This is a genomic window from Xanthomonas sacchari (genome assembly GCF_024266585.1).
GTDB lineage: Bacteria > Pseudomonadota > Gammaproteobacteria > Xanthomonadales > Xanthomonadaceae > Xanthomonas_A > Xanthomonas_A sacchari_C.
The window spans coordinates 3067958-3124424 of the sequence record NZ_CP100647.1 but is presented as its reverse complement, the minus strand read 5'-3'; the positions used below and the strand labels follow the sequence as shown (position 1 = coordinate 3124424).

General features: G+C 69.8%; 50 protein-coding genes, 4 tRNA genes and 2 pseudogenes (2 of these 56 cut by a window edge). 33 read left to right on the top strand and 23 right to left on the bottom strand.

The window, feature by feature from the left end; genetic code table 11:
- A protein-coding gene (locus NKJ47_RS13030; protein ID WP_254461422.1) for a discoidin domain-containing protein crosses the window boundary here: on the top strand, positions 1–2855 show its 3' portion. It extends 262 nt beyond the left edge of the window; only the last 2855 of its 3117 coding nucleotides appear in the window; the start codon falls outside the window, past its left edge; its stop codon occupies positions 2853–2855.
- Between the two features lie 147 nt (positions 2856–3002).
- Here NKJ47_RS13030 and NKJ47_RS13025 read toward each other — a convergent pair.
- Positions 3003–3370 (bottom strand): annotated as a pseudogene (locus NKJ47_RS13025) (integrase core domain-containing protein); the annotation flags it as partial.
- 83 nt (positions 3371–3453) lie between these two features.
- On the opposite strand from NKJ47_RS13025, the gene NKJ47_RS13020 reads away from it, so the two are divergent.
- Entirely contained in the window at positions 3454–3972 is a 519-nt protein-coding gene (locus NKJ47_RS13020; RefSeq protein ID WP_254458292.1) for a hypothetical protein, read from the top strand.
- Positions 3973–4198: 226 nt separating this feature from the next.
- On the opposite strand, the gene NKJ47_RS13015 is transcribed toward NKJ47_RS13020, so the two are convergent.
- Positions 4199–4621: a hypothetical protein gene (locus tag NKJ47_RS13015; RefSeq protein ID WP_254458291.1), complete on the bottom strand. Its 423-nt coding sequence runs from the start codon at positions 4619–4621 to the stop codon at positions 4199–4201.
- Between the two features lie 322 nt (positions 4622–4943).
- On the opposite strand from NKJ47_RS13015, the pseudogene NKJ47_RS13010 reads away from it, so the two are divergent.
- Positions 4944–5171, top strand: a pseudogene (locus tag NKJ47_RS13010) (integrase core domain-containing protein); the annotation flags it as partial.
- Between the two features lie 379 nt (positions 5172–5550).
- Here NKJ47_RS13010 and NKJ47_RS13005 read toward each other — a convergent pair.
- The 5 genes from NKJ47_RS13005 to zwf form a co-directional block, all read right to left on the bottom strand.
- Positions 5551–6204 (bottom strand): bifunctional 4-hydroxy-2-oxoglutarate aldolase/2-dehydro-3-deoxy-phosphogluconate aldolase, encoded by a 654-nt coding sequence (locus NKJ47_RS13005; protein WP_254458290.1) that lies wholly within the window; start codon positions 6202–6204, stop codon positions 5551–5553.
- A gap of 75 nt (positions 6205–6279) precedes the next feature.
- Positions 6280–8196 carry a phosphogluconate dehydratase gene (edd, locus tag NKJ47_RS13000; protein ID WP_254458289.1) on the bottom strand — a complete coding sequence of 639 codons (1917 nt, stop codon included), beginning with the start codon at positions 8194–8196 and terminating at the stop codon, positions 6280–6282.
- Between the two features lie 131 nt (positions 8197–8327).
- On the bottom strand, positions 8328–9047 hold the full coding sequence (gene pgl, locus NKJ47_RS12995) for a 6-phosphogluconolactonase (RefSeq protein WP_254458288.1): 720 nt from the start codon (positions 9045–9047) through the stop codon (positions 8328–8330).
- On the bottom strand, positions 9044–10051 hold the full coding sequence (glk, locus tag NKJ47_RS12990) for a glucokinase (protein ID WP_254458287.1): 1008 nt from the start codon (positions 10049–10051) through the stop codon (positions 9044–9046). Before glk ends, pgl begins: the two co-directional genes overlap by 4 nt.
- Positions 10048–11484: a glucose-6-phosphate dehydrogenase gene (zwf, locus tag NKJ47_RS12985; RefSeq protein WP_343237517.1), complete on the bottom strand. Its 1437-nt coding sequence runs from the start codon at positions 11482–11484 to the stop codon at positions 10048–10050. Before zwf ends, glk begins: the two co-directional genes overlap by 4 nt.
- Positions 11485–11909: 425 nt before the next feature.
- Here zwf and NKJ47_RS12980 point away from each other — a divergent pair, with 425 nt between their 5' ends.
- Entirely contained in the window at positions 11910–13022 is a 1113-nt protein-coding gene (locus tag NKJ47_RS12980; protein ID WP_254458285.1) for an ABC transporter ATP-binding protein, read from the top strand.
- A gap of 30 nt (positions 13023–13052) precedes the next feature.
- On the opposite strand, the gene NKJ47_RS12975 is transcribed toward NKJ47_RS12980, so the two are convergent.
- Entirely contained in the window at positions 13053–13919 is an 867-nt protein-coding gene (locus tag NKJ47_RS12975) for a YgfZ/GcvT domain-containing protein (protein WP_254458284.1), read from the bottom strand.
- Between NKJ47_RS12975 and NKJ47_RS20770 the strand changes: the two genes are divergently transcribed.
- From NKJ47_RS20770 to lolD, 9 genes are all read left to right on the top strand, one after another.
- The gene (locus tag NKJ47_RS20770; protein WP_307550945.1) at positions 13821–14129 is read left to right on the top strand and encodes a DUF1674 domain-containing protein; all 309 of its coding nucleotides are present in this window, start codon (positions 13821–13823) and stop codon (positions 14127–14129) included. The genes NKJ47_RS12975 and NKJ47_RS20770 overlap by 99 nt on opposite strands.
- Positions 14130–14189: 60 nt before the next feature.
- On the top strand, positions 14190–14582 hold the full coding sequence (gene sdhC, locus NKJ47_RS12965) for a succinate dehydrogenase, cytochrome b556 subunit (RefSeq protein WP_254458283.1): 393 nt from the start codon (positions 14190–14192) through the stop codon (positions 14580–14582).
- The gene (gene sdhD, locus NKJ47_RS12960) at positions 14579–14965 is read left to right on the top strand and encodes a succinate dehydrogenase, hydrophobic membrane anchor protein (RefSeq protein ID WP_254458282.1); all 387 of its coding nucleotides are present in this window, start codon (positions 14579–14581) and stop codon (positions 14963–14965) included. Before sdhC ends, sdhD begins: the two co-directional genes overlap by 4 nt.
- A 29-nt stretch (positions 14966–14994) precedes the next feature.
- Positions 14995–16785: a succinate dehydrogenase flavoprotein subunit gene (gene sdhA, locus NKJ47_RS12955; protein ID WP_254458281.1), complete on the top strand. Its 1791-nt coding sequence runs from the start codon at positions 14995–14997 to the stop codon at positions 16783–16785.
- A gap of 111 nt (positions 16786–16896) precedes the next feature.
- On the top strand, positions 16897–17679 hold the full coding sequence (locus tag NKJ47_RS12950) for a succinate dehydrogenase iron-sulfur subunit (RefSeq protein ID WP_017908442.1): 783 nt from the start codon (positions 16897–16899) through the stop codon (positions 17677–17679).
- Positions 17680–17806: 127 nt separating this feature from the next.
- Positions 17807–18055: a succinate dehydrogenase assembly factor 2 gene (locus NKJ47_RS12945; protein WP_254458280.1), complete on the top strand. Its 249-nt coding sequence runs from the start codon at positions 17807–17809 to the stop codon at positions 18053–18055.
- Positions 18006–18458 carry a hypothetical protein gene (locus tag NKJ47_RS12940; protein ID WP_254458279.1) on the top strand — a complete coding sequence of 151 codons (453 nt, stop codon included), beginning with the start codon at positions 18006–18008 and terminating at the stop codon, positions 18456–18458. Before NKJ47_RS12945 ends, NKJ47_RS12940 begins: the two co-directional genes overlap by 50 nt.
- A gap of 23 nt (positions 18459–18481) precedes the next feature.
- Positions 18482–19726 carry a lipoprotein-releasing ABC transporter permease subunit gene (locus NKJ47_RS12935; protein WP_254458278.1) on the top strand — a complete coding sequence of 415 codons (1245 nt, stop codon included), beginning with the start codon at positions 18482–18484 and terminating at the stop codon, positions 19724–19726.
- Positions 19727–19763: 37 nt separating this feature from the next.
- Positions 19764–20471 carry a lipoprotein-releasing ABC transporter ATP-binding protein LolD gene (lolD, locus tag NKJ47_RS12930; protein ID WP_429002419.1) on the top strand — a complete coding sequence of 236 codons (708 nt, stop codon included), beginning with the start codon at positions 19764–19766 and terminating at the stop codon, positions 20469–20471.
- 443 nt (positions 20472–20914) lie between these two features.
- Here lolD and NKJ47_RS12925 read toward each other — a convergent pair whose 3' ends face one another.
- The gene (locus NKJ47_RS12925) at positions 20915–21979 is read right to left on the bottom strand and encodes an SDR family oxidoreductase (protein ID WP_254458277.1); all 1065 of its coding nucleotides are present in this window, start codon (positions 21977–21979) and stop codon (positions 20915–20917) included.
- A 260-nt stretch (positions 21980–22239) separates the two neighbouring features.
- Between NKJ47_RS12925 and NKJ47_RS12920 the strand changes: the two genes are divergently transcribed.
- From NKJ47_RS12920 to lpxK, 5 genes are read left to right on the top strand one after another with little or no spacing between them, the layout of a single operon-like run.
- Positions 22240–24792 (top strand): DNA internalization-related competence protein ComEC/Rec2, encoded by a 2553-nt coding sequence (locus NKJ47_RS12920; RefSeq protein WP_254458276.1) that lies wholly within the window; start codon positions 22240–22242, stop codon positions 24790–24792.
- Positions 24686–25354, top strand: a complete 669-nt coding sequence (locus tag NKJ47_RS12915; RefSeq protein WP_254461420.1) for a MotA/TolQ/ExbB proton channel family protein — start codon at positions 24686–24688, stop codon at positions 25352–25354. The genes NKJ47_RS12920 and NKJ47_RS12915 overlap by 107 nt, the downstream gene beginning before the upstream one ends.
- A gap of 4 nt (positions 25355–25358) precedes the next feature.
- A complete protein-coding gene (locus NKJ47_RS12910) occupies positions 25359–25796 on the top strand; it encodes an ExbD/TolR family protein (protein ID WP_254458275.1) in 438 nt (145 codons plus the stop codon).
- Positions 25793–27565, top strand: a complete 1773-nt coding sequence (gene msbA, locus NKJ47_RS12905) for a lipid A export permease/ATP-binding protein MsbA (protein WP_254458274.1) — start codon at positions 25793–25795, stop codon at positions 27563–27565. The genes NKJ47_RS12910 and msbA overlap by 4 nt, the downstream gene beginning before the upstream one ends.
- Positions 27562–28596, top strand: coding sequence for a tetraacyldisaccharide 4'-kinase (gene lpxK, locus NKJ47_RS12900; RefSeq protein ID WP_254458273.1), 1035 nt, complete (start codon positions 27562–27564; stop codon positions 28594–28596). Before msbA ends, lpxK begins: the two co-directional genes overlap by 4 nt.
- 265 nt (positions 28597–28861) lie before the next feature.
- Here the strand turns inward: lpxK and NKJ47_RS12895 are convergent, their stop codons facing one another.
- Entirely contained in the window at positions 28862–31045 is a 2184-nt protein-coding gene (locus tag NKJ47_RS12895) for a TonB-dependent siderophore receptor (RefSeq protein WP_254458272.1), read from the bottom strand.
- 207 nt (positions 31046–31252) lie between these two features.
- Between NKJ47_RS12895 and kdsB the strand changes: the two genes are divergently transcribed.
- From kdsB to NKJ47_RS12865, 6 genes are all read left to right on the top strand, one after another.
- On the top strand, positions 31253–32032 hold the full coding sequence (gene kdsB / locus NKJ47_RS12890; RefSeq protein ID WP_254458271.1) for a 3-deoxy-manno-octulosonate cytidylyltransferase: 780 nt from the start codon (positions 31253–31255) through the stop codon (positions 32030–32032).
- On the top strand, positions 32029–32517 hold the full coding sequence (locus NKJ47_RS12885; RefSeq protein ID WP_254458270.1) for a low molecular weight protein-tyrosine-phosphatase: 489 nt from the start codon (positions 32029–32031) through the stop codon (positions 32515–32517). Before kdsB ends, NKJ47_RS12885 begins: the two co-directional genes overlap by 4 nt.
- The gene (locus NKJ47_RS12880) at positions 32514–33935 is read left to right on the top strand and encodes a hypothetical protein (RefSeq protein ID WP_254458269.1); all 1422 of its coding nucleotides are present in this window, start codon (positions 32514–32516) and stop codon (positions 33933–33935) included. The genes NKJ47_RS12885 and NKJ47_RS12880 overlap by 4 nt, the downstream gene beginning before the upstream one ends.
- The gene (gene uvrC, locus NKJ47_RS12875) at positions 33932–35791 is read left to right on the top strand and encodes an excinuclease ABC subunit UvrC (RefSeq protein ID WP_254458268.1); all 1860 of its coding nucleotides are present in this window, start codon (positions 33932–33934) and stop codon (positions 35789–35791) included. The genes NKJ47_RS12880 and uvrC overlap by 4 nt, the downstream gene beginning before the upstream one ends.
- A 9-nt stretch (positions 35792–35800) precedes the next feature.
- Positions 35801–36436: a CDP-diacylglycerol--glycerol-3-phosphate 3-phosphatidyltransferase gene (gene pgsA, locus NKJ47_RS12870; RefSeq protein ID WP_254458267.1), complete on the top strand. Its 636-nt coding sequence runs from the start codon at positions 35801–35803 to the stop codon at positions 36434–36436.
- 36 nt (positions 36437–36472) lie between these two features.
- Positions 36473–36548, top strand: a tRNA-Gly gene (locus NKJ47_RS12865).
- Between the two features lie 417 nt (positions 36549–36965).
- On the opposite strand, the gene NKJ47_RS12860 is transcribed toward NKJ47_RS12865, so the two are convergent.
- The 5 genes from NKJ47_RS12860 to NKJ47_RS12840 form a co-directional block, all read right to left on the bottom strand.
- Positions 36966–38147, bottom strand: a complete 1182-nt coding sequence (locus tag NKJ47_RS12860) for a hypothetical protein (RefSeq protein ID WP_254458266.1) — start codon at positions 38145–38147, stop codon at positions 36966–36968.
- A gap of 226 nt (positions 38148–38373) precedes the next feature.
- Positions 38374–38447 (bottom strand) — tRNA-Cys (locus tag NKJ47_RS12855).
- A gap of 957 nt (positions 38448–39404) precedes the next feature.
- A tRNA-Gly gene (locus NKJ47_RS12850) sits at positions 39405–39480 on the bottom strand.
- A 127-nt stretch (positions 39481–39607) separates the two neighbouring features.
- Positions 39608–40729 carry a 4Fe-4S dicluster domain-containing protein gene (locus NKJ47_RS12845; RefSeq protein WP_429002536.1) on the bottom strand — a complete coding sequence of 374 codons (1122 nt, stop codon included), beginning with the start codon at positions 40727–40729 and terminating at the stop codon, positions 39608–39610.
- 11 nt (positions 40730–40740) lie between these two features.
- Entirely contained in the window at positions 40741–41049 is a 309-nt protein-coding gene (locus NKJ47_RS12840; protein WP_254458264.1) for a hypothetical protein, read from the bottom strand.
- A 241-nt stretch (positions 41050–41290) separates the two neighbouring features.
- Here NKJ47_RS12840 and NKJ47_RS12835 point away from each other — a divergent pair, with 241 nt between their 5' ends.
- The 7 genes from NKJ47_RS12835 to NKJ47_RS12805 all read left to right on the top strand — a co-directional run bounded on the left by NKJ47_RS12835 (position 41291) and on the right by NKJ47_RS12805 (position 48208).
- Entirely contained in the window at positions 41291–41734 is a 444-nt protein-coding gene (locus NKJ47_RS12835) for a group III truncated hemoglobin (protein WP_254458263.1), read from the top strand.
- Between the two features lie 44 nt (positions 41735–41778).
- Complete coding sequence (gene hemN, locus NKJ47_RS12830; protein WP_254458262.1) at positions 41779–43185, top strand: oxygen-independent coproporphyrinogen III oxidase; 1407 nt, start codon at positions 41779–41781, stop codon at positions 43183–43185.
- A 181-nt stretch (positions 43186–43366) separates the two neighbouring features.
- Positions 43367–43453, top strand: a tRNA-Leu gene (locus tag NKJ47_RS12825).
- A 364-nt stretch (positions 43454–43817) separates the two neighbouring features.
- Positions 43818–44435 carry a TetR family transcriptional regulator C-terminal domain-containing protein gene (locus NKJ47_RS12820; RefSeq protein ID WP_429002418.1) on the top strand — a complete coding sequence of 206 codons (618 nt, stop codon included), beginning with the start codon at positions 43818–43820 and terminating at the stop codon, positions 44433–44435.
- A gap of 34 nt (positions 44436–44469) precedes the next feature.
- Positions 44470–45456 (top strand): MDR family oxidoreductase, encoded by a 987-nt coding sequence (locus tag NKJ47_RS12815; RefSeq protein ID WP_254458260.1) that lies wholly within the window; start codon positions 44470–44472, stop codon positions 45454–45456.
- Positions 45457–46037: 581 nt separating this feature from the next.
- Positions 46038–46730, top strand: a complete 693-nt coding sequence (locus NKJ47_RS12810) for an MtnX-like HAD-IB family phosphatase (RefSeq protein WP_254458259.1) — start codon at positions 46038–46040, stop codon at positions 46728–46730.
- A gap of 122 nt (positions 46731–46852) precedes the next feature.
- Entirely contained in the window at positions 46853–48208 is a 1356-nt protein-coding gene (locus tag NKJ47_RS12805) for an aminotransferase class III-fold pyridoxal phosphate-dependent enzyme (RefSeq protein ID WP_202407002.1), read from the top strand.
- Between the two features lie 65 nt (positions 48209–48273).
- Here the strand turns inward: NKJ47_RS12805 and NKJ47_RS12800 are convergent, their stop codons facing one another.
- Positions 48274–49509: a beta-ketoacyl-[acyl-carrier-protein] synthase family protein gene (locus tag NKJ47_RS12800; protein ID WP_254458258.1), complete on the bottom strand. Its 1236-nt coding sequence runs from the start codon at positions 49507–49509 to the stop codon at positions 48274–48276.
- Positions 49510–49515: 6 nt separating this feature from the next.
- Positions 49516–49791: an acyl carrier protein gene (locus NKJ47_RS12795; RefSeq protein ID WP_254458257.1), complete on the bottom strand. Its 276-nt coding sequence runs from the start codon at positions 49789–49791 to the stop codon at positions 49516–49518.
- A gap of 112 nt (positions 49792–49903) precedes the next feature.
- Here NKJ47_RS12795 and NKJ47_RS12790 point away from each other — a divergent pair, with 112 nt between their 5' ends.
- The gene (locus tag NKJ47_RS12790; protein ID WP_254458256.1) at positions 49904–50971 is read left to right on the top strand and encodes a GNAT family N-acetyltransferase; all 1068 of its coding nucleotides are present in this window, start codon (positions 49904–49906) and stop codon (positions 50969–50971) included.
- Between the two features lies 1 nt (position 50972).
- The gene (locus tag NKJ47_RS12785; RefSeq protein ID WP_254458255.1) at positions 50973–51851 is read left to right on the top strand and encodes an arginase family protein; all 879 of its coding nucleotides are present in this window, start codon (positions 50973–50975) and stop codon (positions 51849–51851) included.
- Positions 51852–52173: 322 nt separating this feature from the next.
- On the opposite strand, the gene NKJ47_RS12780 is transcribed toward NKJ47_RS12785, so the two are convergent.
- The 6 genes from NKJ47_RS12780 to NKJ47_RS12755 all read right to left on the bottom strand — a co-directional run.
- Complete coding sequence (locus NKJ47_RS12780; protein ID WP_254458254.1) at positions 52174–53427, bottom strand: DegT/DnrJ/EryC1/StrS family aminotransferase; 1254 nt, start codon at positions 53425–53427, stop codon at positions 52174–52176.
- Positions 53417–53815 (bottom strand): DMT family transporter, encoded by a 399-nt coding sequence (locus tag NKJ47_RS12775; protein ID WP_152181106.1) that lies wholly within the window; start codon positions 53813–53815, stop codon positions 53417–53419. Before NKJ47_RS12775 ends, NKJ47_RS12780 begins: the two co-directional genes overlap by 11 nt.
- On the bottom strand, positions 53812–54174 hold the full coding sequence (locus NKJ47_RS12770; RefSeq protein ID WP_254458253.1) for an EamA family transporter: 363 nt from the start codon (positions 54172–54174) through the stop codon (positions 53812–53814). The genes NKJ47_RS12775 and NKJ47_RS12770 overlap by 4 nt, the downstream gene beginning before the upstream one ends.
- Positions 54174–55001, bottom strand: a complete 828-nt coding sequence (locus NKJ47_RS12765; RefSeq protein WP_254458252.1) for an alpha/beta hydrolase — start codon at positions 54999–55001, stop codon at positions 54174–54176. The genes NKJ47_RS12770 and NKJ47_RS12765 overlap by 1 nt, the downstream gene beginning before the upstream one ends.
- A 93-nt stretch (positions 55002–55094) precedes the next feature.
- Complete coding sequence (locus NKJ47_RS12760; RefSeq protein ID WP_254458251.1) at positions 55095–55997, bottom strand: HlyD family secretion protein; 903 nt, start codon at positions 55995–55997, stop codon at positions 55095–55097.
- On the bottom strand, positions 55994–56467 hold the 3' portion of the coding sequence (locus tag NKJ47_RS12755) for an ABC transporter ATP-binding protein (protein ID WP_254458250.1). It continues 291 nt past the right edge of the window; the window shows 474 of its 765 coding nt (coding positions 292–765); its start codon lies beyond the right edge, outside the window; it ends in the stop codon at positions 55994–55996. The genes NKJ47_RS12760 and NKJ47_RS12755 overlap by 4 nt, the downstream gene beginning before the upstream one ends.

Here is a 56467-nt window from a genome sequence, read left to right as displayed (position 1 = left end):
TGCGCGGCGATTCGCCGAGCAACGACCTGCAGTTCAAGCTGGTCGACGCCAGCGGCGACAACGTGTGGTGGGTCAACCGGCCGCGCTACGCGTTCCCCACGCAATGGAGCACGGTCACCTTCAAGAAGCGGCAGATCGACAAGGCCTGGGGGCCGAGCCCGGAGAAGGAGCTGACCCGCAGCGCGCAGATCGAGTTCACCATCTACAACCAGGTCGGCGGCGCCGGCACGGTGTGCTTCGACCAGCTGACCCTGACCCCGTTGCCGCCGCAGGACACCTCGCCGCTGACGGTCAAGGTCAGCACCGATACCGCCCCGGCGCTGGAGCAACGCATCGCCGACGGCAAGCCGGACACGGTCTGGTACAGCGGCAACGCCAAGACCCAGACGGTGATGCTGGACCTGGGCAAGGTCCGCGAGTTCGGCGGCGCCAAGGTGCAGTGGGCGCCGGGCGTGTACGCCTCGCGCTACACCGTGCAGGGCTCGGCCGACGGGCGCAGCTGGCGCGAGTTGCGCACCGTGACCGCCGGCAATGGCGGCACCGACTGGCTGGCGCTGCCGGAGACCGAGGCGCGTTATGTGCGCTTCGACCTGCAGGACGGCCCCAGTTTCCGCTACGGCATCGCCGACATCGCGCTGCAGCCACTGGCCTTCGCCGCGACCCAGAACGATTTCATCAAGTCGGTGGCGGCGCAGTCCACCCGCGGCTGGTTCCCGCGCGGCTTCAGCGGCGAGCAGCCGTACTGGACCATCGTCGGCCTGGACGGCGGCCGCGAACAAGGGTTGGTCGGCGAGGACGGCGCGATCGAGGTGGGCAAGGGCGGCTTCAGCATCGAACCGTTCCTGCTGCTGGACGGCAAGCGCCTGAGCTGGGCCGACGTCAAGACCGCGCAGAGCCTGCAGGACGACTACCTGCCGATTCCCAGCGTGGACTGGAGCCACGACAACGCCGCGCTGCGCGTGACCGCCTTCGTGCAGGGCGAGCCGGAGCGGGCGCAACTGGTGGCGCGCTACCGGCTCAGCAACCCGAGCAAGCAGCCGCACGACTACACCCTGGCGCTGGCGGTGCGCCCGTTCCAGGTCAATCCGCCCAGCCAGTTCCTCAACACGGTCGGCGGGGTCAGCCCGATCCGCTCGCTGGCCTTCGCCGGCACGCAGGTGCAGGTCAACGGCCAGCCGCGGGTGTTCGCGGTGCAGAAGCCCGACGCCGCCTACGCCAGCGCGTTCGACGCCGGCATCGACATCGAACGGCTCGGCACCGACGCCAGCGGCCTGCCGCAGCAGGCGCAGGACCCGGACGGCCTGGCCTCCGGCGCCTTGCTGTACCGCGGGCGCCTGGCCCCGGGCGAGGTGCGCGAGGTAGCGCTGGTGATCCCGCAGACCGGCAACGCCGGCCTGCCGCCGGGCTTCGACGCGGCGCGCGCGCAGCAGCAGGTGGCGGCGCAGTGGCACGAGAAGCTGGACCGCGTGCAGCTGCACGTGCCGGCGCAGGGCAAGGCGGTCACCGACACGCTGCGCACCGCGCTGGCGCACATGCTGATCTCGCGGATCGGGCCGCGTCTGCAGCCGGGCACGCGCTCGTACTCGCGCAGCTGGATCCGCGACGGCGCGATGATTTCCGAAGGCCTGCTGCGGCTGGGCCGCGCCGACGTGGTCCGCGAGTACGTGGCGTGGTACGCGCCGTACCAGTTCGCCAACGGCATGGTGCCGTGCTGCGTGGACGACCGCGGCAGCGACCCGGTGCCGGAGAACGACAGCCATGGCGAACTGATCTACAGCGTCGCCGACTACTACCGCTACAGCGGCGACCGCGCGTTCCTGGAGCAGATGTGGCCGCACGTGCTCGGCGCCTACACCTACATGGAGCAACTGCGGCTCAGCGAACGCACCGACGAGAACCGCGCGCGCAATGCCGCCTTCTACGGCATGATGCCGGCGTCGATCAGCCACGAGGGCTACTCGGCCAAGCCGATGCACTCGTACTGGGACAATTTCTGGGCGCTGCGCGGCTACAAGGACGCGGTGAGCATCGCCGCCGAACTGGGCCGCATCGACGACGCCGCACGCTTCGCCGCCTCGCGCGACCAGTTCCGCCAGGACCTGTACGCCTCGCTGGAGAGTGCGACCCAGCAGCACCACATCGACTTCCTGCCGGGGTCGGCGGAGCTGGGCGATTTCGACCCGACCTCCAGCACCATCGCGCTGGCACCGGGCGGCGAGCAGGGCCGGCTGCCGCCGACGCTGCTCGACAACACCTTCGCGCGCTACTGGAGCGAGTTCGTCGGCCGCCGCGACGGTACCCGCGAATGGAAGGACTACACCCCCTACGAGTGGCGCAACGTGTCCGCGTTCGTGCGCCTGGGCTGGCGCGAGCGCGCCTGGGAGGCGACGCAGTTCTTCTTCAAGGACCGCACGCCGCAGCCCTGGAACCAGTGGGCCGAAGTGGTCTCGCGCACGCCGCGCAAGCCGTTCTTCCTCGGCGACCTGCCGCATGCCTGGGTCGCCTCGGACTTCGTGCGCTCGGTGCTGGACATGTTCGCCTACGCCCGCGACGTCGACGACAGCCTGGTGCTGGCCGCAGGCATTCCGGCCGACTGGTTCGACGGCAAGGGCGTGGCGATCGAACAGTTGCGCACCCCGCAGGGCCCGTTGAGCTACCAGCTGCGGCGGCAGAAGAACCGGCTGCTGCTGAACATCCCCGAGGGCCTGCGCGTGCCCAGCGGCGGCCTGGTGCTGCCGTGGCCGTACCCGGGCGAACCGGGCCGCACCCTGGTCAACGGCGAAGCGGCGCAGTGGGAACACGGCGAACTGCGCATCCATGCGTTGCCGGCGGATGTGCAGATTGAGGTGCGGTGAGGCCGGGATTGGGGATTCGGGATTGGGGATTCGTAACAGCAAAAGCAAAAAAGCGCCGGCATGCCGGCGCTTTTTATGCTGGCCGTAGCTTGGCACTTCGCTGTACGCACCTCAGCGATATCCCCCAGCCTTGAGTAGCGGGTCTCTTTAGAGTCCAGGTTTCATCGTAGCGGTTTTTGCCACGAGCTGTTGAGCATAGGACGCCGGCGTCAGGCCACCTAGGATCTTCTTCGGTTGTTCCTCGTTGTAGTCCCTCCGCCCGGTTTCAATTTCGTGCGAGCGTGCAGCAATGTCGGGAACCAATGCTCATTGAGACATTCCCCGCGAAAACGACCGTTGAAGCTTTCGATGTAGGCGTTCTGATTGGGCTTGCCTGGCTGGATCAGGCGCAGCTGCACGGCTCGCTCGTGGACCGATGCCACCACCACCTTTCCGCAAAATTCCTTGTCGTTGTCGGTCCGTATCACCTTTGGCAAGCTTCGACTCACTGCCAGTCGATCCAGCACCTGTGCCACCTGCACAGACCGCGATGATAGCCGGATAGAGCTGTGATATTCGCTCATGAAGCCGTTAGACTGCGGTCTTTCGGAGGGGCACTATGGCTGATTTCTTGGAGATTTTGGTTCTCGTGCTTGTGGTCGCGGTGTTGTTCAACGTTGTGACATTTAGGGGGCGAGTGATCCGTGAACTGCGCGAGCATTCCGGTCAGCAAAGCAGAGAAATTGCCGCGTTGAGACAGGTATTGGACGCAGTTGCGGATCGCGTGCTTCTCAGTCGCGAGCAACGGCGCGTCAAATGGTTTGATGAACTGCCGCCTTTCGACCTGGATGGCTTCAAGTCCCTGAACTGTGATTCCGAGCGTGAGTTGATCATGGCTTGCGGCGGAAGCGATGACGCCGAAGTGATTGGCTTGCACTACCGGCACGATCGACTTGAGTTTCGTACCGATGGCGAAAAGGACGCGGTCGCCTACGGTGTTGCTCGCCCATGGGCAACGGTTGAGAATCGTCCGGTTAAGATCTATCTCAATCAGTACGCGCTCACATCTAAAATTGTTGGATTGGAGAAAGACGGTTTCGTCAAGCTTGCACCGCATAGTGCTCGCCTGCCTGAGTGATAGTGTCGATGGGGGATGTTTATGGTTTGGTTGGTGGTTCAATTTTGAGGGGGTGGCGATATGCCGCATCCCGCCGATATGGAGACCCGAGTTTCACTATTTTTGATTCGTTTTCTTGCGCGAGCCGCTGACATCCTGAGATGGCTGCGCAGTTGTGCGCACAAACCCGGTTGTGACCGCAAAAAAAGCCCGCTGTACGCGGGCGTCTGCTATGTTGTATGAGTGATTAGGAGTCTTTAAATTCAACTTCCTTGTGTTTGGAATGCCTTGGAAGTTTGGTATCTACTTCCGAAGCGATTTCGTCGGTAATAAGGCGGACCGTTCTTTGAGCCGTTTTCGTAAAGGCCGGTTTTGTCTTGCTGGCCGAGTGGAAAATGCGTAATTTACGGAAGAAATCGCCATTGAGTTGACCATTTCCGCAATTCGCCGCAATCAGTTCCCCACTTGCACCGTTCTCCATCTCTTCAACGATGCGCGCAACGGACAGTGCGGTCCTGCTATCAATATCGTGAACTTTCTTGACCATCTTGTTCTCCTGCCCAGAGGGCGAGACAAGGTATAAGCGCAGCGCGCCGCAAAGACAAGCCGTAAGCTGAACCGCCAGGGGTTGCAGCGCTGTTGCGTCGTGTGCAATCAGAAGACCGAGCACCAAATATTCGTATGGGCCACCGCTCGCAACCCTAGCGGCTGTGGTCGTGGGCTTGCCGAACCAGTGTACAATTTTTCAGCAATGGCGTGCTTGAGACATTCCGTTGCTCAAGCAATCGAGCGTGACCGGCTGTCCAGTGCGCAAACCGACCAGTTCGTCCTTGCGGGATGGGGTTCAGCAAAGTCACGGGCCGGTCGTGTATCCCCGTGCCTTCACGGGCCAGGATAGGTGAGCGCCGGTACAGGGCGGGCTACTCAGTAACGGTCCCTGTGACCCTAAGCCTCAGTCCCTTAAATCGCTTGCCCACAAGCGAGGTGTTTAGATACGCCTGATCCAGCCAGGCAAGCTCAATCAGAACGCCTAAATCGAAAGCTTCAACGGCCGTTTTTACTACGAATGTCTCAATGAGCATTGGTTCTCGACATTGCTGCACGCCCGCACCGAGATTGAAACCTGACGGCGGGAATACATCGAGGAACGACCGAAGAATATCCTGGGTGGCGTGACGCCGGCCGCGTATGCTCAACAGTTCGCGGCAAAAAAGCGCTAGGATGAGCTGATGGTGCGGTGTCGGTGGTTAACCTGCTTTATGAAAAAAGGGTTCAAGCTCCACTATGACGTTGCGGCTTGATATTGCCATTTTTGTAGAAGGCGCTGGGAGCGCACTTTACTTTTTCGAATCCCGTTTCCAAATCTAGGTCGACGTTGTTGCGATTGCTTCCGCTTCCGCAGCGCTCTCATGCACCATCCGCTAGCCACGATGTAGACACGTCCGACAGTAAGGCAGGAAATTGGGAGGGCAGGAATCCCAACAGCAAACAAAAATCGCCGGCATGCCGGCGCTTTTTGTTTCTGGAGTTGAGTTGTGAGAGCCGAGGCTCTGGCTTTTAACGATTCCCCATTCCCCAATCCCCATTCCCGGCTAAGCGCTACCGCGCCGCCGCCACAATCGCCGCCGCCTTCGCCGAGCTCTCGCGCACCTTGTCCCAGGCGCCGTCGGCCAGCCAGTCCTTGGGCACCATCCACGAGCCGCCGATGCAGACCACGTTGGGTTGCGCCAGGTACTCGGCGGCGGTGCTTTCGCCGATGCCGCCGGTGGGGCAGAGCTTGAGCTCGGCCAGGGGGCCGGCCAGGCCCTTGAGCATCGCCAGGCCGCCGACGGCGGAGGCGGGGAACAGCTTGCACACGCGGAAACCGCGTTCCATCAGCGCCAGCAGTTCGCTCGGGGTGGCCGCGCCCGGCACCACCGGCAGCGGCGCCTGCGCCAGCGCGTCGGCCAGGGTCGGGGTGGTGCCCGGGGTGACGATGAAGTCGGCGCCGGCGTCGATCGACTGCTGCAGCTGGGTGGCGGTGAGCACGGTGCCGGCGCCGATCACGATGTCCGGCAGTTCGCGCTTGAGCATCGCCAGCGCTTCCATCGCCACCGGCGTGCGCAGGGTCAGTTCGATCGCCGGCAGTCCGCCTTCGAGCAGCGCGGCCGACACGCGGCGGGCCTCCTCCAGGCTGTGGACGGTGACGACGGGCAGGATGCCGGCCGCGCGCAGCAGTTGTTCGGCCTTGGTCTGGTGTTCGGCGATGGTCATGAGTGTCTCGGTTGCGAGGGGGCGAGGCCCCGGCCGCGCACGGCCGGGGCAGGGGAGGGCGAGCGGCGGCGCCGGTCAGGCGTCCTTGGCCTCGTGCGGCGCGGCGGCGGCTTCGGCATCGCGGCCCAGGTCGTACTCGGCGTCGTAGTTCCACAGGTCGCCGTCGGCGGCCGGCGGGCCGCAGGAGATCGACAGCGCGCCCTGGTCGGCGGGGCCGACCATGCGGCGGTTGAGCCCGAACAGGTTGCGGCCCAGGTCGTGCGCGGCCGGCGCGGTGTTCGGCGCCAGCGGGCGTGCCGCCCACTCGGCGGCGTCGACCAGCACTTCCAGGGTGCCGGCCTCGCCGTCCAGGCGCACGATGTCGCCTTCGCGCACCCGCGCCAGCGGGCCGCCGCGCGCCGCTTCCGGGGTCACGTGGATGGCCGCGGGGAACTTGCCGGAGGCGCCGGACAGGCGCCCGTCGGTGACCAGCGCCACGCGCCGGCCCTGGTTCTGCAGCAGGCCCAGCAGCGGCGCCAGCGAATGCAGTTCCGGCATGCCGTTGGCCCGCGGTCCCTGGTAGCGCAGCACCACCACGAAGTCGTGCGGCAGCGCGCCGGCGGCATGCAGCTTGTTCAGCGCCTGCGGCGCGTCGATCACCACGGCCGGGGCTTCGATGGTGCGGAACTGCGGCTTCACCGCCGACAGCTTGATCAGCGAGCGGCCGAGGTTGCCGCGCAGCAGGCGCAGGCCGCCCTGCGCCTCGAACGGGTTGGACGCCGGGCGCACCACCGCCTCGTCGGCGCTCTTGGCCGGGCTCGGCACGTAGGCCAGCTTGCCGTCCTGCAGGCACGGCTCGTCGCCGTAGGCGCGCATGCCGCCGGGCACGATGGTGGCCAGGTCGTCGTGCATCAGCCCGGCGTCCATCAGCTCGCGGAACACGAAGCCGATGCCGCCGGCGGCGGCGAAGTGGTTCACGTCGGCCTCGCCGTTCGGATACACCCGCGCCAGCAGCGGCACCAGCTGCGACAGCGCGTCCAGGTCGTCCCAGGTCAGCACGATGCCGGCCGCGCGCGCCACCGCCAGCCAGTGGATGGTGTGGTTGGTGGAACCGCCGGTGGCCATCAGCGCGACCACGGCGTTGACGATGGCGCGCTCGTCGATCAACCGGCCCAGCGGGCGGAAGTCGGTGCCCAGCGCGGTGATGCGCAGCGCGCGCTCGGTCGCCTGCTGGGTCAGCGCCTCGCGCAGCGGGGTGCCGGGGTTGACGAAGGAGGCGCCGGGCAACTGCACGCCCATCGCTTCCAGCAGCACCTGGTTGGAGTTGGCGGTGCCGTAGAAGGTGCAGGTGCCGGGGGCGTGGTAGGACGCCGATTCGGCGGCCAGCAGTTCCTCGCGGGTGGCCTGGCCGGCGGCGTAGCGCTCGCGCACCTCGGCCTTCTGCTTGTTGGGGATGCCCGGGGTCATCGGCCCGGCCGGCACGAACACCGCCGGCAGGTGGCCGAAGGCCAGCGCCCCGATCAGCAGGCCGGGCACGATCTTGTCGCACACGCCCAGGTACAGGCTGGTGTCGAACATGTCGTGGCTCAGGCCGATCGCGGTGGCCTGGGCGATCACGTCGCGCGAGAACAGCGACAGCTCCATGCCCGGCCGACCCTGGGTCACGCCGTCGCACATCGCCGGCACGCCGCCGGCGACCTGCGCGGTGGCGCCGAGCGCGCGCGCGGTGCTGCGGATGATCTCCGGGTAGTGCTCGAACGGCTGGTGCGCCGAGAGCATGTCGTTGTAGGCGGTGATGATGCCGAGGTTGGGGGTGATCCCGCCTTCCAGCCGGCTCTTGTCGGTGGGGCCGCAGGCGGCGAAGCCGTGGGCGAGGTTGCCGCAGCTCAGGCGGCTGCGGAACGGGCCGTCGCGCAGCGCGGCATCGATGCCGGCCAGGTAGGCGCGCCGCGACGGCGCACTGCGTTCACGGATGCGTTCGGTGATCGCGTGGAGGGTTGGATGCAGGCTCATTGGCGGAAGTGGCTATGAAGGGGGAATCGGAAATCGGGAATCGGGAATGGGAAGCGCGGGAATAGGAAGAGCGGGAACGCGTCAGCGCGCGGCCGTTGCGATTCCCCACTCCCGACTCCCCACTCCCGGCCTCACTCGCACCAATGCACGCGCAGGCGCGCGCCAGGCGTATCGAAGGCCACGCGGATCGGGTATTCGTGCGGATCGGTGCCGGCCAGGGCGCGTTCCAGCACCTCCAGCTTCTGCTTGCCGCGCAGCAGCAGCATGCGCTGGCCGATCGGCGCCAGGCCGGCCGGAGTCAGGGTGATGCGCAGCGGCCAGGTGTTGGCGCCGGGGCAGCCGGTGGCGTCGAGCGCGGCGTAGGGCAGCGGGTTGGCCAGGGCCTTGTTCAGGTCGGTGGCGCCCGGGAACAGCGAGGCGGTGTGGCCGTCGCCGCCCATGCCCAGCACCGCCATGCAGGCGGCGGGGGCGTGCTGCGCGTGCAGGTTGGCGGCGTGCACGCAATCCTGCAGCGGCTTGCCGACCCGCACCAGCGGTTCGAAGCGCGCTTCCTCGGCGCGGTCCAGCAGGCTGTGCCGGACCAGGTAGGCGTTGCTGTCGCTGTCCTGCGGCGACAGCCAGCGCTCGTCGACCAGGCCGACTTCCAGCTTCGACCAGTCCAGCGGCAGCTCGGCCAGCGCCTGGTACACCGGCGCCGGGGTGGTGCCGCCGGACAGCAGCAGGCGCGCGCCGCCGCGCCGCTGGATCTCCTCGCGCAGCGCGGTGCCGATCTCGGCCGCCGCCGCGTCGATCCATTCGTCCGGATCGTCGTAGCGGATCAGCGTGATGCGGTCGGACAGCGTGGGGCTCATGCAATGGCTCCTGGGGATTGCCGCGCGGCGTCCACCGCGTAGGCGGCGGCGCCGAGCAGGCCGGGACGGGGGTGGGTCACCGCCAGCGACGGCACCCGCGCCATGATCGACGAAAACCGGCCCTTGTGCTCGAAGCGCTGGCGGAACCCGGAATGCTGAATCGCGTCGAGCATCTTCGGCACCAGCCCGCCGGTCAGGAACACGCCGTCCCAGGCGCCCTGCATCAGCACCAGGTCGCCGGCGATGGCGCCGAACACGGCGCAGAACACGTCCACCGTGCGCATCGCCCGGTAGTCGCCGTGCGCGGCGCGCGCGGTGATGTCCTCCGGCTGCAGCGGGCCCGGATCGTCGCCGGCCATCTCGCTGAGCGCGCGGTGGATGTTGACCAGGCCGGGGCCGCAGATCAGGCGCTCGTTGGAGACGCGGCCGAATTGCTGCGACAGCAGTTCCAGGATGCGGATCTCCTCCGGCGTGCCCGGCGGGAAGCTGACATGGCCGCCCTCGGTCTCCAGCGGAAAGCAGCGCCCGCCGCGCACCAGCAGGCCGCCCACGCCCAGGCCGGTGCCGGGACCGATCACGCCGTAGTTGCGCGGCACCTCGATCGCCGACGGCGTCCAGCTGGCGCCGCCGACCTGGACCACGTCCTGCGGCCGCAGCAGGCTGATCGCCATCGCCTGCGCGGCGAAGTCGTTGATCAGGTGCAGTTCGTCGAAGCCGAGCATGGCGCGGGTGCGCGCCCGCGAGATCACCCAGGGATGGTTGGTGATGCGCGCCTCGTCGCCGTCGACGCGGCCGGCGACCGCGAAGGTGCCGCTGCGCGCGTCCACCCCGGTCTGCTCCAGATAATGGCGGGCGGCGTCGCCCAGCGAGGGGAACTCCACCACCGCGTAGGTCTGGGTGCTGTCGTCGAGCAGCGGCACCGAGGCGTCGAGGTCGGCCAGGGCGAAGCGGGCATTGGTGCCGCCGATGTCGGCGACCAGCACCGGGCGTTGCGGCGCGCTCACGGGGCGACCCGCGGCGCGGCGCCGGCGTGATCGCAGGACACGTAGGCCTGCGCTTCCTGCGGCCCCCAACTGCCGGCCGGGTAGGGCAGCAACGGCAACTGCGCCTGCGCCCAGGCGGCGCTGACGCTGTCGATCCAGGCCCAGGCCGCGCGCACCTCGTCGTCGCGCACGAACAGCGCGTGGTTGCCGTTGAGCGCGTCGAGCATCAGCCGCTCGTAGGCGATGCGCCGGTGCAGGCCGGTGGGCACCGACAGTTCCAGTTCCAGCGGCTGCAGTTCCAGCGCGCCCCATTCCGGGCCGGCCAGGCTGCTCATCAGCCCCAGTTCGATGTTCTCCTGCGGCTGCAGCTGGAAGGTCAGCCGGTTCGGCGCGGCCTGCTGAGCGGTCGGGCGCTCGAACAGCCAGTGGGTGACCGGCTTGAGCGTGACCACCACGCGGGTGGAGCGCTCGGCCAGGCGCTTGCCGGTACACAGCCGGAACGGCACGCCGGCCCAGCGCCAGTTGTCGATGTAGGCGGTGACCGCGGCGAAGGTCTCCACGTCGCTGCCTTCCGGCGGCTGGTAGGCCTGCGCCGGCTGGCCGTTGACGGTGCCGGCGGTGTAGCGCCCGCGCACGCTGTCGCGGGCGGCATGCTCTGCGCTCAGCGGACGCAGCGCGCGCAGCACCTTGACCTTCTCGTCGCGGATGCGGTCGGCTTCCAGCGACGCCGGCGGCTCCATCGCCACCAGGCACAGCAACTGCAGGATATGGCTCTGCACCATGTCGCGCAGCGCGCCGGAGCGCGCGTAGTAGGCATCGCGGCCGTCCACGCCCTCGCTCTCGGCGACCAGGATGTCCACCGACTCGATGTAGGTGCGGTTCCACACCGCTTCCAGCAGCGTGTTGCCGAAGCGCAGCGCGATCAGGTTCTGCACCGCGGCCTTGCCCAGGTAGTGGTCCAGGCGGAACACGCGGTCCTCGTCGATCAGCGCGCCGATCGCCTGCACGATCTCGCGGGCGCTCTCCGAATCGTGGCCGATCGGCTTCTCCAGCATCAGCCGGTGCGGCGCGGCCAGCGCCCCGCCCAGGGCTAGGCCCTGGCAGGTGCTGATGTACAGCCCCGGCGGGATCGCCAGGTAGCTTACGCAGCGGCGCGTGGTCAGGTCGCGCACGGCCGCGGCCACCGATTCGGGATCGCGCAGGTCCACCGAGCGGTAGTCGATGCGCGCCAGCAGCGCCTGCACGATCGATTCGCCGATCTGCGGCATCGCCGCCTGCAGGCGCGGCTTGAGGATCTCGTGGAACTTGGCGGTGTCGTGCGGCGACAGCGCCAGCGCGCGGATGCGGAAGTCTTCCGGCAGGAAGCCGTCGTCGAGCATGCGCAGCAGCGAGGGGAACAGATAGCGCTGGGCCAGATCGCCGGTGGCGCCGAACAGCAGGAAAGTATCGTGCATCGACCGGGTTTCGGTTTCGGGTGACATGTCGTCGATCACCTGGGGGCTAGTAGGGACGTGGCGTGGGAAAGCGTACGGCGGGAACGGCCTGTATCCGGCCGGTTCGGGCGAGGGCATGAGGCGGGATGGCCGCCAGGCGGGAACGCACGATCCAGGAGATGAATACGACTGCCAGACCTCTGAGCATACCTCTCCGATGCCTCGTACTGCAGGCCGGATGACGACGGCGCGCCGGATCGGCGGCTGGCGGATCGCATTGCGTGCCCTCCCAGGCTCGATGTTGCCCCGTGAAAACGGTTACATGGCAGAATACCGCATCGCGCTGCATTGTTGCCTGTGCGCAGCCACGATGCGACGCGAATTCGTATGCACTGCCTTCGGGAGGGACCGGCGGCAGCCCGTTCCTCCTGCCGGAAACCGGATACATGGCGAAAGTACAACTGGACAACATCCGCAAGGTCTACGACAACGGCCAGGTCGCCGTGCACGGGGCCAGCTTCGAAGTGGCCGACGGCGAACTGATGGTGCTGGTCGGGCCGTCGGGCTGCGGCAAGTCCACGCTGCTGCGGATGATCGCCGGCCTGGAGGAGATCAGCGGCGGCGAGCTGCGCATCGGCGAGCGCGTGGTCAACGAGGTGGCGCCGAAGGACCGCGACATCGCCATGGTGTTCCAGAGCTATGCGCTGTACCCGCACATGACCGTGGCCGAGAACCTGGCGTTCGGGCTCAAGCTGCGCGGCGAGAGCAAGCAGGTCATCGCCCAGCGCGTGGCCGCCGCCGCCGACACCCTGGGCCTGACCCCGATGCTGGACAAGCTGCCGCGCGCCATGTCCGGCGGCCAGCGCCAGCGCGTGGCGCTGGGCCGCGCGCTGGTACGCGAGCCGGCGGTGTTCCTGCTCGACGAGCCGCTGTCCAACCTGGACGCCAAGCTGCGCCATTCGGTGCGTACCGAGATCGCGCAACTGCACCGCAAGCTCGGCACCACCATGATCTACGTCACCCACGACCAGGTCGAGGCGATGACCCTGGGCCAGCGCATCGTCGTGCTCAAGGACGGGCTGATCCAGCAGATCGACACGCCGATGGCGCTGTACGACCGCCCGGCCAACCTGTTCGTGGCCGGCTTCCTCGGCAGCCCGGCGATGAACGTGCTGCGCGGGCGGCTGGTTGAGGACGGTGGCCTGCAGCTGCAACTGGACGACGGCGGCCGGGTGCCGCTGCCGGGCGCGCAGGTCGCGCCGCAGTGGCTGGGCCGGGAGCTGGCGATCGGCGTGCGCCCGGAGCATCTGCAGCCCAGCGACGCGGCGCAGGGCGGCTTCGACGCCACCATCGAGGTGATCGAGCCGGTCGGCAACGAGATCTTCGTCAATCTGAGCCATGGCGCGCAGCCGCTGGTGATGCGGGTGGCGCCGCGCGCGCTGCCGGGCCTGGGCGAGCGCCTGCGGGTGGCGGTGCGCGGCGACGCGCTGCACTTCTTCGATGCCGAGAGTGGGGTGCGCCTGGAGGCGCGGGATTCGGGAATCGGGAATCGGGAATAGCAAAGGCAACAGCGCGAAGCGCCGGCGCGCTCAGCGCGCCAGGCCTTCGGTCAGGGGTTGCCAACGTGCGGGGTGGCCGTCGACTTCCAGCCCGGCCGGTGGCGCGTCCTCCAGCGGCAGCACCGCCAGCGCCAGGGCGCCGGCGACGCTGACCACGCTGCCGAACGGCTGGCCGTCGCGCAGCACCGCTGCGTCGGCAGAGACCTCGGCTTCCACCTCCAGCAACTGCACCGCGCGCTTGGCCTTGCCCAGGAAATGGGTGCGGGCGACGATTTCCTGGCCGGGGTAGCAGCCTTTCTTGACGCTGAAGGCGTGCAGCCGGTCCAGGCCCAGTTGCTGCGGCGTCCACTGTTCGCGCTGGCTCGGCGCGAGCCGGGCCAGGCCCAGGCGCAGGTCGGCCGCGCGCCAGGCCGCCGCCAGCGCCGGCTCGGCCGCCGGCGCATCCGCCGCCGGCACCAGGCGCAGCGTGCGCGGCAGGCCGGCGCCGCCCATGTCCAGTTCGATCACGCCGGCCTCATCGCGCGCCCACGCCGCGCCCCGGGCCTGCTCCGGTAGGCTCAGGCCGCCGAACGCATGCAGCGTGTCCTCGACGGTGATGCGCAGCTTGCGCCGGAACAAGAAGCGGCCCAGCGCCGCCGCCAGGTCCTCGGCGCCGCCATCGGACAGCAGCATCAGCAGGGCGTCGTCGGCCTGGCGCAGCAGCGCGAACACCGCGATCACCCGGCCCTTGGCGGTGAGCCAGGCGTTCCATTGCCAGCGGCCGACCGCCAGCGCCTGGACGTCGTTGGCGAACTGCGCATGGGCGAAGGCCACCGCATCCGGACCGCGCAGGGCCACGTATTGCAGGTGAGGCAAGGCGGAAAAACCGCCGCGATCGAGATTCAGGTTGTCAGGCACGAGAGGGGAGGACTAAAATCGATGCGTTGTGAGACCCGCATGATAGGCCAACCAACCCCCACACCCGAGTCCGATCCCGAAACGCAGCGGCCCGCCGAGGACACTCCTCCGCAGGCCGAGCCTGCGCCGCGGGAGATCGGCGGACGCGGCGGCCTCGAGCCGACGCGCTACGGCGACTGGGAGAAAAACGGACGCTGCATCGATTTTTGAGCAGCTTTGAGCCAACGCGGCCTTAAGCACGCCGCCCAGCCGAGACAACGAGCCAAGCGCATGGCGACCCGTGAACGTCCTCTTTCCCCTCATCTGCAGGTCTATCGCTGGCAGATCCAGATGGCCACGTCCATCCTGCACCGTGCCACCGGCATCGTGCTGTCGGTCGGCGCGCTGATCATCGCCGCCGCGCTGTTGGTGCTGATGCTCGGCCCGGCCTCCTGGAACTGCTTCCGCGGCATGGCCGGCGCCTGGTACGGACAGGTGTTCCTGTTCGCCTGGAGCTGGGCCTTCGCCTACCACCTGTGCAATGGCCTGCGCCACATCGTGCAGGACTTCGGTCATGGCTTCAGCATTCCCGCGTTCGTGCGCAGCAGCTGGATGTCGGTGATCGGCAGCCTGGTGATCGTGGCGCTGATCTGGGCCTACGTCCTCAACGGAGCTTCCGCATGAGCCGCTACCGCACCCCCCTGAAGAACGTCCGCGGCCTGGGCGCGGCCAAGACCGGTACCGAGCATTTCGTGCTGCAGCGGCTCACCGCCACTGCGCTGGTCGGCCTGACCGTGTGGTTCCTGGTGTTCGTGCTGAGCCTGCTCGGCGCCGACTATGTCACCGCCACCGAGGCCGTGGCCAAACCGTGGAACGCGGTGTTGCTGGTCGGCTTCCTGATCGCGATGTTCTGGCATGCGCAGATCGGCCTGCAGGTCATTCTCGAAGATTACGTGCACAACTCGCTGCTGGCCCTGGCGCTGCAGACCACGGTGAAGTTCGTCGCCGTGCTCGGCGCGATCGTCGGTGTATTCGCGGTCGCCCGCATCGCGCTGGGCAGCGCCTGATCGGCGCCCGGAACAGGAATTCAGATTCGATGTCCGCTTACAAGATCACTGAACACAAGTACGACATGGTCGTCATCGGCGCTGGCGGCGCCGGCCTGCGGGCGACCTTCGGCCTGGCCCAGAAGGGCCTGCAGACGGTCTGCCTGACCAAGGTCTTCCCGACCCGTTCGCACACCGTGGCCGCGCAGGGCGGCATTTCCGCCGCGCTCGGCAACATGGGCGAGGACGACTGGCGCTACCACTTCTACGACACCATCAAGGGCTCGGACTGGCTGGGCGACCAGGACGCCATCGAGTACATGTGCCGCGAGGCGATCCCGGCGATCATCGAGCTGGAGCACTACGGCGTGCCGTTCAGCCGTACCGAGGACGGCAAGATCTACCAGCGTCCGTTCGGCGGCATGACCACCAAGTATGGCGAAGGCCCGTCCGCGCAGCGCACCTGCGCCGCCGCCGACCGTACCGGCCACGCCATGCTGCACACGCTGTACCAGCAGTCGCTGGCGCACAACGCGCGCTTCATGATCGAGTATTTCGCGCTCGACCTGATCTTCGACGAGGAAGGCGTGTGCCGCGGCGTGCTCGCCCTGGACATGGCCGAAGGCTCGCTGCACCTGTTCCGCGCCCACGGCGTGGTGCTGGCCACCGGCGGCTACGGCCGCGCCTACTTCAGCGCCACCTCGGCGCACACCTGCACCGGCGACGGCGGCGGCCTGGTGATGCGCGCCGGCTTGCCGATGCAGGACATGGAGTTCGTGCAGTTCCACCCGACCGGCATCTACGGCGCCGGCTGCCTGATCACCGAGGGCGTGCGCGGCGAAGGCGGCATCCTGCGCAACAGCAGCGGCGAGCGCTTCATGGAGCGCTATGCGCCGCACTACAAGGATCTGGCCTCGCGCGACGTGGTGTCGCGTTCGATGACCATCGAGATCCGCGAAGGCCGCGGCGTCGGCGAGCACAAGGACCACATCCTGCTCGACCTGACCCACCTCGGCCCGGGCGTGATCGACGAGAAGCTGCCCGGCATCGCCGAGAGTGCGCGCATCTTCGCCGGCGTCGACGTGCACAAGCAGCCGATCCCGGTGATCCCGACCGTGCACTACAACATGGGCGGCATCCCCACCAACTACCACGGCGAAGTGGTGCGCAAGGACGGCGACAACCCCGATGCGGTGGTGCCGGGCCTGTACGCCATCGGCGAGGCCGCCTGCGTGTCGGTGCACGGCGCCAACCGCCTGGGCTCCAACTCGCTGCTCGACCTGGTGGTGTTCGGCCGCGCGGTGGCCAACCGCTGCGCCGAGACGATCAAGACCGGCGCCCCGCACAAGGGCCTGCCGGGCGACGCCTGCGACAAGGCGCTGGGCTTGCTGGACAAGCTGCGCAACGCCAACGGCAGCACCCCGACCTCGGTGATCCGCGACAAGATGCAGCGCACCATGCAGTCCGACGCGGCGGTGTTCCGCACCAGCAAGACGCTGAAGGAAGGTGTGGACAAGATGGCGGAGATCTTCGCCAGCTTCGAGGACGTGAAGGTGTCCGACCGCTCGCTGGTGTGGAATTCCGACCTGATCGAGACCTACGAGCTGAACAACCTGCTGCTCAACGCGGTGGCGACGATCAACTCGGCCGAGCAGCGCAAGGAAAGCCGCGGCGCCCACGCCCACGAGGATTTCCCCGACCGCGACGACGAGAACTGGCAGAAGCACACGCTGGTCACCGTCGACGACAAGGGCCAGTGCAGTTTCGACTATCGCCCGGTGCACATGTACACGCTCAGCAAGGACGTGGACGTGGTGCCGCCGAAGCCGCGCGTTTACTGACCACAGCCGGGAAACGGGAGTAGGGAATCGGGAATCGAGAACAGCGCATGCGCTCTTCGCTCCCGCTTCCCATTCCCCATTCCCCAATCCCCATTCCCGGATTTTAAAGCCATGGCAGAGTTCACCCTCCCCAAGAATTCCAAGATCGGCAAGGGCAAGCACTTTCCCGCCAAGGGCGCGAAGAACGTGCGGACCTTCAAGGTCTACCGGTGGAATCCGGACGACGACAGCAACCCGCGGACCGACACCTACGAGGTGGACCTGGACGCGTGCGGCCCGATGGTTCTGGACGCGCTGATCAAGATCAAGAACGAGATCGACCCGACCCTGACCTTCCGCCGCTCGTGCCGCGAAGGCATCTGCGGGTCGTGCGCGATGAACATCGACGGCACCAACACGCTGGCCTGCACCAAGGCGATCAGCGACTGCGGCAAGAAGGAGGTGCCGATCTACCCGCTGCCGCACATGAGCGTGGTCAAGGATCTGGTGCCGGACCTGACCCACTTCTACGCGCAGTACGCCTCGATCAAGCCGTGGATCCGCACCCAGACGCCGCCGCCGCCGGACCGCGAGCGGCTGCAGTCGCCGGAGGACCGCAAGAAGCTCGACGGCCTGTACGAGTGCATCCTGTGCGCGTGCTGCTCGACCAGTTGCCCGAGCTACTGGTGGAACGGCGAGCGTTACCTGGGCCCGGCGATCCTGCTGCAGGCCTACCGCTGGATCATCGACTCGCGCGACGAGGACACCGGTGCGCGCCTGGACGATCTGGAAGATCCGTTCAAGCTGTACCGCTGCCACACCATCATGAACTGCGCGCGGACCTGCCCGAAGGGGCTGAACCCGGCGCTGGCGATCGCCGAGATCAAGAAGCTGATGATGGCGCGCCGCGCCTGATCGCAGCGGCGTACGTTCCAAGCGGCGGGCCTGCCCGCCGACCGCGCGGCACCGGCTTTCGGGTTCGGTGCCGCGTTCGTTTTCGGCGGCTGCCGTGCGGCGCCGCCCCCAGGCAAGGGCGCATGCGATGGACGAGACCACCGAACTGAAGAAGCTGCGCTGGCGCTGCCGGCGCGGCATGCGCGAACTGGACCAGCTGTTCGGCCGCTACCTGGACCGGCGCTGGGCGCAGGCGTCCGAGGAAGAGCGCGGGGTTTTCCTATACCTGCTCGATTGCGAGGACGATAAGTTGTGGCGCTGGTTCATGGGCTACGAGGCCTGTCCCGATGCACGCGCCGCCGATCTCATCGCTTCCATCCGCGCCATGCCGGCTTGACTGGCGCCCCTCGCGCTGGCTGCTGGCCGCGTTGACCCTGCTCGGCGCGCTGGCGCCGCTGTCGCTGCTCGGCTCCGACCTGCCGCCGCGCCTGGCCTGGCCGGCGGCCGCGCTGGCGCTGCTGTACGCGGCGTGGCTGCTGCGCCGCGAGGCCCGGCGGGCGCCGCGCACGCTGCTGCTTCCCGCCGGTGCCGGCGCGGCCAGCGTCGACGGCGCGGCGGTGAGTGACCTGCAGGTCGCCTGGCGCGGGCCGCTGGCGTTCGTGCGCTGGCGCGACGCGCAGGGGTGCACGCAGCGCCTGGCGTGGTGGCCGGACACGCTGCCGGCGGCGGCGCGACGTGAACTGCGTCTGGCCGCTGCTGCCCGTGCCGCTTCGTCTGCGCCGCCGCAAATGGCACCATAGCGCTCCCTGGACGGTGGCTGCGCATGTTCAAACCCTTACCCGTGGCGATCGGCCTGCGCTATCTGCGCGCCAAGCGCCGCAACAACTTCATCTCCTTCATCTCCATGGCCTCGATCCTCGGCATCGCCCTGGGCGTGACCGTGCTGATCACCACCCTGGCGGTGATGAGCGGCTTCCAAAAGGAGATCCGCGACCGCCTGCTGCAGATGGCCGCGCACGCCACGGTCAGCGCGCAGGGCGCGCCGATGCAGGATTGGCAGCACGCGGTGGACGTGGCCATGCGCGACAAGCGCGTGGCCGGCGCCGCGCCCTATGTCGAGGAAGAGGCGCTGCTCACCGGCCAGCGCAACCAGCCGGCGATCGTCCGCGGCATCCTGCCTAAGGAGGAGGCCAAGGTCTCGGTGCTGGCGCAGAAGATGAAGCAGGGCTCGGTCGACAGCCTGACTCCCGGTTCCTACAACATCCTGCTCGGCCAGGAACTGGCGCTGTGGCTGGGCGTGGGCGTGGGCGACAAGGTGGTGGTGATGCTCGGCGAGCCGCAGGCCAGCCCGATGGGCATGGTGCCGCGCTACAAGCGCTTCACCGTCAGCGGCATCTTCGAGGCCGGCTACAACGAGATCGACCGCGGCCTGGCGGTGACCAGCATGCCCGACCTGCAGCGGGTGCTGCGCATGGGCGACGGCGTCACCGGCGTGCGCCTGAAGCTGTACGACATGGACCAGGCCTGGAACGTGGCGCGCGACCTGGCGCTGAACCTGCACGGCCCGTACATGGTCAGCGACTGGACCCGCGAGAACGCCAACCTCTACCAGTCGCTGAAGATGGAAAAGACGGTGATGGGCATCCTGCTGTCGCTGATCATCGCGATGGGCGCGTTCAACCTGGTGTCCTCGCAGGTGATGCTGGTGACCGACAAGCAGGCCGACATCGCCATTCTGCGCACGCTGGGGCTGAGCCCGGGCGGAGTGATGCAGGTGTTCATGGTGCAGGGCACGCTGATCGGCGTGATCGGCACCATCGCCGGGGTGATCGGCGGCATCGTGCTGACGCTCAACCTGGAGCGGATCCTGGCCGGCATCGAGGCGGTGTTCAACATCAAGCTGCTGCCGGAGGACGTCTACTACATCACCGGCCTGCCCACCGACATGCAGCCGCACGACGTCATGGTGATCACCATCGTGGCGCTGCTGATGAGCTTCCTGGCCACGCTGTATCCGGCCTGGCGCGCGGCGCGCACGCAGCCGGCGGAGGCGCTGCGCTATGAATGAGGGCCGGGAATCGGGAATGGGGAATCGGGAATCGGGAATGCAGAAGCCACAAGCGGAGGCGGCGATCCGCGCCGAAGGCCTGGCCAAGACCTACGCCGAAGGCAAGATGCGCACGCCGGTGTTCGACGGCCTGGAGCTGAGCGTGGCGGCGGGCGAGACCGTGGCCATCGTCGGCGCCTCCGGCGCCGGCAAGAGCACCTTGCTGCACCTGCTCGGCGGCCTCGACGTGCCGACCTCCGGCGAGGTCTACGTGGCCGGGCAGCGCATGTCGGCGCTGACCGACGCGGCGCGCGGGCAGCTGCGCAACCGCTCGCTGGGCTTCGTCTACCAGTTCCATCACCTGCTGCCCGAGTTCACCGCGCTGGAGAACGTGATGATGCCGGTGCTGCTGGGCGGTGCACCGATCCAGGACGCCGATGCGCGCGCGCGCGCGCTGCTGGAATCGGTGGGCCTGGGCCATCGCCTGGAGCACAAGCCGGGCGAGCTGTCCGGTGGCGAGCGCCAGCGCGCCGCGGTGGCGCGTGCGCTGGTCAATCGTCCGGCCTGCGTGCTCGGCGACGAGCCGACCGGCAACCTGGACGACAAGACCGCGGCCAACGTGTTCGCGCTGATGCTCGAACTCAACCGGGCGCAGGGCACCAGCCTGGCCCTGGTCACCCACGACCGCAGCCTGGCGCGCAAGCTGGACCGCGTGCTGGAACTGCACCAGGGCAAGCTGCGCGAACTGGCGCCTGCCGACGTCTGAAGGAGCGCGGCGGCGGCTGCACTGCGCCGCCGCATCGCGCGTCGTCGGGCGATGGCACATGTCCGGCGAGCGCCAGGGTCTGAAGGCGCTTGCGATGCGTCAGCGCGTGGTCACTACGCTTCCTGCCGCAGCCACTGCAAACACGCCGCACGATGCTGTCCTGCTAGCCGGTGCACTACGTCGTCGGGACTGAAGTCCCTCCCACACGGCACCCGACGGCCACGCAATAGTCGCTGTGGGAGCGGCTTCAGACGCGACGAACGACGCCGGACACATCGCCGGCCTGGTTGACTGTCGGCTTCGAGACTCCTCCTTCTCGAGCGTCTGCCTTCAACGTGCCTGGCGCTGGCGCCACGGTGTGGCATCGCGCGTCCATGCAGGACGCGCCCCTTCGCGATCGCCCCTTTCCAACACAACGATGGCGCCCGACCGGGCCTCGTCCGTCAGGGAATCACTCGCTGCGCGCGCAGCCGCGTGAACAGTTCCAGGAACGAGGCGCGGCTGTCGTAGTAGCCGAGGAAGCCCAGGTCGCGGCTCTTGGTCATGTCGTTGACGCATTCGATCTCGCGGCCGAGGTCGGCGTCGGTGTGCCACCACGAGGCAAGCTGGTTCACGTCCGCCTGCACCAGTCCATGGCGTTCGGCGATTTCGCGCCACAGGGCCGGCGCGGTGTCCTGCAGGCGCGGTTGCAGCGGCATCGGTGCATCGGGGTAGGGGGCAGCGTCCAGGCCGAAGAACGCGGCGATCTCGCCCCACATCCAGCGCCAGCGGAACACGTCGCCGTTGACCGTGTTGAACGCCTGGTTACGCGCCGCAGGGCTGGTCGCGGCCCAGGCCAGCTGGCGGCCGAGCAGGCCCGCATCGGTGAGGTCGGTGAGGCTGTCCCACTGCGCGCGCGAACCGGGGAACACGAACGGCTGTCCGGTGTGCTTGCACAGCGTCGCATACACCGCCAGGGTCACGCCCATGTTCATCGCATTGCTGCCGTTGGCCTGGCCGATCATGGTGTGCGAGCGATGCACGCTCCAGCCGAAGCCGTGGCGCGCGGCGGCGTCGAACAGCAGGTCTTCCAGCGTGTAGTAGAAATTCTCGCCAGGCTGCCGCGGTTCGCTCTCGCGGAACGGCGTCTCCGCCTTGCCGCTGCCGTAGTGCTCGAACGCGCCCAGGTAGTGCTTGGTGCCGGTGACCAGCGCCATGTGCTGCAGCGCCGCGCCGTCGAGGCCCTCGCACAGGTGCCGCAGCATCGCGCCGTTGGCGGCGACGTTCTCCTTCTCGGTGTCGCGCCGCGTCCAGGTGCAGAAGAACACGTGGGTGATCGGCAGCCCGCGCAGCGCGGCCACGGTGGCGTCGCGGTCGAGCAGATCGGCCGCCACGGGAATCACGCCGTCCTGCTGAACCGGGCGGCGTGCCAGCCCATAGACGGTCCAGCCGTCGGCGACCAGCACGTTGGCGAGGTTGTAGCCGGAGATGCCAGTGACTCCGACGATCAGAGCGATGCCCTTGCGCATGCGCGCACTCCTTAAACGACGTTGGGCATCGCACCATAGACGCAAGGCGATGAAGCTGTGGCGAACTGCGCCAGGACTGTGACGCGGCGCGCGCTCGGGCGTCAGGCAAATTCTGACGCGGTGTCGCGGCGTAGACCGATGGTCCGCGTCGCGAGGTGATGCGACGCTGGCATTGCGATCGCGACGGTGTTGCGCGATGCGCATGGCGTGCGGCGGCATGTCGCTGTTTTCGATCCGTGGATGCCAAGGAGGGCAAGCACATGCAACCGTCTGCAGAGGCCGTGCCGCGCCGAGACGTCGCCGCCGCTTTCGCCTCGCGCTGGCCTGCATTGGCGCCGTTCGGTCCTGCGGTCGCCGCCAGTCTCGCCGCCGGCGTTTTGGCCGCTTTGTGGCTGCCGCGCCTGCCGCCTTGGCCGCTGGCCGTGGCGATCCTGCTCGCCGGGGCCTTGCTGTATGTGGCGGCGCCACGCTGGCGCTGGCTGGGGGCGATCGCGATCGGCGCCGGCTGGCTGGCGCTGGTCGCCGGCATGGTGCTGGCGCGGCAGTTGCCGGCGGACTGGGAAAAACGTGTAGTTGCCGTCCGTGGCCAGGTGGCCGAACTGCCGCAGGCCGAAGCCCGCCGCACCCGCTTCCTGTTTCGCGTGGACGCGGATACGGCGCAGCCGGCGCCGTTGCGTGGGCGCCTGCTGCAACTGGCGTGGTACGACGACTTCGGCGCCAGGCAGGTGGGGCCGCGTGCTGCCCTGCGTGCCGGCGCGCGTTGGCAACTGCAGGTGCGCCTGCGCGCGCCGCGCGGCCTGAGCAATCCTGGCGGCTTCGACGCCGAGGCCTATGCGCTGGCGCAGCGGATCAGCGCCAGCGGCTATGTGGTGGCGCCGCATGGGGCACTGCAACTGGCGCCGGGGCAGGGCATCGACGCCTGGCGCGCGGACATGTCCGCACGCATCGCCGCGGCCGTGCCGCAGGCCTCGGCGCGCTATGTGCAGGCGCTGGCGCTGGGCGACACGCGGAGGCTGGACGATCGCGACTGGCGCATCCTGCGCGCTGCCGGGCTGACCCATCTCATCGCCATTTCCGGCTTCCACGTCGGCCTGGTGGCCGGGGCCTTCGCGCTGCTCGGTGGCGGCCTGTGGCGGTTGTGGCCTGGGTTGGGGCGCTGGTGGCCACGGCGACAGGCCGCGGCCGCGCTGGCCCTGCTCGGCGCCGGCGGCTATACCCTGGTGTCGGGCATGGCCCTGCCGACCGTGCGCACCGCGCTGATGATCGCGGTGGTGGTGGCGGCACGGCTGTGGCGGCGGCCGGTGCGGGTCGCCGACGCACTGGCGCTGGCGGCGATCGCCATGCTGCTTTGCGACCCGCTGGCGGTGCTCTCGGCCGGCTTCTGGCTGAGCTTTCTCGGCGTCGCCTGGCTGGCCTGGTGCATGCCCGACGCCGGCCGCGGCTGGCGCGAGACGCTGCGCAGTTTTCTGACCGCGCAGGGCGTGGCCACGGTCGGCCTGCTGCCGGTGAGCACGATGCTGTTCGGGCAGGCCTCGTTGGTCGGGCCGCTGGCCAACCTGCTGGCGATTCCCTGGTGGAGCCTGGTGGTGGTGCCGCTGGCCCTGCTCGGTACCGCGCTGGAGGCGCTGCATGCCGGCGCGGGTGCCTGGCTGTGGCGCCTGGCCGCCGCCTGCTTCGACCTGACCTGGCCATTGTTCGTGGCCCTGGGCGAGAGCCGCTTCGCGCTGCGCTGGTTGCCGGAGGCGCGCGACTGGGCGTTGCCGCTGGCCCTGCTGGGCGCATTCTGGCTGCTGCTGCCACGTGCGGTGCCGGGCAAGCCGCTGGCGGCGCTGCTGTGGCTGCCGTTGCTGTGGCCGCCGCTGGAGCGGCCGCGGCCCGGCGAGGTGGAGTTGCTGATGCTGGACGTGGGGCAGGGGCTGTCGTTGCTGGTGCGCACCGCCCACCACCAGGTGCTGTACGACACCGGGCCGGCGGTGGAGGACGGCTACGATGCCGGCGAGCGCGTGGTGGTGCCGGCGCTGCATGCGCTCGGCGTGGCGCGGCTGGACCGCGCGGTGATCAGCCATGCCGACAACGATCACGCCGGCGGGCTCGGCGCGGTGCGTGCAGCGCTGCCGATCGGTCTGGTCCAGGCGCCGGCCGGCGCACCGTTGCCGGTCGACCGGCCCTGCGTGGCCGGCAACGCTTGGGACTGGGATGGCGTGCGTTTCCGCTTCCTGCATCCGGCGCCGCACTTTCCCTATCTGCGCAACGAGTCCAGTTGCGTGCTGCGCGTGGAGACCGCGCACGGTGCGCTGTTGCTGGCCGGCGACATCGGCGACGTGATCGAGCGCAAGCTGCTCCGCGAGGCGCCGCAGGCGCTGCGCGCCGACGTGGTGGTGGCGCCGCACCATGGCAGCGCGCATTCCTCGCAGCCGGCCTTCGTCGCCGCCACCGGCGCGCGGCTGGTGCTGGTGTCGGCCGCCTACGGCAACCGCTTCGGCCATCCCCATCCGGGCGTGGTGGCGCGTTGGCAGGCGGCTGGCGCCGAGGTTGTCGGCACGCCGCAGGGCGGTGCGCTGCGCGTCTGGCTGGGCCGCGCCGGCCTGCAACTGCGCGAGCGGCGGCCGTGGCGGGCGCGGCTGTGGGACGCGGCGGAGCGGGCGCGGGCGGCTGCTATCCTATCGGCCAGTGAACGAACGGCCGAGCGTGCCGGAGGGTTGCGACGTGTGGGAACTGGTCAAGGCCGGTGGCTGGCCGATGGTGCCATTGCTGCTGTTGGGCGTGGTCGCGCTGGCGATCGTCCTGGAGCGGTTCTGGAGCCTGCGCCGTAGCGAGGTATTGCCGCCGGGACTGGGCCAGGAAGTGCGCAACTGGGCCACGCGCGGCAAGCTCGACCCCACCCATATCGAATCGCTGCGGCGCAATTCGCCGCTGGGCGCGCTGCTCGCCGCCGGCCTGGACGTGCGCAATCGCCCGCGCGAGATCGTGCGCGAGCGCATCGAGGACACCGGCCGGCATGTCGTGCACCGCATGGAGCGTTACCTGAACGCGTTGGGCACGGTCGCCTCGGCCGGGCCGCTGCTGGGCCTGCTCGGCACCGTGGTCGGCATGATCCAGATGTTCCTCGGCATCCTCGACCATGGCCTGGGCGACGTGAACCAGCTCGCCGGCGGCATCGGCAAGGCGCTGGTGTGCACCGCCACCGGCATGATCATCGCGGTGCCGGCGCTGATCTTCCATCGGCATTTCAAGAGCCGCATCGCCGGCTACGTGATCGAGATGGAGCAGGAAGCCACTGCGCTGACCGACGCGCTGGACGGCCATGGCCGTGCCGCGGCGCCGGCTGTGCCGGCACGCAGCGCCGCGCCGAACGCCGCGACGGCCAAGGGCTGAGCCGGTGCGGATCCGCGACGACCGTGGCCATGACGAGCCGCAGATCGACCTGGTGCCGTTGATCGACGTCATCCTGGTGCTGATCATCTTCTTCGTCGTGACCACGACCTTCGATGCCCGGTCCACGCTGCAACTGCAGTTGCCCAACGCCAGCGACCGCAATGCGCCGCCGCCGGCGCGCGCGCTGAGCGTGCTGATCAACGCCGACGGGCGTTACTTCATCAACGACCAGGAAGTGCTGCGCACCGACGTGGAGTCGGTCAAGCGCAGCATCGCCCAGGTCGCCGGCGACGACCGCGAGCAGCCGGTGCTGTTGCGCGCCGACGCGCGCACGCCGTACCAGGCGGTGGTCACCGCCCAGGACGCGCTGGGCCAGCTCGGGTTCCGCCGCATCGCCATCGCCACTGCTCCCGAAGTCAACAGGGACGGAAGCTCCAAGTGAATCTACCAACCGACGTGCCCGTCCAGGATTCCCCCTGGCGGACCTATCGCCGCCTGTTGTCCTATGCCGGCGGCTACCGCGGCCTGCTGCTGATCGCCGGGGTCGGCGCGCTGCTGGAAGCGCTGGCCGGCTCCGGCTTCCTGGCGCTGATGAAGCCGATCACCGACGAGACCTTCATCGCGCGCAATCGCGAGCTGGCGATGTGGCTGCCGCTGCAGATCGTCGGCCTGTTCGTGCTGCGCGGCATCGCCGGCTACGTCACCGACATGTCGATGGGACGCGCGGCGCGCAGCATCTCCCGCGATTTCCGGGTCAACGTGCTGGACAAGTACCTGCGCCTGCCGGGCAGCCGCTTCGACGCCGAGCCGGTGGCCTCGATGCTGGTGCGGCTGGGCTCGGACAGCGAGCAGGTCGCGCAGGCCGCGGTCGACGCGATGAAGGTGATGGTGCAGCAGACCCTGCAGATCGTCGGCGCGCTGGCGGTGATGCTGTGGTACAGCTGGACCGTGACCGTGACCATCCTGCTGGTGGCGCCGCCGCTGGCCTGGGTGATGGACCGCGTGGCCAAGCGTTACCGGCGGGTCAGCCACCGCATCCAGGAGAGCAACGCCGAACTGATGCAGGCCGCCGAGCAGGCCCTGTCCGGCAACCAGGAGGTCAAGGTCTACGGCGCGCGCGCCAGCGAGATGGAGCGCTACCAGCACCTGGCCGACACCAACCTGCACCTGGCGATGAAGGTCGAATCCACCCGCGGCATCTCCTCGGCCGCGGTGCAGTTGCTCGGCGCGATCGGCCTGGCCGCGCTGCTGCTGATCGCCGGCCACGAGGCCCTGGCCGGGCGCCTGACCGCCGGCGAGTTCGTGTCGCTGATGACCGCGATGATGGCGATCATTCCGGCGCTGAAGAACCTGACCAATGTGCAGAACATGCTGCAGCGGGGCGTCGCCTCGGCGCAGCGGCTGTTCGTGGTGCTGGATGCGCCGGAGGAACAGGACAGCGGCACCCGCCACATCGAGCGCGCGCAGGGCCGGATCGAGTTCCGCGACGTCACCGCCGCCTATCCGGGGCAGGCGCGGCCGGCGCTGGCCGAGGTCAGCTTCGTCGCCGAACCCGGCACCGTCACCGCCATCGTCGGTCGCTCCGGCAGTGGCAAGTCCAGCCTGGTCAAGCTGATCCCGCGTTTCTACGATCCGCAGTCCGGGCAGATCCTGCTCGACGGCCATCCGCTGCAGGAGTATCGCCTGGAGGATCTGCGCCGGCAGATCGCCCTGGTCGGTCAGCAGGTGATGCTGTTCGACGGCAGCATCGCCGAGAACGTCGCCTACGGCGAAATGCGCGAGGCGGGTCCGGCGCAGTTGCGCCAGGCGGTCGCCGACGCCAACGCCATGGAGTTCGTCGACCACCTGCCGGACGGCCTGCAGGCGCAGGTCGGTGCCAAGGGCGGACGCCTGTCCGGCGGCCAGCGCCAGCGCCTGGCGATCGCGCGGGCAATGCTCAAGGACGCGCCGATCCTGATCCTCGACGAGGCGACCGCGGCGCTGGACAACGAATCCGAGCGGCTGGTGCAGGACGCCTTGCACCGGTTGATGCCCGACCGCACCACGCTGGTCATCGCGCACCGGCTGTCGACCATCGAACACGCCGACCAGGTGCTGGTGATGGACCACGGCCGCATCGTCGAGCGCGGCACCCACCACGAGCTGCTGGCGCTGGGCGGAGTGTATGCGCACCTGCACAGCATGCAGTTCCGCGAAAGGCAGTTCGGATGAGCGAGCGCGGGCCGCACACCCCCGCCTACTGGTACGGCACGGGCGCGCCGCCGCTGCACGCGCGGCTGCTGACCCCGCTGTACGCGGCGGCGATCGCGCTGCGCCGCGCGCTGTACCGGCGCGGCTGGCGCAAGCGCCACAGCATCGCCGTGCCGGTGGTGGTGGTGGGCAATCTCACCGCAGGCGGCACCGGCAAGACGCCGCTGACCATCGCCCTGGTGCAGCGCCTGCGCGAGGCCGGCTGGAACCCGGGCGTGGCCAGCCGCGGCTACGGCCGCAGCCAACCGCAGGAGCCGCGCTGGATCGAGCCGGGCACCTCGGCCGAGCAGGGCGGCGACGAGCCGGTGCTGATCGCGCGCAAGACCGGCGTGCCGGTGCGGGTGGACCGCGACCGTGTCGCCGCGGCGCGCGCGCTGCTGCAGGCCGGCTGCGACATCGTGGTCTGCGACGACGGCCTGCAGCACTACCGCCTGCAGCGCGACATCGAGATCGAGGTGGTGGACGGCCAGCGCCGCTACGGCAACGGCCGCCTGCTGCCGGCCGGGCCGCTGCGCGAGCCGGTGGCGCGCGGCAGCGAATGCGATTTCCGGGTCATCAACCTGGGCCAGGCCAGCGACAGTGGCGAGCTGCAGGCCGGTTTCGGCGAATGGGCGATGCGCCTGCGCATCGACAGCGCGCAGCCGTTGCGCGGCGGCCGTGCGCGGCCGCTGCGCAGCTTCGCCGGCCAGCGCGTGCATGCCATCGCCGGCATCGCCCACCCGCAGCGCTTCTTCGACATGCTGCGCGCGCAGGGCATCGGCGTGGTGCCGCATGCCTTTCCCGACCACCACCAGTACCGCGCCGCGGACCTGGCCTTCGGCAGCGAGTTGCCGGTGCTGATGACCGAGAAGGACGCGGTCAAATGCGCCGCCTTCGTCAACGATTGGTGCTTCAGCGTGCCGCTGGTGGCCGAGCTGCCGGCGGCGTTCTGGATCGGCCTGCTGGACCGGCTGGACAAGCTGCGTGGCCGCGCGGGCGAGTCCGGCGACTAGCGGCGCCTGCCATCCCCTGTTTCCGCCACGATCGAGCCGGATCCAGCGTGTCCCGTAGGAGCGGCTTCAGCCGCGACGGGGCGTTCCCGGTCATGCCTGTCGCGGCTGAAGCCGCTCCCACAGGACACTTTCCGACGCAATGATGCGGCGCCCTGGCGACACGCAGTCGCCACGGCGCTCGGGCCTGTCGCGTCGCGCGATGCACCGCCGTTCCGATGGCGCATGCGCCGGCCGTCGCACCTTTCGCAATCGCCAGCGGCCTGCGCTAGAACCGGTAGGTCAGTGACAGCGCGGTGTTGCGGGGCGCGCCATAGTAGCCCTGCGCCCAGTACAGGCTGTTGATGTACTTGCGGTCGGTGACGTTGTAGACGTTGAGCGTCGCGCTGAGCCGCGGCGTGATGGCGTACTGCGCCATCAGCCCCAGCAGCGCATAGCTGCCCTGGCGGGTATAGATGGGCGTGCCGGCCGTGTCCACGGCCTCCTGGTCGCGGACGATGGCATCCTGCCAGGTCAGGGTCGCGCCCAGCTGCAACGCTTCCCATTGCGGCAGGGTGTAGGTGGTGGCCAGCTTGAAGGTGCGGCGCGGCACGTAGGTGCGCACGTTGCGCCCGTCGTCGCCCTTGAGGCTCAGTTGGGTATAGCCGGCGTTGAGCTGCCAGTGCGCGCCGATCCGGCCGGCGACGTCGAACTCGTAGCCGGTGGAGGTGGCGTCGATCGGCCGGTAGGTCTGCACGGTGCCGACGAAGACATCGGCTTCGGCGGTGTTGTCCTGCTTGGCGCGGAACAGGGCGAAGGAGGCATTGACCCGCTGCTGCAACCACTGGCCCTTGATGCCGAGCTCGGCGTTGCTGCCGGTGATGGGATCGAGCACCTTCAGGGTGCGGTCCAGCTCGGTCTGCGGGTTGAAGATCTCCGCATAGCTGGCGTACAGCGCGTAGTTCGGGGCGAAGGTGTAGACCGCGCCGACGAACGGCGTGGTCTTGCTGTCGTCGTAGGCGTGCTGCACCCCGTAGTTCTGGCCGCGGCTCTCGATCCTGGTGTGGTTGACGCCGGTGATCAGCTTCAGCGTCTCGCCCAGGTTCCAACGCGCGGTGGCGTAGGCGGTGCGGCGGGTGATGTCGAACTGGGCGCCGTCGGAGAAGGCATCGAAACGCGGCTTGGGATAGGCGCCGGTCCAGTCCTGCAATGGCGGCAGCGGCGTGCCGATGTCGTTGCCGTACCAGGACACCTGGTCGGCCTCCACGCGGCCCCACTGTACGCCCACCACCAGCTCGTGCTCGCGCCCGCCGAGCGCGAACGGTCCGCTTGCGGACACGTTGGCGTACTTCTGTGTTTCGGTGCTGCCGTATTGGGAAGGATAGGAGAACAGGCCCAGGCCGGTCGCGCGGTCGGGGGTGCCGTAGACATAGAACAGCTGGGCATCGTTGTCGAGCCTGCGGTAATTCAGCGCCAGCGTGAGCTGCCAGTCCGCGCCCAGGTCCTGCCGCAGTTCCAGGAACCCGCGCTTGTCTTCGGTGGTCCAGTACGACCAGTCGGCCGAAGTGCTGGTGGACCGCGCGAAATCCGTGGCACTGCCATCGCTGTAGTACAGCGGCAGTGCACCCCACATGCCGCCGGTGGCGTCGTTCTTTTGATCGCTGGCGCCCATGCTCAGGCGGGTGCGATCGCTCAGATCGGCTTCGACGATGCCATAGACGCTGTGCTTCTTCAGCGCATAGCGGTCCAGGTAGCTGTCGCCGTCCTGGCCGGCGGCGACCACGCGGCCGCGCACGCTGCCGCTGGCGTTGAGCGGGCCGGACAGGTCGGCATCGAGCCGCCGCGTGTCCCAACTGCCCACCGTCACTGCGGCGCTGCCTTGCAGGTCCTCGGTGGGCCGCTTGCGCACGAAGTTGATCGTGGCCGACGGATTGCCGGTCGAGGACAGCAGTCCATTGGCGCCGCGCAACACGTCGACCCGCTCGTACATCGCGGTGTCGAGATCGCCCTCGGCGCCGCCATTGGTGAACGGCAGACCGAGGCCGTCGACCTGGAAGTTGACGACGTCGAAACCGCGCGCGCTGTAGTAGGTGCGATCGGTCTCGATCTTCTCGACGTTGATGCCGGTGGCCAGCGTCAGCACATCGTTGGCGTTGCGCAGGCCGAAGTCGTCCATCTGCTCGCGGCCGATGCTGCTTACCGACTGCGGCGTCTCCAGCGGGCTCAACACCAGTCCGGTGCCGGTGGCGCTGGGCGGCGGGGTATAGCCGTCCTTGCGCTGCGCGACCACGTCCAGCTTCTCCAATTGGGTCGGTTCCCGGTCGCCGGCCGCCACCGCGTCGGCCGCGCTGGCCTCGGCGGCGCCGGCCGCGGCCGGCAGCAGCAGCGCGGCGATGGCCAGGCACAGTGCGCGGCGCGTGGGGGTGGAAGAGGCCTGCGCAGCGGATCGGAGGGAACGAGCGGGAAGGTTCATCGGTGGGGTCTATAGAATGGGCAGGAGGCAGCGCCGTCGTCGCGCCAGAGGCTGTCGCAGCTGGGCAGTCCGGTCACGTCAAATGACGAATGCGAACTATTCTCAATAATTGGTGGGGAAAGATCAATTCATGTTCGGATTCGCTTCGTTCCAGTACGCGCCTGCCGCCGCGGCCATCGACGCTCCCGCCGCCGGCGCGGTGGCGGCATGAGCGCCGCCGTCCCGCCCTTCGTGGTCGCCATTCCGGCCCGCTATGCCGCGTCGCGGCTGCCGGGCAAGCCCTTGCGCGCGCTCGGCGGCGAGCCGCTGATCCGCCACGTGGCGCGGCGCGCGCTCGCCGCCGGCGCGGCGCAGGTGTGGGTGGCCGCCGACGACGCGCGCATCGCCGCCGCGGTGGCCGACCTGGACGGCGTGCACGTGGCCACGACCTCCAGCGACCACGCCTCCGGCACCGATCGCCTGGCCGAATGCGCCGACATCGCCGGCTGGGACGATGCGACCCTGGTGGTCAACCTGCAGGGCGACGAGCCGTTCGCGCCGGTCGCCGGCATCGTCGCGGTGGCCCAGACCCTGGCCGACAGCGGCGCGGAGATGGCGACCCTGGGGACGCCGGTGGACGCGGCCGAGCACCTGTTCGATCCCAACGTGGTCAAGCTGGTCCGCCGCGCCGATGGCGATGCGCTGTACTTCAGCCGCGCGCCGATCCCCTGGCACCGCGACGCCTTCGCCGCCTCGCAGGCGCAACTGCCGCTGCCCGGGCCGTGGCTGCGGCATATCGGCATCTACGCCTACCGCGCCGGCTTCCTGCGCCGGTTCGCGGCGATGCCGGCGGGCGCGCTGGAGCGGATCGAGTCGCTGGAACAGTTGCGGGTGCTGGACGCCGGCTTCCGCATCGCGGTGGCGCTGTCGCCGGCGCCGTTCCCGCCGGGCGTGGACACGCCCGAGGACCTGGCGCGCGCCGAGGCCTACCTGCAGGGGCAGGCATGAAGCTGCTGCTGGTGTGCCTGGGCAACATCTGCCGTTCGCCGATGGCCGAGGGCGCGCTGCGCGAGCACCTGCAGCGCTCGCCGCTCGCGGCCCAGGTGCAGGTCGACTCGGCGGGCACCGGCGACTGGCACCGCGGCGAGCCGCCGGACCGGCGCGCAATCGCCTGTGCCGCCGCCCATGGCGTGGACATCGCCGGGCTGCGCGCGCGGCAGCTGCGCGACCGCGACTTCGCCGAGTTCGACTGGATCCTGTGCGCCGATGCGGCCAACCTGCGCGAGGTGCGCCAGCGCGCACCAGCGTCGGCGCACGAGCGCGTGGCGCTGTGGCTGCCGTGGGCCGGCGTGCGCGGCCGCAGCGAGATCCCGGATCCGTACACCGGCGGCAGCGCGCAGTTCGAGCAGGTCTGGCAACTGGTAGACGAAGCCGCCGCCGGCAGCGTGGCACGACTCTCCGCCGACCTGGGCTCCGGCATAATCGGCCGATGACTTCCACCGCCGCCCTGGAACTTCCCGCGTCCGGCGCCTGGCTCAACGCGGCGCCGATCCGCCTGCGCGACCTGCGGGGCCGGGCGCTGGTGCTGGCCTTCGTCAACGCCGCCTCGGTGTGGTGCGCGCAGCGCCTGGCCGAACTCGGCCAGTGGCAGGCGCGCAATCCCGGACGGCTGCAGGTGATCGTGGTGCAGGTGCCGCGCTTCGACAGCGAGCGCGAACCGCAGCGGGCGCTGAAGCTGCTGCGCAGCCAGGGCGTGTCCGCGCCGATCCTGCTCGATGCCGACTGGGCCGCCTGGCAGCGCTTCGGCGTGCAGGCCTGGCCGACCCTGGTCCTGATCGACGCCGGCGGCGTGGAGCGCGAGCGCCTGGTCGGGATCGGCGGCGCCGAACTGGACAAGGCCCTGCACGCGCTATGCGCCGGGCAGCCGCTGCCGCTGGACGAGGACCTGCGCGACGCCCGCGAGACCCAGCCGGAGCCGCGCCTGCCGCTGTGCTTCCCGACCGGCCTGGCGCTGGCCGAGGAGCGCCTGTACGTCGCCGACAGCGGCCATCACCGCATTCTCGAGTGCAGCACCAACGGCCGCGTGCTGCGCCAGTTCGGCATCGGCACCGCCGACTTCATCGACGGCGCGATCGGCGAGGCGGCGTTCCACCGCCCGCGCGGGCTGGCCGTGGAGCGCGGCGCGCTGTACGTGGCCGACGCCGGCAACCATGCGCTGCGCCGGATCAATCTGCTCACTGGCCATGTCGACACGCTGTGCGGCAACGGCCGCGCCGGCGAGCCGGTGGAAGGGCCGGTGGAGCAACCGCTGCTGGCGCCGCTGAACCATCCGCAGGACGTGGTCATCGCCGACAACCAGGTGCACCTGGCGATGGCCGGCGACAACCGCATCTGGAGCTACGACCTGGGCAGCCGCAGCCTGCGCTGGCGTGCCGGCGCGGGCGCGCTGGAGCTGCGCGACGGCAGCGGCCACCTGGCCGCGTTCGCCCAGCCGTGCAGCGTGGCCGCGGTGCAGCAGGTGCTGTACGTGTGCGATGCGCTGGGCTCGGCGGTGCGCTCGATGCAGTTGCGCGGCGACCTGGTGCAGACCTTGCTCGGCGGCCAGGGGCCGTGGGATTTCGGCGACGAGGACGGGCCGCGCAGCCGCGCCCGCCTGCAGTTCCCGCAGGCGATCGCGCTGAGCCCGGACGCGCCGCTGCTGTGGATCGCCGACAGCGGCAACGGCAGCCTGCGCAGCCTGCGCCTGGGCGGCGGCGAACTGTCCACCGCGGCCTTGCCGCGGCGCCTGCATGGCCCGGGCGGGCTGGCGGTCGGCGCCGGCACGGTGTGGATCGCCGAGACCGACGCGCATGCGGTGCTGCGCTACGACATCGCCAGCGGCGAACTGCACGACGTCGCGATCGGCGAATGAGTACTCCTGCAGCGCCGCCGTTCGACGGCAAGGCCTTTGCCGCCAACCTCAGTACCGCGCCCGGCGTCTACCGCATGTACGCCGCCGACGACACCTTGCTCTACGTCGGCAAGGCCGGCGCGCTGCGCAAGCGCGTGTCCAGCTATTTCAGCGGTTCGCCGAAGAACGCGCGGACCATGGCGATGCTGGCGCAGGTGGCGCGCATGGACGTCACCGTCACCCGCAGCGAGGGCGAGGCGCTGCTGCTGGAAAACCAGCTGATCAAGTCGCTGTCGCCGCGCTACAACGTGTCGTTGCGCGACGACAAGAGTTACCCGTACGTGCTGCTGACCCGCGAGGAGTGGCCGCGGATCACCCTGCACCGCGGCCCGCGCGCGGTGCCCGGGCGCTACTTCGGCCCGTACCCCGGCGTCACCGCGGTGCGCGAGACGCTGAACCTGATGCACAAGCTGTTCAAGCTGCGCAGCTGCGAGGACAGCGTGTTCCGCAACCGCTCGCGGCCGTGCCTGCAGTACCAGATCGGCCGCTGCAGCGCGCCGTGCGTGGCGCTGGTGGCGGCCGACGAGTACGCCGAGGCGGTGCGCCGCGCCACGCTGTTCCTGGAAGGGCGCAGCGACCAGCTCGGCGAGGAACTGGTGCAGGCGATGCAGGCGGCCAGCGAGCGCCTGGAGTTCGAACGCGCCGCGCGCCTGCGCGACCTGCTCGGCTCGCTGCGCAGCATGCAGAGCCGGCAGTACGTGGACGGCCGCGCCGCCGACCTGGACGTGCTGGCCTGCGCGACCCAGGGCGCCAACGCCTGCGTGCTGCTGCTGGCGTTCCGCGACGGGCGCAATCTCGGTACCCGCGCGTTCTTCCCCAAGACCAACGGCGAGGACAGCGCCGCCGAGGTGCTGGGCGCGTTCGTGTCGCAGTACTACGTCGAGCACGCGCCGCCGCGCGAGGTGCTGCTGGACCGCGAGATTCCCGACGCCGAGCTGATCGAGGCGGCGCTGAGTTCGGCCGCCGAGCGCAAGGTGCAACTGAAGTGGAACGTGCGCGGCGAGCGCGCCGGCTACCTGGAACTGGCCAGCCGCAACGCGCAGGCCACCCTGGTCACCGAACTGACCAGCCGCAACGCCCAGCACGCGCGCAGCGAGGCGTTGCGCGAGATGCTCGGCCTGGCCGAGCCGGTCAAGCGGGTGGAGTGCTTCGACATCAGCCACACCATGGGCGAGGCCACGGTGGCTTCGTGCGTGGTGTTCGATGCCAGCGGCCCAGTGCGCAGCCAGTACCGGCGCTACAACATCAGCGGCATCGAGCCGGGCGACGACTACGCGGCGATGCGCCAGGCGATCGAGCGCCGCTTCCGTCGTGCCGCCGAAGGCGAGGGCAAGGGCGATGCGATCCTGCCGGACGTGCTGCTGATCGACGGCGGCGCCGGCCAGCTGGCGCAGGCCAACGGCGCGCTGGCCGACCTGGGCGTGGACGGGGTGCTGCTGATCGGCGTGGCCAAGGGCGCCGAGCGCCGCGCCGGCCACGAGACCCTGGTGATGCCGGACGGGCGCGAACTGCGGCCGGGGGCGGCGTCCCCGGCGCTGCAGTTCATCCAGCAGGTGCGCGACGAGGCGCACCGCTTCGCCATCACCGGCCACCGCGGGCGCCGACAGAAGGCGCGCATGACCAGCAAGCTGGAGGACATCCCCGGCATCGGCCCGCGGCGCCGCGCCAGCCTGCTCAAGCATTTCGGCGGACTGGCCGGTCTCAAGGCCGCCGGCGAGGCCGAGATCGCGCGGGTGGAGGGCATCAACGACGCACTGGCCGCACGAATCTACGCTAACCTGCACGGACTGCCGGTGCCCGATCCGGCAGGCGAGTAGAGCAGCGCAATGAAGTTGACCATCCCCACCTGGCTCACGCTGCTGCGGATCGTGATGATCCCCGTGCTGGTGCTGGTGTTCTATCTGCCGTACACCTGGACCAACTTCGCCTCGGCGGCGATCTTCGGCCTGGCCGCGTTCACCGACTGGCTGGACGGCTGGGTGGCGCGGCGCTACCACCAGTACTCCGCGTTCGGCGCGTTCCTGGATCCGGTGGCCGACAAGCTGATGGTGGCGGTGGCGCTGTTTTTGATCGTGCAGGGCCATCCGACGCCGTGGATGGCGTTCTGGGCGGCGGTGATCGTCGGCCGCGAGATCGCGGTGTCGGCGCTGCGCGAATGGATGGCCGAGATCGGCCAGCGCGCCAAGGTGCGCGTGGCGATGATCGGCAAGATCAAGACCACCGCGCAGATGGTGGCGCTGCTGTGCCTGCTGTACTCGGTGATGCCCGACGGCTCGCCGCCGGAGAGCGTGTGGATGGGCTTGTTCATCTTCCACGTCGGCGACTGGACGCTGGCGATCGCGGCGATCCTGACCCTGTTGTCGGGCATCCAGTACCTGCATGCGGCCTGGCCGAGCCTGCGCGACGACGAGCGTGCGGCGATGGCGGAAAAGAACGCGAAAAAAATCGAAGGCAATGGTTGACAGCCTGCGCGTACCCGGTAGAATTCGCGGCCTCAAGCGGGAATAGCTCAGTTGGTAGAGCGCAACCTTGCCAAGGTTGAGGTCGCGAGTTCGAGTCTCGTTTCCCGCTCCAGATCATGAAAACAGGACCTTCGGGTCCTGTTTTCGTTTTGGGCGAACGCATTGGCCGCGCATCGTGCGAACGCGCTGCGATGGCGGATGGCGCGTGTGCATCCGTCGCGGCCACCGTGCATCGCGGCGCCACTTCATGCGCTCGCCAACACGGCAGCAGCGCCGTGCGCAACGGGTCCCTCCGTCAGCGCCCCGCGCGTCTCGATCTGCCGCAGTCGCATTGCGGCCCGCCGCTGCCATGAAGCGGCCGTACCCACGTATCGGCCCGCGGTTGCAACCGCGCGCATCGCAGCCCTCGGCGCGTTCGGCGATGCGCATGCGCTGCGGTGCTGCCAGGCGCTGCCGGTGGTGGCGCGCCAGCAGCGACCGCGTCGTGCGGGCGCGCGATTCGGCAGGTAACGCGAGTTCCCGTGCCGGCTCAGGGCGCAGGCGTGGTCGCGCGGAAGCCGGCATGCCCGCAAGCGGCGTCGTAGGCGTAGTCGCCTGCGGCGAGCAGGTGGCGGCCGCTGTTGATGTGCGCCGGTGGCGTCTTCAGCGGACCGCGCCACTGCACGCTGTCCGGCGTCGCCGCCTTGCCGTCGCCGACCGCAAAGCCGTAACCGAATACCGGCTGTCCCGTCGCGTTGACGACGTCCAGGCGCAGTTGGGTGGCGTCCGGCACCACGCGCGTGGCATGGCCGGCGATCTGCACGGTCTGTTGCAGACCATCGGGCGTGGCGGGCGGCACCACCGGGTTGAGCATCATGTAGGACACGCCGGTATCGGGCAGCAGCTTGCCGCAGACGCGGTAGTCGCTGCCGCTGCCGGGGAAGCTGGCGCAGGCGGTGGGCGCCTGCCAGTCGCTGGGTGCGCCGGCGCTGGCCGGGCCACGCCGCAGCGGTACCAGCGCGAAACCGGTCAGCGCTTGCTTGCTGACGCCCAGGGTGATGCCCTTGGCGCCGACGATATAGCCGGGACTCATGCGCTGCGCGCGCATCTGCGCCAGGTTGAGGAACGGGTTGCGCGCGGCGTCGACGCCGCGGTCGTAGCCCACGCCCATCATGCCGAAGTGCGGGGAAATGGTGCTGCAGTTGCGCAGCACCTGCGTGTTGCTGCTCAGTGCAGGGCTGCCGTCGTAGCCGGCGCAGGTGGCAGGCACCTGCGCCAGCGGCTCGGGTTGCCGGGCCACGCTGGCGACATCGCAGGTGCACTGCGCGGCCAGCACAGTGATGCGGTCCACGCGCGCGGCGGCGGTCTTGCCGTCGGCGGAGACGCCGAGCCGCATCGGCACGTCCACGTACTTGCCGGGGTGGTACTTGCTGTTGCTGGAGTAGAAGATGTGGCCGGGCGTGCTGGAGGCGTCCCAGGCGCTGCGCAGCGCAGCGCTCAGCGGCACCACCACGCCGGTGGAGCCGGTATCGACCTCCAGCACCTGGCTGCCGCTGCTGCGGCCATCGGCATCGCTGCCGAGCTGCACGCGCACCTGGTAGGCGAATCTCGGCGTGGCCTTGGAGACCAGCGGCAGCTCCACGGTCTGCGACTGCAGCGCGCAGGGCTGCGCGGCGGCGGCGCTCGCGGCCAGGCACAGCGCGGTCCCGCTCCAGCGTGTCCATCGGTTCATGGCAATGCCTCGGTTGGGTGTGGCGTCATGCTAGAGCGCGGGAACGCGCCGCCCGCGTGTGGCGCAGTGCGAGGGCGCGCTTGTCTACCGCGACTGGCGTGGCGTTGTGTTGATCATTCCAGTGGCGCCATGACGCCACGGCGTCACCTGCACGGCTTGGCGCAATGCGGAAATCACGAACGCAAAAAGGGCCGCAAAGGCGGCCCGATTCGCTGCATCATCAAACTGGAGGCCTGGGTCGGAATTGAACCGGCGTACGCGGATTTGCAGTCCGCTGCATAACCACTCTGCCACCAGGCCGGTGGACGGATGTCTTGCCGCAACGCCTGTGGCGCCTGACAAAACAAAGCCCCGCTGGCGGGGCCCTTGTGGCGGGAACTGGATACTGCCCTGTAGCAATAATCCAACGTGTTGATTCAAAAGATGTTTTGAATCAGTCCAGCGCACAACGGACTGCATTGTGTACTAAGCACCCTGGCTTGGCAAGCCTGTGCTCCAGACTGTTATGTCGGTCGTCCTCTTGCTGGTCGTGGTGAATTCGCGATTGGCTCGGTGCGATTGGTAGCGACATGCGCGCCAGTACGCCTTCGCCAGTGTTGCGTGGCTGTCGCGGTCACGCGTCGCTGCTTGCCGTAGTGGCAGTTGTCGTCGGCGTCGCAGTTGCTGAGGTAGATCTTGTCGGCGAGATTGCGCGGGTTCGAGGCCGGGCTCCAACGGTCGCGGAGCAGCGCGTCGAACAGGGTAAACGCGTGGACCTCGGTGCGCGCGGCGTCCGGGTCGTCGCGGTTGGCTCGAGGGATTTGCTGTAGCTCAGGGGTGGCGCCCAGTCGTTCGCGGCCACGTAGGTCAGGCCGGCGCGCTTGCTCGCCTTGCGTTCGGTGCCGTTGCCGGCACGATCTGCTTCGCCCAGGCAGTGGCTTCGCCATTCGATCCTGATGCCTTTCCCGCCGTGCGCCGGGTGGCGACCGGCAGCGGCAGCGCCGGCTACGGCTGTGCGTGTCTGACGCTGCGCGCGCGGGCCGACACTCAGGAGATGGCCCGCATCCTCGCCGCGCATTTCCTGTCGCTGGCGACCTTACTGGCTAAAAAGCAAGGAACTGGAGAATCCGCCAAAGTAGAGTGTCGCCACGGTGCGCGCTCGGTCGTTGTCGCTGTCGGGCTGTCGCTGGTCGATGCGTCGGTCGCGGAAACGAAAAAAGGAGCCAAAGCTCCTTTTTTGGATTTCCATTCGCAACGCACGATGCGAATGAAGCGATTTGGAGCGGGAAACGAGACTCGAACTCGCGACCTCAACCTTGGCAAGGTTGCGCTCTACCAACTGAGCTATTCCCGCTTGGGAGGCGGCATTCTACACGCCTGCCCAGGGGCGCGCTAGCCCTTCTTTGCAAAAACATGTCCGCTGCCGGTCCTGGCAGGTGGGGGCCGCCTCTCGGCGTGTGCAAAGCCGCAGCGGCGCCGGCTCACGCCGCCAGCCACCACCACGCCAGCAGCGCCGCCAGCAGCATCGCCGCGCCGCCCAGCAGCCGCGGCCGCCGCCAACCGCGCCGTGGCTGGCGGTCGATGGCATTGGCGCCGGCCCGGCGCAGCAGACCGCGTGCGAACCCATGGCGATCCATGCTGCGGTCGCAGGCGTCGATGCAGGCGCCGCAGGCGGTGCAGGCGTAGTGCGCGCCGTTGCGCGGATCGATGCCGGCCGGGCAGGCCTGCAGGCAGGCGTCGCAGGCCACGCAGTCGCCGAGTTGCTCGGCACTGAACTTGGGCAGGGTGCCCGCATACGCGGCCAGGGCCTCACCGCGGCTGCCGCCCTGGCCGGCGAGCTGGGCGATGCTGGCGCGCAGGGCATAGTCGCGGGCGGTGACGGGGTCGAGCAGGCGCCGCCGGCGCTGGGCGACGCTGCCCAGGCCGCATGCGCGGGCGCCGCGCGGTTCGCCGCGCATCGCGTCGTAGCCGACCAGCGGCGTGTCGCGGTCGCACAGCAGCGGTTGCAGGCGCGCGTAGGGGCAGAAGTAGCGGCAGGCCTGGTTGCGCAGGAAGCCGGCATTGCCCCAGGTGGCCAGTGCGTAGAACAGCACCCAGAACGTCTCCCAGCCGCTCCAGGCGAACGGATGCAGGCGCGCGACCAGGTCGGCGATCGGCACGAAGTAGCCGACGAAGCTGACTCCGGTCCACAGCGCCACCGTTGCCCACAACAGATGCCGCGCCGCGGCGGGCCAGTCGGCGAAGCGACGCTCGATCCAGGCGAAGGCATGGCTCCACACCGTCTGTGGGCAGGCCAGGCCGCACCACAGGCGCCCGGTCAGGGTGGTCAGCAGCGCCAGGATCGCGGCGGCGGCGGCCAGCGCCAGCAGCAGCCAGCCGACGTCGTGCGGCCACAGGGTCCGGCCGAACAGGTCGAAGCGCCGCGCCGGCAGATCCAGCAGCAGGGCCTGCCGGCCCTGCCAGCGCAGCCACGGCAGCAGGTAGAAGGCGGCGAACAGCAGCCACAGCACGACACGCCGCACTTGCGTGTAGCGCTGCGGCGGTGCCGGGCTCGCCTCCGCGGCAGGACCGGTGATCAGGCGCAGGGGGATCGGGCGGGGCAGGCGCATGGTGCTCAGGACAGTGGTGTGGCGTCGCCGTCGTGCGGCGCCGGGCGCAGCAGGAAGCCGGTCAGCAGGCTAGAAGCCAGGGTCGTCAGCCAGAACATGAAGAAGCCCACCGTGTAGCCCAGCTCGCGGCTCAGCTGGCGGCCGGGGAAGGTGATGTCGCGCAGCGCCAGCGGATCGACCAGGGCGAAGAACAGCACGCTCATCGCTCCGGCGACGAGGAAGCTCGGCCACAGGATCACCCCCAGCCGCTGCACCAGGGGGCGCGGCGTGCCGGGATCGAGCGGGTCCAGCAGCGGATCGTCGGGAGAGGCCATGACGGTGGGTTCCATCGCGAAAGAGGGATGCGGCATGCGCCAAGGGGGCAGCAGCGCCACAAGCGCCACACACGTCGCCGCGCCTGCCAGCCGCCTGGCCGCCGATCCCCCGTCGACACCGGCGTCGGCGCATGCCGCAGCCGCAGACTAGGCAGCGCGGGCCGCGCCGACATTGATCCTGATCAAGGCCGCCGCCGCGCCGGCATGGAGACTGGTGGGGTCGAGCGACGCGGAGCGCAGCATGCAGGACGAGATCGTGGGGATGCCCTTGCCGGGGCCGGACCTGTGCAGCGAGGCCGAGGTGCGGGCCTTGGTGGAGGCGTTCTACCGCCGCGTGCGCGCCGATGCGGATCTGTCGGCGGTGTTCGCCGCGCACATCGAGGACTGGGATGCGCACCAGCAGCAACTGTGCGATTTCTGGTCGGCGATGCTGCGCGGGACGCGACGTTTCCGCGGTGCGCCGATGCCACGGCACATGGCCATGCGCGAACTCAGCGTACTGCTGTTCCAGCGCTGGCTGGGCCTGTTCCGCGCCACCACCGCCGAGCTGCCGAACGCGCCGATGCGGCTGTTGGCCGACGCTATCGCCCAGCGCATCGCCGAGACCTTCTGGCGCCGCCACCAGATGCGCTGGCGGCCGTTCGAGCCGGTGTCGCCGCTGCCGTCGGCCGGGTGCGCGGATTGATCCAGGTCAAGGCGGCCGCGCCGGGTGCCGCGCATGCTCGGCGCATGGACCTCCTCTCCGCGCCCGATCCCTCCGCCGCCTGGACCTTCGACGCCGACCTGCTGCGCCGCTACGACCGTCCCGGCCCGCGCTACACCTCGTACCCGACCGCGCCGCATTTCCAGACCGGCTTCGGCCCGGCGCAATTGTTCGCCGCGGTGCAGGCCAGCGATCCGCGGCGGCCGCTGTCGCTGTACGTGCACGTGCCGTTCTGCCGAAATCCGTGCTTCTACTGTGGCTGTCACCGGGTCATTACCCGCGACCCGCAGCGCGGCCACGCCTACGTGCAGCGGCTGCTGCGCGAGGCGGCGATGATGGCCGCCTGTTTCGAAGGCGAGCGCGAGGTCGTGCAACTGCACCTGGGCGGCGGTACGCCCAACTTCCTCGCGCCGGAGCTGTTGGGCGAACTGGTGCAGGGCCTGCGCGGCCTGTTCCGCTTCAGCCAGGCGCCGGACCGCGAGATGTCCATCGAACTGGACCCGCGCACGGTGACGCCGCAGGACATCGCCGCGCTGGCCGCCCTGGGCTTCAACCGCGCCAGCCTCGGCATCCAGGACTTCGACCCGCTGGTGCAGCAGGCGATCAACCGCCGCCAGGGCGTGCACGAGACCCTGGACATCCTGCGCGCCTGCCGCGTGCACGGCCTGCGCTCGGTCAACGTGGACCTGATCTACGGCCTGCCGCGGCAGACCCCGACCGGGTTCGCGCAGACCCTGGAGACGGTGATCGCGGCGCGCCCGGACCGCCTGGCGGTCTACGGCTACGCGCACATGCCGCAGCTGTTCAAGGCGCAGCGGCGCATCGCCGAGGCCGACCTGCCCGACGCCGAACAGAAGCTGGCGCTGCTCGGCCTGGCGGTGCGCAGGCTGTCGGCGGCCGGTTACCGGTACATCGGCATGGACCACTTCGCGCTGCCGCAGGACGACCTGGCGCGCGCGCAGCGGCAGGGCGGCCTGCACCGCAACTTCATGGGCTACACCACCCACGCCGACACCGACCTGCTCGGCCTGGGCGTCAGCGCGATCAGCCGTATCGGCGCCAGCTACAGCCAGAACCAGCGCGACCTGCCTGCCTGGGAAGCGGCGGTGGATGCCGGCGACAGCCCGGTACTGCGCGGCCTGCACCTCAGCGCCGACGACGCCGTGCGCGCCGAGCTGATCCAGCAACTGATGTGCCAGGTGCGGGTGGACGTGGCAGCGCTGGCGCGGCGCCACGGCATCGACTTCGCCAGCTACTTCCGCGAGGAACTGCGCGCGCTGGCGCCGCTGTGCGCGGACGGCCTGGCCGACTACCGCGACGGCGTGGTCCAGGCCACCGCCCGTGGTCGCCCGCTGCTGCGGTTGATCGCCATGTGCTTCGACCGCTACCTGCGCCAGCCCGACCAGCCGGCGCGCTATTCGCGCGCGATCTGAGCGCCGCGGGTTCCCTTGCCGGTGGCATCCCCGGTGCCGCCGTGGCGGCGCTGGGGACTTTCCGGTGGAGTTGTGAGGGGGCGATGTCGACAGGCCATGTCCCTAGTCGCGCAGCGTGGCGGATCGGTATCGCCCCGCAGTTCACAAGCGCCGCGCGATCAGGCACGCTACGCCCCAGCAAGCCCGGATGGCGAAACTGGTAGACGCATCGGACTTAAAATCCGCCGGGGGCGACCCCATGCCGGTTCGATTCCGGCTCCGGGCACCATCGGTGCGTAAGAGTTTGAGTGCTCAGGCGGCTCCGATCGCCTTCGCTACTGTGCGGTCTTTGTGCAGCCCACTAAGAGCGGCTAAAAAAGCTGTTTGAACACGTCTGTTGAGCCGCCCCTGTGCGGCGATGGCTCGCCGTGAAGACATCGGCACAGCGCCATGCAAGCGCATCCAACCCTTGATCCCGCAGTGCCGCCTTCGCCCAAGCGCGGCAGGCCGTGCGTAGACGAGCAAAGCGCACTCGGCGGAATCGTTATGTGCTGCGCACTGGCATCCCCGACCGGTACGTCAGCGTACCCTTGGCCCTGTATTTATTGAGACGGTCGGTCTAATATCCGGGCATGGAGCTTCCAGTCGCGTCAGTGCAGCCTCGCCGCGGGCGGCCGCCACGGTCGGAACGCGCGCTGCAGGACACGCGCGACCTGCTGTTGCGCGCCGGTATGGAAGTGCTGACCAGCCAGGGTTATGCAGCCACCGGGATCGACGCCGTGCTGTCCCGCGTCAAGGTGCCGAAGGGATCGTTCTATCACTACTTCAGCAGCAAGAACGCGTTCGGCCTAGCGGTGCTCGAGGCGTACGACGCCTATTTCCTGCGCAAGCTCGATCGTCATCTGCAAGCCGACGAGGTGCCTGCCTTGCAGCGTCTGCAAAGCTTCGTCGAGGACGCCCAGGAGGGCATGGAACGCTTCGAGTTCCAGCGTGGCTGCCTGGTCGGCAACCTCGCTCAGGAAGTGACGACGCTGCCCGGCGACTTCCGCGCGCGTCTGGATGCCGTGCTGCTGGGCTGGCAGCAGCGGGTGGCCGACTGTCTGCGTTCGGCGCAGGCGGAGGGCGTGCTGGCCGCGCATGCCGACGCCGATGCCCTTGCCGCGTATTTCTGGATCGGCTGGGAGGGCGCGGTGCTGCGTGCACGGCTGGCGTGCAGCGTCGCGCCGATGCAGGTATTCGCACAGGGCTACTTCGCCTGCCTGCCGCGTTAGATCGGCCTTCTTCCTCTTTCATCAAGGAGTGCTCATGTTCAACGCCATCCTCATCGACAAGGACGATGCCGGCTATCGCGCCGCACTGCAGCCGCTGGATGAAGCGGCCCTGCCGCCGGGTGCGGTCACCGTCGAGGTCGCGTACAGCACGCTCAACTTCAAGGATGCATTGGCCATCACCGGCCAAGGGGGCGGCGTCGTGCGCCGCTTCCCGATGGTGCCGGGCATCGACCTGGCCGGCACCGTGCTGCACAGCGACGATCCGGCCTACCGCGCCGGCGATGCGGTGCTGCTCAACGGCTGGGGCGTGGGCGAGAAGCACTGGGGCGGCCTGGCCCAGCGCGCACGCGTGGACGGCGATTGGTTGATTCCCTTGCCGCAGGCACTGAGTGCCCGCCAGGCGATGGCGATCGGGACGGCCGGCTACACGGCCATGCTGTGCCTGCTCGCATTGGAGCGCCACGGCCTGCGTCCCGAGCATGGCGAGGTGCTGGTCACCGGCGCCAACGGCGGCGTCGGCAGCTTCGCCATTTCCCTGCTGGCGCGCCGCGGTTACCGTGTGATCGCCTCCACCGGCCGTCCGCAGGAAGCGGAGTATCTGAAGGCGCTTGGCGCGCAGGAGATCGTCGACCGCGCGACGCTGTCGCACCCAGGCAAGCCGTTGCAGGCCGAGCGCTGGGCCGCAGCGATCGATTCGGTCGGAAGCCACACCCTGGCCAACGTATGCGCCGGTACGCGCGCCGATGGCGCAGTGGCGGCATGCGGTCTGGCGCAGGGCATGGAATTTCCCGCCACCGTCGCGCCCTTTATCCTGCGCGGGGTCAGCCTGCTCGGGATCAACAGCGTCACCCGTCCCAGGCACGAGCGCATCGAGGCATGGTCGCGGCTGGCGAAGGATCTGGACCTGTCACAGCTCGACGCCATCACCCGCGACATCGGCCTGGGTGAGGCCATCGGCGCGGCACGCGATCTGCTCGACGGCAAGGTGCGCGGACGCTTGGTGGTGGACGTCAATCGCTGAGGGGAGGGCGATCGCCCCAGCGGCGGATCTCGACCGCTGCGCCGTGTGCAAGCCACCGGTCGGCCCGCCATACCGGCCGGTCGACGCCGGCGGTGTGGCGCTTCTTGAAGCTGTGCCCGGGGGCGCATCCGTCGCCGCATGCGGATGCGGTGCTGGCGCCAAGGCGCAATGGAGCCGGGCCCGGCGTTGCTGCTTGCTTCCCTGACAGACATGGGCCGCCCTGCCGCACGCGGTGAGGCGCCTTCGGCGGTGGAAGGGAGGTCGTTTATGTCCCGATGGGGAATGGCGTGCCCGGGCGGGCACGGCGTCGCTCCGTCCTGGACGGATGTCCACGTTTGCGAGCTTCCTTGCCGTAAACACGCGCAACTGCGCCGCGGCATGCTCTGAAATGAAGGCCGCTCCCAGGGGGCGGACGCGAGCGTCTTCGCGTCCTGATCCCGGGCTACCGCTGCCACGCGCCAGTGCCGGGTATGCGCCGGCCTACCACGCCCAACGTGAACGCTCCGCTTTCTTTCACCTGGCCGAAAGGAGTGCGAAAGACAGCGTGCCTAGGCTCTGCCCCCATCAGCCGGAGAGCCACCTTGCGCGCCCAATGGAACATTCTTTGCGATTTTGACGGTACCGTGTCCCTGCAGGACGTGACCGACAGCCTGCTCGAGCACCTCGGGCGCCCCGGTTGGCAGGCGCTGGAGGACGACTGGGTCGCCGGTCGGATCGGCGCCCGCGAGTGCATGAGCAAGCAGGTCGCGCTGCTCGACGGCGACGTCGATGCGCTGCACCGGGTGCTGGATGCGGTGCGGATCGATCCGGCCTTCGTGCGCTTCGTGGCGCAGGCCGAGCGCCTGGGCATCCCGCTGAGCATCGTCAGCGACGGCCTGGACTACGGCATCGCCCGGATCCTGGCCCGCCACGGCCTGCACCATCTGCCGATCATCGCCAACCGCCTGCTGCGCACCGACGCCGGGCAGTGGCGCATGGCCTCGCCGCATGCGCGGCCGGACTGCCCCAGCGGCACCTGCAAGTGCGCGGTCATGGCGCAGCAGCCGCCCGAGCGCGCGACCTTGCTGATCGGCGACGGCCGCTCCGATTTCTGCCTGGCCGGCAAGGCCGACCTGGTGTTCGCCAAGGACGGTCTGCTGCGCCATTGCCGCGCCAACGGGATCGCCCATTGCGCGATCACCGGTTTCGACGACGCCATCGCCCTGCTGCCCGACCTGGCCGTGCCGGCCACGGCCGCCGTGTCCTTCCCGCTTCCCGTCACCCAACGAGCCTGATCCCGATGAACCGGAATGTTTCGCTTTCCTCGCTCGCACCGCTGCATGGCGATGCCGCGCCCGATCCGGAGGCGCTGCTGCGCACCGGTGCCGACCACCAGCGCGCGCTGAGCGATGCGCAGATGCTGGCCGACGAGTCCCAGTACTGCTCCTACGGCGACACCGTGCACTACAGCGAGCCGCCGCGCATCTTCGGCCGTTGCGACGGCAGCTACCTGTACGACACCGAAGAGGTGCCGTACCTGGACCTGCAGATGTGGTACTCGGCGGTCAACTTCGGCTACGCCAATCCGCGCCTGAACCAGGCGCTGACCCGCCAGATCGAGACCCTGCCGCAGGTCGCCAGCCAGTACCTGCACCCGACCAAGATCGAGCTGGCCAAGACCATCGCGGTCGACGCCGAGCGCAAGTGGGGCCGCAAGGGCCGCGTGCACTTCAACGTCGGCGGCGCGCAGTCGGTGGAAGACTCGCTGAAGCTGGTGCGCAACGCCAGCGCCGGCAAGAGCCTGGTGTTCGCCTTCGAAGGCGGCTACCACGGCCGCACCCTCGGCGCCTCGGCGATCACCTCGTCGTACCGCTACCGCCGACGCTTCGGCCATTTCGACCGCGCCCAGTTCATCGAATTCCCGTACCACTTCCGCGGCCCCAAGGGCATGTCCAAGGAAGAGTACGGCGAGCAGTGCGTGGCCAAGTTCGAGCGCCTGTTCGAGACCGAGTACAACGGCGTGTGGGATCCCAAGGCCGGGCAGTGCGAGTACGCGGCGTTCTACGTCGAGCCGATCCAGGGCACCGGCGGCTACGTGATCCCGCCGCCGAACTTCTTCACCGGTCTGAAGCGGGTGCTGGACAAGTACGGCATCCTGCTGGTGGTCGACGAAATCCAGATGGGCTTCTTCCGCACCGGCAAGCTGTGGGCGATCGAGCATTTCGGCGTGACCCCGGACGTGCTGGTGTTCGGCAAGGCGCTGACCAACGGCCTCAATCCGCTGGCCGGCATCTGGGCGCGCGAGGAACTGATCAACCCGACCGTGTTCCCGCCGGGTTCGACCCACTCCACCTTCGCCTCCAATCCGCTGGGCACCGCGGTCGGCCTGGAGACCATGCGCATGCTGGCCGAGACCGACTACGAGTCCATGGTGATGGCCAAGGGCGCGCACTTCCTGGACGGCCTGCGCGATCTGCAGAAGCGCCATCCGGAAATCGGCGACGTCGACGGCCTGGGCCTGGCCCTGCGCGCGGAAATCTGCCAGGCGGACGGCTTCACGCCGAACCGCAAGCTGCTCGACACCATGGTCGACATGGGCCTGGAAGGCGAGTTGCGCCACAACGGCAAGCGCATCGGCCTGATCCTGGACGTGGGCGGTTACTACAAGAACGTGATCACCCTGGCGCCGTCGCTGCACATCAGCCATGAAGAGATCGACCTGGGCCTGTCCTTGCTGGACCAGTTGCTGACCCGCGCCAAGCAGGTCGCATGAGCCGGGCGGGAGACGACGCGCGCGGTTCGCGTTGCCTCCCGCCGTTCGCCGCGGCGGCGGGCGCGTCAGCCCGCCGCGCGCAGCGCGATCACCGCATTGAGTCCGCCGAAGGCGAAGGAATTGCTCAGCACCGCCTGCACCTTGCGGGCGCGCGCCTGATTGGGCACGTAGTCCAGATCGCATTCCGGATCGGCATCGAGGAAGTTGGCCGTGGGCGGGACCAACTGCTCGCGCAGCGCGCCGAGCGCCGCCACCAGTTCCAGCGCGCCGGCCGCGCCGAGCGCGTGGCCGTGCACCGCCTTGGTCGAGCTGACCGCCAGCGCCTGGGCGTGCGCGCCGAACACCTGGCGCAGCGCCTGGGTCTCGCAGCGGTCGTTGGCCTGCGTGCCGGTGCCGTGGGCGTTGATGTAGTCGATCTGTTCCGGGGCCAGGCCGGCATCCTGCAGGGCCAAACGCATCGCCGTGGCAGCGCCGTCGACGCTGGGCGCGACGATGTCGCCGGCATCGGAACTCATGCCGAACCCCGCCAGTTCCGCCAGCGGCCGCGCGCCGCGGGCGGCCGCGTGCTCGGCGGTTTCCAGGACGAACATCCCGGCGCCTTCGCCCAGCACCAGGCCGCTGCGCTGCGCGCAGAACGGCCGGCAGGTGTCGTCGCTGACCACCCGCATCGCTTCCCAGGCGCGGATCAGCGGCAGGCTCAGGCAGGCTTCGCTGCCGCCGGCGATGGCCACGTCGGCCAGGCCGTGGCGGACCATCAGCGCGGCCTGGGCGAGGGCGTGGTTGGCCGAGGCGCAGGCGCTGGACACGGCGAAGGCCGGGCCGCGCAGGCCGAAGGCGATGCTGATCTGGCTGGCCGGGGCGTTGGCCATGCTGCGCACGATGGTCAGCGGATGCAGGCGTTCGGCCTGGTCGCGGTACAGCCGGCGCGATTGCTCGTCGCGGCTGAGTTCGGCGCCGACGCCGGTGCCGACCACCACCGCGCAGCGCGCGCCGAGTGCGGCATCCACGCGCAGGCCGGACTGGGCGACCGCCTCGCCGGCGGCGACCAGGGCCATCTGGGTCATGCGGTCGAGCTGGCCGGGGGCGATGCCGCCGGTCTGCGTGGCGTCGGGCGCGAACCCGGGCAGGGTCGCGGCCACGCGCATCTTCAGGGTGCTGAGCGGATCGGGCGAGGGCAGGGCGGCGATGCCGCTGCGGCCGGCGCGCATCGCGCTCCACAGCGCCTCGGCGCCGAGGCCGAGCGCGCTGACCGCGCCCATGCCGGTGATGACGACGCGCCGCGCGTGCGGAGAGGCGCCCATGATGCGTCAGTGCGCCGGTTGCGCCGCGCCGGTCGCCGCCTTGGCCGCCAGGGCGTCCTCGACCGCCTGCACCAGCTTGCCGAGCGAACCGTCGTCCAGGTTCGGGTCGCGCTGCGGGAAGGTGATGTCGAAGTGCTCTTCGATGTCGAACAGGATTTCGATGGCCTCGAGCGAATCCACGCCCAGGTCCTGCAGCTTGGCATCGGGGGTCAGGCGCGCCGGGTCGATCTCGCCATGCTTGGCGACGATGCTGTGGATTTGCGACTCGATGGACGGGGTCATGGCAGTGCTCCGCGAAATGAAGGGCCACCGTGCGGCACCCGCCGCCGGTGGATCGCACGCTGCGGCCTGGGCCGCAGCATCCATTCTCCACGCTAGACGATCAATCTTGCAGATGCCTTTCGTCAACCAACTCGAGCCGCAGGCCTTGCAGCGGCAGTTCCTGCAGCACCCACCGTCCGGCTTCCTGATCCAGCCCCTGGAGCACGGGGTGCCGGCCTTCGAGGCCGATTTCGACCTGCTCACCACCGCCGAGCCGGCGCTGCGCGCGCGGGTGGCGCGGCTGCCGCTGCAGCGCCTGTGGCAGCGCCTGCTGCGGCCGCGCACCAGCTTCGTCGGCAGCACCGTCAGCGAATACGCCTGGCTGCCGCGCGCGGCCGATCCGGCGCAGTTGCCGCGGCAGTGGCGCGCGCAACTGGGCCGGCGCCGGGCGCTGATGATCGTCAAGGACGTGCCGCAGCGCTCGCCGCTGCTCGATGCCACCGACAACGCCTGGGCGCAGGCGTTCCTGGACGCCTGCGAGCGCACTGGCTACGTGCTGCTGCGCGGGCAGGCGCTGGCCTGGGTGCCGATCGACTTCGCCTCCACCGACGAGTACCTGGCGCGGCTCTCGCGCGGGCGCCGGCGCAACATCCGCCGCAAGCTGCGCTCGCGCGCCGAGCTGGAGATCGAGGTGCTGCCGACCGGCCCGGCCTTCGCCGATCCGGCGCTGCGCGCGCACTGCTATGCGCTGTACCAGGAGGTGTATGCGCAGAGCGAGATCCATTTCGACCTGCTTACCGCGCCCTTCTTCGATGCGCTGCTGACCGACGCCGACTCGGGCGGGCAGGTGTTCGTGTACCGGCACCAGGGCCGCATCATCGGCTGGAACCTGTGCTACGTGCATGAGGGCCGGCTGCTGGACAAGTACATCGGCCTGCACTACCCGGATGCGCGCGAGCACAACCTGTACGCGCTGAGCTGGATCGAGAACCTCGACTACGCCTGCCGCCATGGCCTGACGGCCTATGTCGCCGGCTGGACCGATCCGGAAGTGAAGGCGCAACTCGGCGCCAGCTTCACCTACACCTGGCATGCGGTGTACCTGCGCAATCCGCTGCTGCGCGCCGTGCTGCGGCGGCTGCGGCCGCTGTTCGAATCCGACGACGTCGGGCCGGCCGCCGATGCCGCCGAGGAGGACTGAGATGCGCACGCCGGTCCTGCTCGATCTCGACGCGTCGCTGGGTGCGGTGCCCGACGCCGTGCGCCTGCCGCTGCGCGACTGGTGCGACGGCCTGCGCTTCGCCTGTTCGATGGCGCGGCTGCGCCGCTTCGGCGCCGCGCTCGACCAGGCGCTGCCGGCGCAGTACGGCACGGTGCTGTTGGGCAGCGGCGATTTCCACCACTTGAGCCTGCCGCTGATCGTGCGCCTGGCGCAGCGCGCGCAGGCGCCGCTGCGGGTGGTGGTGTTCGACAACCATCCGGACAACATGCGCTTCCCGTTCGGGGTGCACTGCGGTTCGTGGGTGCGGCGCATCGCCGCGCTGCCGCAGGTGGCGCAGGTCGAGGTGGCCGGCATCACCTCCGGCGACGTCGGCTCCGGCCATGCCTGGGAGAACCATCTGTTGCCGCTGTACCGCGGCAAGCTGCGCTACTGGTGCAGCGGCGTCGATGTGGGCTGGGCGCGGCGGCTGGGCCTGGGCCGGGCGGTACGCGGCTTCGCCAGCGTCAGCGAACTGAGCGACGCCTTCGTCGACCACCTGCGACGCACGCCGATGCCGACCTACCTGTCGCTGGACAAGGACGTGCTGGATCCGCAGGACGTGCGCACCAACTGGGACCAGGGCCAACTGCGCGTGCCGCAGCTGCTGCAGGCGATCGACGCGCTGCGCGGACAGGTGTGCGGCAGCGACATCACCGGCGAGGTCTCGCTTGCCCATTACCCGCAGTGGTGGAAGCGCAAGCTGGCGGCGCTGGACGCGCAGCCGGAGCCGTCGCCGGCGGATCTGGCGGCGTGGCAGGCGCAGCAGCACGCCTTGAACCTGCGGTTGCTGGCGGCATTGGACGCGGCCAGCGTCGGCTAACCCGACCGGTGCCAAGGCGGTGCCTCCTGGGCGTCGTGGCAGCGACAGGCGCCGGGATGCAAGCCTCGCGCGGTTCGCTTGCGGCCGATGGCCGCTACGGTCGTTCGATGGGGCGCATGGATCGCGGAGGCGGACTGCCGGACACCTCCGGTGGGCTGCTTTTGTGACAACCAAGCGAGAGCGCAGGTCGTGCCGTGGGAGCGGCTTCAGCCGCGACGGGCGTTACCGGTCATGTCTGTCGCGGCTGAAGCCGCTCCTACAACAGAGGACGCTTCCCGTCGTTACCGGTTGCGCGTGCTGGCGAATGCCGCCCCGTCGCGGGTCAGGCGCTCGGCGCAGCGGCGTGCACCAGGTCTAGGTCCAGCGGCGCCGGCCCGACCGTCCCGGCGCAGGCCGCCTGCAGGGTGGCCACGATGCTCTCGAAGCGTGCCTCGTCCAGCCAGGGGCTGTTGCTGATGCTCAGGCAGCGCGCGGCGAAGTCGCTGGCGTTGGGCATCGGCGTGCGCGCGACGATGCCGTCCAGGTAGTCGTAGTCGGGCAGGGCATGCACGAACGGCACCGCCACGCCCAGCCCGCGCGGCCATAGTGCGGCCAACACCGCTTCGCGTGCGGCCGCATTGGGCAGCAGCACCATCAGGATCGGCCAGCTGCCCTGGGCGCCGGGGGAGTCGGCGATCACGCTCAGGCCGGGGATGCCGGCCAGGCGCGCGCTGCGGCGCCGGCCCTGTTCGCGGATCTGCGCCAGGAACGCCGGCCAGCGCGCGCTGGCGCGCACGCCTACGCCTTCGCGCCAGGCGCCGACGGCATGCTGGGCGATGGCGGTGCCGAAGCGGTCGCCGGCCGCGCCCACGCGGTCGCCGCGGCGCAGCGCGCGGCGCACCGGCAGGCCGTAGGCCCAGCGCAACGGCTGCGGCCGGTACAGCGCGGCGTAGCCGAGCAGTTCGAGGCTGCGCCGCAACTCCCAGCGCCAGTCGCGCTGGCCCAGGCGCGCGGCGGTGTCGGCGAGGTCGCGCTGCAGCGGCGCATGCCGCGACATCAACAGCCCGCCTTCGTAGAGGGTCAGGCCCTTGCCGGCGGCCAGGCTGCAGAAGCCGATATCTCCGCCCAGGCCGGCCGGGCGGCCGTCGGCGTGCACGCCGCCCAGCGCCTGCGCCGCGTCCTCGATCAGCAGCGCGCCGCAGCCCTCGGCGGCGCGGCGCAGCGGCGCCAGGTCGGTCAGGCGTCCGCCCAGATGGGTGGCGATGATCGCCAGGGTGTCGCTGCCGCAGCGTTGCGCCAGCTGCGCCGGGTCCAGGTCCAGCGAGCCGGGCAGCAGATCGCACAGCACCAGTTGCAGGCCGCAGTGCGCCACCGCCAGCGCCACCAGCGGGCAGGTGTAGGCCGAGACCAGCACCTGCCGGCGTCGGCTGGCCGCGGCCAGGGTGCGCAGGGCCACGATCAGCGCGGCGGTGCCCGAGCAGGTCAGCAGCGCCTGCGGCAGGCCGAGCGCGCTGGCCAGGCGCGTGCGCGGGCGGCCTGGCCACAGGTCGCGCCACTGCAGCGGCAGGCCGGCGGTCGGCGGGATCTCAATGCGCATCGGCAGGGTCCGCGCGTTCGCCGATCGCCAGGCAGACGATGCCGCCGACGATCAACGCCGCGCCCAGCGCCTGCAGCAGGCCGATGTGTTCGTTGAACCACCAGGCCGACAGCAGCATCACGCTGACCACTTCCAGGTGCGAGGCGGCGAAGGCCGGGCCGATCGGCGCGTGCTCGAGCAGCTTCATCCAGGTGAAGAACGCGCCGACGTAGCCCAGCAGCGCGGCGTACAGCCATGGGCTGCCCAACAGGCGCAGCACCCAGGCCAGTTCGGCCTGCGGCGGGAACGCATGGGTGCCGGCCAGCTTGAAGCCGATCTGGGCCAGGGTGTCGAAGCTCAGCAGTAGGGCGAAACCCACCGCGTAGCGATGCAGCGGCGGCCGGCTCACGAGCCCAACCCCACCACCGCCACGCCGGCGCTGACCAGGCAGATGCCGGCCACCTGCATGCGCCCGAGGCGTTCGCCGAACAGCCAGCGCCCGGCCAGCATGATCGCCACGATGTTGATCGAGCCCAGCAGCACGCCGCGGCCCAGCGGCACCAGCGACAGGAACGCGGTCCAGGCCAGGAACTCGAACACGTAGCAGCCCACGCCCAGCCACAGCTGCGGCTGCGCGGCCATGTTCCGCCAGCGTGCCATGCCGCTGCCCTGCGGGTGGCTGGCGACGTACTTGAAGGCGAGTTGGCCGGCGGTGTCCAGCGCCACCGTCGCCAGCCAGATCGCCACCACCGGGCCGGTCATCGCCATCAGGCGGCGGCCTGCTGCGGCGCGGACAGGGCGGCGAAGAACCGCGCCAGGCGCGCGCCGAGCACGCGCCGTTCGCGGTCCAGGGTGATCATGTGGTAGCTGTCGTGCAGCAGCAGCAGTTCGGTCGGCCCGGAGACGTTGGCGATCACCAGCCGCGCGTTGCGCAGGTCGGCGATGTCGTCCTCGGTCGCGTGCGCGACCAGGCACGGCGCGACCACCTTGGGCAGGTTGCGGCGCACGTCGCGCGAGAGCAGGTACATCTCGGCCAGAGCATGCCAGGGGTTGCCGGGCAGGCCGGCGGCGCTGCTGTCGCCGCCGAGCATGGCGCTGCTGACCTGGGCGCGGATGCGCTCGTCGCGCAGGCCGTACGGCGGCTCTTCCAGGAACATGCGGCGCTTGCCGATGCCCAGGCGCTTGAACCAGGGCAGCAGGAACGCCAGCCGCGCGCGCTTGGGGATGTTCCAGCCGTCGTAGCGGAAGGTGGCGCCGAGCACGCCGACCCCGTCCACCCACTGCGGACGCTCCTGCGCCAGGCGCAGCGCCAGCAGTGCGCCCATCGACAGCCCGGCCACGAACAGCCGGTCGACCTGGGGCCGGATCCGGGCCGCGGCGGCCTCGACGCTGGCGTACCAGTCGCGCCAGCCGGTGGCCAGCAGGTCGTCCTCGTCGCCGCAGTGGCCGGCCAGTTGCACGCCGTAGACGCTGAAGCCTTCGCGGTTCAGGCTCTTGCCGAGCAGGCGCATCTCGCTGGGCGTGCCGGTCAGGCCATGGATCAGCAGCACGCCGTTGCGGCCGCCCTCGAAGTGGAACTCGGCAGATTGGATCATCGGAATGGACGCGGCTGCGCAGTCTCGTTAATCCGTGCAGGGTGGCCGCTGCGCGTTTCAGCAGCCTTTCGCCGCGGCCGCGGCGTGCGATGTTCAGCGCTTGGCCGCGGCCGGGTTGCGGAAGCGTACCAGCACGCGCTGGCCCAGGCGCAGGGTCGAGGGCTGGGTGAAGGCCAGCACGCAGGCCACGCTGCGGTCGTTGCCGGCGGGCGTGGCGTCGTCGTGCAACTGGGTGGGACCGTAGGCCGGCGCCAGCCAGCGCACCACCGCCTCGCCGAGCACGGTCTGGCGGCCGTCGTCGCTGATCACCTCCGCGGCCATGCCCGGGGTGACGCTGCCGGCATAGCTTTCGTTCAATTCGGCGCGGACCAGGCGCGGCGCATCCGGCAGCAGGGTCAGCAGCGGCGCGTTGGCGTCGCTGCGCGCGCCGACCGCGGCCGACAGCTGCAGCACGCGGCCGGCCACCGGCGCCTGCAGCCGGTACTGCGCGCGCTGCAGCTCGGCCGCGCGCACCTGTGCGTCTGCCAGGGCCGCGTCGCTGCGCGCGGTGTCCAGGGCGTCGACCACGCTCTGCACCGCGTCGCTGGCGTCGTCGGCGCTCTGGCCGTCGCCGGCGCCCAGGCGTGCGGCCTCGGCCAGCCGCCGTTGCTTCTGCTGGGCGCTTTGCAGGCGCTGCTGCAGTTGCTTCAGGTGGGTGGCCGCGGCCTGCGCGCGGGTGCGGGCGATGTCCAGCTCGACCGCGGCGGCGCGGTCGTCGCCGGCGACCAGCAGGGCGCCTTTTTGCACTGCGTCGCCTTCGTGCACCGGCACCTCGCGCAGGGTCGCGGCGACCGGCAGGCCGAGCTTGAGCACGCCGCCTTCCACGTCGATGCGGCCGCGCGCCACTGCCAAATAGGCGGCGGGGGCGGCAGCCGGCGCGGCGGCCGGCGTGCGGTCCGAGGGCGCGCATGCGGCCAGCAGCAGGCTCAGCAGGGGCGCGGCGGCGAACGCTTTCATGGGTCGGGATTCCGTGAGGGCAGGGGCGAGGGCGGCGCGTTCACGCGGCGGTCGTCGAGGATGCGGCCGTCCTCCATCGACAGCACGCGGTCGGCGTGGCGGATCAGGCGCGGGTCGTGGCTCACGCACAGCACCATGGTGTTGTGGCGGCGTGCGATGCGGTGCAGCAGGTCGATCACGATCTGGCCGTTGCCGGCGTCCAGCGCGCTGGTCGGTTCGTCGGCGAACAGCAGCGCCGGGTGCTTGGCCAGCGCGCGGGCGATCGCCACGCGCTGCTTCTCGCCGCCGGACAGTTCGGCCGGGCGCAGGTGCTGGCGGTGGGCGATGCCGACCTCGGCCAGCGCTTCCTCGGCGCGGCTGCGCACCTCGGCGGGCGCCAGGCCCATGTACTGCAGCGGCAGCCGCACCTGGTCCAGCGCGCACAGCGCCGGAAAGAGATTGAAGCCCTGGAAGATGAAGCCGGTGTGGCG

Bases quoted from the DNA above. Each gene is read 5' to 3' on its own strand.
- NKJ47_RS13020 (WP_254458292.1), top strand. From the start codon at position 3,454: ATGGCTGATTTCTTGGAGATTTTGGTTCTCGTGCTTGTGGTCGCGGTG.
- NKJ47_RS13005 (WP_254458290.1), bottom strand. From the start codon at position 6,204: ATGACCATCGCCGAACACCAGACCAAGGCCGAACAACTGCTGCGCGCG.
- edd (WP_254458289.1), bottom strand. From the start codon at position 8,196: ATGAGCCTGCATCCAACCCTCCACGCGATCACCGAACGCATCCGTGAA.
- pgl (WP_254458288.1), bottom strand. From the start codon at position 9,047: ATGAGCCCCACGCTGTCCGACCGCATCACGCTGATCCGCTACGACGAT.
- zwf (WP_343237517.1), bottom strand. From the start codon at position 11,484: ATGCACGATACTTTCCTGCTGTTCGGCGCCACCGGCGATCTGGCCCAG.
- NKJ47_RS12980 (WP_254458285.1), top strand. From the start codon at position 11,910: ATGGCGAAAGTACAACTGGACAACATCCGCAAGGTCTACGACAACGGC.
- NKJ47_RS20770 (WP_307550945.1), top strand. From the start codon at position 13,821: ATGGGCGAAGGCCACCGCATCCGGACCGCGCAGGGCCACGTATTGCAG.
- sdhC (WP_254458283.1), top strand. From the start codon at position 14,190: ATGGCGACCCGTGAACGTCCTCTTTCCCCTCATCTGCAGGTCTATCGC.
- sdhD (WP_254458282.1), top strand. From the start codon at position 14,579: ATGAGCCGCTACCGCACCCCCCTGAAGAACGTCCGCGGCCTGGGCGCG.
- sdhA (WP_254458281.1), top strand. From the start codon at position 14,995: ATGTCCGCTTACAAGATCACTGAACACAAGTACGACATGGTCGTCATC.
- NKJ47_RS12950 (WP_017908442.1), top strand. From the start codon at position 16,897: ATGGCAGAGTTCACCCTCCCCAAGAATTCCAAGATCGGCAAGGGCAAG.
- NKJ47_RS12945 (WP_254458280.1), top strand. From the start codon at position 17,807: ATGGACGAGACCACCGAACTGAAGAAGCTGCGCTGGCGCTGCCGGCGC.
- NKJ47_RS12940 (WP_254458279.1), top strand. From the start codon at position 18,006: ATGCACGCGCCGCCGATCTCATCGCTTCCATCCGCGCCATGCCGGCTT.
- NKJ47_RS12935 (WP_254458278.1), top strand. From the start codon at position 18,482: ATGTTCAAACCCTTACCCGTGGCGATCGGCCTGCGCTATCTGCGCGCC.
- lolD (WP_429002419.1), top strand. From the start codon at position 19,764: ATGCAGAAGCCACAAGCGGAGGCGGCGATCCGCGCCGAAGGCCTGGCC.
- NKJ47_RS12925 (WP_254458277.1), bottom strand. From the start codon at position 21,979: ATGCGCAAGGGCATCGCTCTGATCGTCGGAGTCACTGGCATCTCCGGC.
- NKJ47_RS12920 (WP_254458276.1), top strand. From the start codon at position 22,240: ATGCAACCGTCTGCAGAGGCCGTGCCGCGCCGAGACGTCGCCGCCGCT.
- lpxK (WP_254458273.1), top strand. From the start codon at position 27,562: ATGAGCGAGCGCGGGCCGCACACCCCCGCCTACTGGTACGGCACGGGC.
- NKJ47_RS12895 (WP_254458272.1), bottom strand. From the start codon at position 31,045: ATGAACCTTCCCGCTCGTTCCCTCCGATCCGCTGCGCAGGCCTCTTCC.
- kdsB (WP_254458271.1), top strand. From the start codon at position 31,253: ATGAGCGCCGCCGTCCCGCCCTTCGTGGTCGCCATTCCGGCCCGCTAT.
- NKJ47_RS12885 (WP_254458270.1), top strand. From the start codon at position 32,029: ATGAAGCTGCTGCTGGTGTGCCTGGGCAACATCTGCCGTTCGCCGATG.
- NKJ47_RS12880 (WP_254458269.1), top strand. From the start codon at position 32,514: ATGACTTCCACCGCCGCCCTGGAACTTCCCGCGTCCGGCGCCTGGCTC.
- uvrC (WP_254458268.1), top strand. From the start codon at position 33,932: ATGAGTACTCCTGCAGCGCCGCCGTTCGACGGCAAGGCCTTTGCCGCC.
- pgsA (WP_254458267.1), top strand. From the start codon at position 35,801: ATGAAGTTGACCATCCCCACCTGGCTCACGCTGCTGCGGATCGTGATG.
- NKJ47_RS12860 (WP_254458266.1), bottom strand. From the start codon at position 38,147: ATGAACCGATGGACACGCTGGAGCGGGACCGCGCTGTGCCTGGCCGCG.
- NKJ47_RS12840 (WP_254458264.1), bottom strand. From the start codon at position 41,049: ATGGCCTCTCCCGACGATCCGCTGCTGGACCCGCTCGATCCCGGCACG.
- NKJ47_RS12835 (WP_254458263.1), top strand. From the start codon at position 41,291: ATGCAGGACGAGATCGTGGGGATGCCCTTGCCGGGGCCGGACCTGTGC.
- hemN (WP_254458262.1), top strand. From the start codon at position 41,779: ATGGACCTCCTCTCCGCGCCCGATCCCTCCGCCGCCTGGACCTTCGAC.
- NKJ47_RS12815 (WP_254458260.1), top strand. From the start codon at position 44,470: ATGTTCAACGCCATCCTCATCGACAAGGACGATGCCGGCTATCGCGCC.
- NKJ47_RS12805 (WP_202407002.1), top strand. From the start codon at position 46,853: ATGCTGGCCGACGAGTCCCAGTACTGCTCCTACGGCGACACCGTGCAC.
- NKJ47_RS12800 (WP_254458258.1), bottom strand. From the start codon at position 49,509: ATGGGCGCCTCTCCGCACGCGCGGCGCGTCGTCATCACCGGCATGGGC.
- NKJ47_RS12795 (WP_254458257.1), bottom strand. From the start codon at position 49,791: ATGACCCCGTCCATCGAGTCGCAAATCCACAGCATCGTCGCCAAGCAT.
- NKJ47_RS12790 (WP_254458256.1), top strand. From the start codon at position 49,904: ATGCCTTTCGTCAACCAACTCGAGCCGCAGGCCTTGCAGCGGCAGTTC.
- NKJ47_RS12785 (WP_254458255.1), top strand. From the start codon at position 50,973: ATGCGCACGCCGGTCCTGCTCGATCTCGACGCGTCGCTGGGTGCGGTG.
- NKJ47_RS12780 (WP_254458254.1), bottom strand. From the start codon at position 53,427: ATGCGCATTGAGATCCCGCCGACCGCCGGCCTGCCGCTGCAGTGGCGC.
- NKJ47_RS12770 (WP_254458253.1), bottom strand. From the start codon at position 54,174: ATGGCGATGACCGGCCCGGTGGTGGCGATCTGGCTGGCGACGGTGGCG.
- NKJ47_RS12765 (WP_254458252.1), bottom strand. From the start codon at position 55,001: ATGATCCAATCTGCCGAGTTCCACTTCGAGGGCGGCCGCAACGGCGTG.
- NKJ47_RS12760 (WP_254458251.1), bottom strand. From the start codon at position 55,997: ATGAAAGCGTTCGCCGCCGCGCCCCTGCTGAGCCTGCTGCTGGCCGCA.